The sequence below is a fragment of the Nonomuraea sp. B1E8 genome, assembly GCF_039871515.1.
GTDB lineage: Bacteria > Actinomycetota > Actinomycetes > Streptosporangiales > Streptosporangiaceae > Nonomuraea.
In genome coordinates, this window is the sequence record NZ_JBDPLS010000029.1 from 1 (window position 1) to 41,077 (window position 41,077).

A 41,077-nucleotide genomic window follows, 5' to 3' on the forward strand; every position below is an offset into this window, starting at 1 on the left:
GCTCTTGACACCCCGCTCAGCCCGCCATGTCTCCACGACGAACCGGGGCCTGCTACCGGGCGCTCCGATGCTTACCCGGACGGGACTTTCACCCGCAGGCCTGGACCAGCTTCCAGGACGCAACATGACCACGAGCCTAGACGGGTCGTACCGATGCGGAGACTCCCTCGAAGTCGGCGCTGCGGGCGGTCTCGGCCCACCGCTCGACCTCGTCCAGGCCGCGCCGGTAGGCACGCGAGATACGCTCGACCGCCTCGCGTCCGAGCGGCAGCCGCAGCGGCACCTCGTCGCCGTGGACGAGCGACACGATGATCTCGGCCGCCCGCGCCGGGTCCCCTTCCTGACGGCCGTCGGTCCCGGCCATGTCGGCACGGATGTCGGCGAGCACGTCACGGTAGGTCGCGGACGGCTCGGCGAACTCGAGCACGTCGCCCCCGTTGAAGCCGGTCCTGAACCGGCTGGGCTCGACGAGCATCACGCGGATACCGAACGGTGCCACCTCACCGGCCAGGGCCTCGGACCAGCCCTCGATGGCGAACTTCGACGCGGAGTACGCCGACACCCCGGGGAACGACGTCCGCCCGCCCTGGCTGCTCATCTGCACGATCGTCCCGGTGCCCCGCTCACGCATCGCGGGCAGCGCCGCCCGTACGAGCGCGGCGGGGCCGAAAAGGTGCAGATCCATCAGCTCACGCAACCGCGCGTCGCTGACCTCCTCAACCGCTCCGACCACGGCCCGGCCGGCGTTGTTGACCAGCACGTCGAGCTGACCGAAGCGGTCGAGGGTGTCGCGTACGAGGTCCGGGGCCGCGGCGACGTCCCGGGCGTCGAACTTCGCGACCAGGCAGCTGTCCGGGTGTTCGGCCTCCAGATCGGCCACACTCTCGGGCCGGCGCACCGCCGCGACCACGTGGTCACCAGCCTCGAGCGCCGACTTCGCCAGTGCCCGCCCGAAACCGCGGGACGCGCCGGTGATGATCCAGGTCTGTGTCGTCATGGCGGGGACGTTATGCCTTCGAGCGCGCTCAAACGCAAAAAGACGAGACCACCGAACAGAGGATCGCGCCGTCACCGGGACCGGCAACGCCCGCCATCCGCGACCACTGTCGCAGCCACCCCGCCGACGCCCTTCAGCTACTCGCTTTCACAGCATGAAAACGCTATGGCCCTGCCTTGGAACAGGTGGGCTCGTTAGTGAAACCATATTTGGTTGTCCAAGAGTCGGGTTGTCGCGTGTGGTCACCAATTCGACGGGGGATGGGTGTCCACGTGCGCCCTGCGATGGGCTGGTGCTTCGACGGCTTAGGAGATCCGATGACGCCCCAAGAAACCGATCTGGCTTCTCTGATCGACAGAAGCGGAAACGGCCGGCCCGTCATCCCCTTCGAGGGATATTCGATGGATGACATGAACAACCGGGACCATCAACTCCTGGTCCAGTCTCCCGAGTCCATCTTCTCCATCAACAGAGCAGATATCACCAGGGAAGAGCGGCTTGATGGCGACCGGGTCCGGCTGTGGGTCACGGCAGGGGCCCGTGCCCTACGGGTCAGCCCTTGCGTCGTGAATTCGTCGTCGCCATTCACCGCGGTCAAGGAGTATGCGCCGCCAGTGGCGCCCGAGGGCTCGCCCGGCGCACCGGTACGCGAGGACATGGAGAACATCCCGCCGCCCCCGTCCGTGTACGTTCCGGGCGCACCGACCCCCGCGCGGGTGGCCACGCCGCCGCTGTCCGAGGTCGGGGAGAAATATAACGGCCGCTGCTCCGGAGGCGACACTTACGAGAACAACTGCGCCCATTTTCTCTCGGACGCCTTCATTCGCGCCGGATACACCGAACTGCTGCCGCCCAACGACCACATTGCGGCCCGATGCCCGGCGAAACGCCCGATCCGTGCCCGTAACATGTGGAGCTGGTTCAAGACGAAGGCGGTCAGGACCAGCCGCGTGGTCGAAGAGAACACCGGCTGGTGGGCCGTTTTCCAGATCGACGGCTATTGGGGTGGCCATGTGGTCCTGCTGGACTCCGACAACATGAAATGGTACGGCACCGCATGGCATTCGGATCACAACCAGTACCTGTACCAGTGGTAGTCCGCGGCTGTGCTCGATAGCCGAGAATTCCAGGCCGCGCACAGCGGCTCTTTGCGGCAGCGGTCGTGGCGGCGATATCCGCAGCGTCGCGTTCGGGGCGGTTCTCTCTACGCCGGCCAGGTGATGAGCTGAGGGCTGCGGCCGATGACCGGCCGGGGGATCAACGGCGCAGCCGGTGGCCGGCTCGGCATCGAGGCCGGCTGCCGGCTACAGCGAGGTGGTGGGCGCCGAGTGCCGAAGCCTTACGGTCGTGGAACCGAAGCGCAAATCGCGCTGGCGCTGTAGCCAGGCGCGCCGCGCCCAGTCGTACCGCCCCAGCAGCCGCGCTCCTCTTTTGGCCACCCCGTAGCGCCAGCTCCCAGAGCGTGCGTCGCCCTGCCCTGTGGCCTCCCTACGTTGCAGCTTCTGCGCCCGGAGCACCTCGGGCTCGCGCTCGGTCTGGATGGCGCGGCAGGCAGCGTCGATCGCCGCCGGGTCCACCGGGCCGCCCGCCAGCGGAACGAGATGGTTCGCGGCCACGATCACATCGCGGAGCGCGAGATTGATGCCCTGCGCGCGTACCGGCGACATGGGGTGTGCCGCGTCTCCCAGCAGCAGCACCCCAGGTGCCGACCAGGAGGGCGCATGCCCGACCATCACGTTGAGCCGGATGGGCCCAACCACCTGGTCACGACTGCCCAGCACGTGCTCGGCCAGCCAGCCGGGCGCTGACTGCACGGCGGCGTCGAGCCAGCCGTCTCCGCGGAACTCGGCCATGGCGCCCTTGGGCATGATGAGTCCGCACTGGAGTAGATCATCCCATGAGGTGTAGGCGATGAGGGGATGCCGGCCCCGCCGCACCATGATGTGGAAGTCGCATCGTCCGCGCAGCGACGGCGGCGCCGGAAGTTTGAACCACAGCACGTCGTAGGCCTCGTGCGCCCGGGCCAGCGTCAATCCGCTGCGTGTGCGCACCGACGAGCCGCGCCCGTCGCAGCCGACGACCAGGTCCGCGGGCCATTCCACGGCCGCGTTCCCCTGCTGGGCCCGCACCCCTGCGATCCGGCCCGTCGTGTCCCGCACGACGTCGGTGAAGCGGGTGGCCGGGTGGTAGGTGAAGGCGGGCCTGGTCCGAGCCTGCTCGATGACGCGCTTCAGGAGCTCGGCGGGCGATGCGACGCGGAAGGCCTGCTCGCCGAGCTGGTCGACCGGTTCGGGGATGGTGAACACCTCGTCGCCGTCGATGAAGATGCGCCACGTCTCGACCAGCCGACCGGGAATCTCGGCGAGCAGCGGGCCGAGGCCCATCTGGCCCAGCGCGTCGAGCCCGAGCGGCATGAGGCCTTCGCCGCGGAACACCCCGCCGCTGGACGTCTCCCTCTCCAACAGGCGAGTACGCACTCCGTGCCTGGCCAGCAGCATGGCGAGCGTCGCGCCCGCCGGCCCGGCCCCGACCACCACGACCTCCACGTCGCCTCCCTCTTCCGCCTGGATGACGGGCGTGGCTCGACTTTAAAGCAACTCTGCGTTGCATGCAACGTCGAGTTGCTTTAAGGGCGTCGAGCTGCCTTAATGGGAACGGTATGGAAGGCTCACCCTCACCACGGCGCCGCACCGGCGGCCGCAGCGCCCGCGTCACCCAGGCCGTGCACCGCGCCACGCTCGCCGCCCTCACCGCCAAGGGGCTGGCCGGCTTGTCCATCGAGGACATCGCCGCCAGAGCGGGGGTCAACAAGACGACGATCTACCGCCGTTGGGGCACCCGCGAAGCACTCCTGGCCGACGCCCTCAACGCGGGCACGACACGTCAGATCGCGATCCCCGACACCGGGAGCGTCCGCTCCGACCTGGCGGCGCTCGCCCGGCAGGTGCGCGACACCATCCTGGCACCCACCAACCGGAACCTGATGGTGGCGCTCGCCACGGGCGCCGGCCACGAGACCCTGGCCGACCTGGGCCCGCGCTACTGGGCCGGCCGCTTCGCCGCATCCCGCCCGATCGTCGAACGAGCGATCGCCCGCGGCGAGTTGCCGCCGGACACCGACCCCGACACGCTGATCATCCAGGTCGTCGGACCGCTCTGGTTCAGCGTGTTCGGGCCCGGCCGCGTCCCCGACGACGCCTTCGTCGACAGGTGCGTCGACATCGTCCTCATCGGCACCTCACACCACGCCTGACGGCAGGGTTGGGGTGCGCTTCCCTCGCAGCCGCGGCACCTACGAGCCGGCCCTTGACGTCCCCCCAACCACCAGCCCGTACGCCCACCTGGCTCGCCAGGGCATGTTCGCCGGCCTCGTCGCGCGGACGGCTCCCGCCCTCGGTTGTGTGAACGCGGCTTCCGGGTTCTCCGGCTCGTGATTCCATGATCACCTATGGACGCAGCCGAAACGACCGTACGAAGAAGGTGGCTCAAGCTGCTCGTGCCCCTTCTCGCCATCTTCCTCCTCCTCGGAGCGATGGGCCTGTACCAGCTGATGAACGCCCGAACCTTCCAGCTGGCGGGAGAACTGACCGACCGCGTGACGACCGACGAGAAGGTCGTCGCCCTGACCTTCGACGACGGCCCCGACGAGCACACCCAGGAGATCATCGACGTCCTCGCCGAGCAGCGCGTGCGCGCGACGTTCTTCGTCGTCGGCACCCAGGTCGAGGCACGGCCCCAGGACGCTCGGGCGCTGGTCACCGCGGGCCATCAGCTCGCCAACCACACCTACACCCATCGGCGCATGGTCTTCGTCTCCCCCTCCACTGTGGCGAGTGAGATCGAACGCACCGATGCGGCCATCCGGACGGCGGGGCAGCGCGGCGAGATCCTGTTCCGTCCGCCGACGGGCAAGAAGTTGCTGGTGCTGCCGCTGTATCTGGCCGACAACCGGAGGCGCACGGTGATGTGGGACGTGGAGCCGGACTCCGGCAAGAGCCCGACCGCCACCGAGATCGTCGCGGCTGTACGCGAGCAGACAAGGCCAGGATCGATCATCCTGCTCCACCCCTGGTACGGCAGCGGGCAGAACACTCGCGAGGCCATCAAGGACCTGATCGCCGGCCTCCGTGACCAGGGATACCGATTCGTCACGGTCTCAGAGTTGCTCGCTCTGCAACGGCGCTGACCCGACCATCGCCGATCCCGTCGGGCACGCGGGCGGCAGCGTCCACGAAAGCGGGCCACCGGTCGAAGGCGTCCAAACGAGGAACACCCTCCCCGGCCACAACTGAGGAGGGTGTTCACGAGTGTTGCCGAGCCGTTCAGACAGGCAGCGGAGGTCGTTTCCCGGCAGGCTCGAGACCCGTAGCGTCGGGCCTCAAGCGAGGTCGAGAATCGGGATCAGCTGCTCCTCCTCATATGTCAGATGCGCTTCGAGCTCGTCGACGAGCCGCTCGATCTCGGCCCGTACCTTCAGCGGATCCTCACCGGAGAGGGCCTGCTTCAGCTCTTCCAGGAGCGCGGCGATGCGCTCGTGCTCCTTGGCCAGCCGCTCCAGGGCCGGAGCGAGCGAGGGATGCCGCTCGGCCAGGCCGGGGAACATCATGGTGTCCTCGCCCATGTGGTGATGGTGCAGTCCCTGGCAGACGGTCAGGCAGTTGATGCGCAGTTGCACGCCCAGCCCTGACTGTCCTGAATCGGACAGTTCCTTGCGGATCAGCGCGAGTTCGCGGCGGAAGCCGTCGTGCACCAGCTTGAGGTACGCACCGCCCGACGGTGCGCTGCCCCGGGGCCGACCGACCAGGCGAAGTGCGACGACCGGAATGGTACGCGTCGTCTTGGCCTGGTAGTCGGCCCAGCCGGGGTCGCCTTCCACCGCGCGGGCGAACGCCACGTCACGCTCGGCGCCCTCCAGGACCTCCGCCTCGACGTCGAAGATGAACACGCCGGTCTCCACGGTTGCGCGCGGGTTGGCCTTCAGGTTGTGATACCAGGCCGGGTTGTTCGGCGCTCCCCCGGCGGAGGCGATGACCAGCATGCGCTCACCACCGTCGGGCAGGTAGCCGAGCGGAGTCGTGTGCGGCTTGCCCGAGCGGGCGCCCGTGGTGGTGAGCAGGAGCAGTCTCGCTCCCTCGAAATAGCCGCCGACCTGGCCGTTGTTGGCGCGAAACTCGCCGATGACCTGCTTGTTGAAATCCATTCTTCTCCATGGGTGGTTTCTGCCGTGCCGTACTGAAGGGAGAAGAAGATGGCGGGCCGCGGGCCCGCCCGGCGATCAAGCGTCAGCCGGGCTGCTCTCTGGTGCGTGGCCCAAGGCCGACCCGGCAGTCACGCAGGTCACCGTACTACACGCGATGACAACGTGGACAGCGGGAGTGCAGGGCATCCGGTCGGGCAGTAGCGGGGCTCGGACGGTACGGCGCTGTGCTAGGTTTTTTCTCAGTCAGCCAACTAACTCAGAAGTGAGAATCCTCATGATCGTTGTCACAGGAGCCACCGGAAATGTCGGCCGCACGCTGGTCCGGATCCTCGCCGAGCAGGGCCACGAGGTGACCGCCGCCTCCCGCCGCATCACCGATGGCGACGTGCCGCCCGGCGTCCGCGCGGTCCCCGCCGACCTCTCCCAGCCGTCCGCCGACATGCCCTCCGCGGCGGATGCGGCCTTCCTGCTCGTCGGCGGGGACCTGATGATGGCCGGCGACCCCGCTCGGGTCGTCGCCCCGTTCGCGGGTTACGGAAAGATCGTCCTGCTCTCTTCCCAGGGTGTGGCCACCCGCCCGGACTCCTTGTCCCACAGGCAGGCCTTCGCCGCCTTCGAACAGGTCGTCATGGATTCCGGCACCGACTGGACCGTCCTGCGACCTGGCGGCTTTGCCTCCAACGCCTACGCCTGGGCCTCGTCCATCAAGGCAACCCGCACGATCGCCGCGCCCTTCGGCGAGGTCGGCCTCCCCGTCATCGACCCCGACGACATCGCCGCCGTGGCCGCCGCCACCCTGACTCGACCGGGCCACGCGAAGGCGATCTACGAACTGACCGGCCCCATGCCGACCACCCCACGCCAGCGCGCGGCCGCCATCGGGGACGCCATCGGCGAGCCCGTCACGTTCATCGACCAGACCCGGGAAGAGGCCCACGCCCAGATGCTCACGTTCATGCCCGCCCCGGTGGCCGACACCACCCTCGACATCCTCGGCACCCCTACCGTCCGCGAACGGACCGTCAGCCCCGATGTCCAGAAGATCCTCGGCCGTGCTCCCGCCCCCTTCGCCGACTGGGCCAGGCGCAACGCCGCAGCCTTCCGCTGATGCCTGGCCCTGTGGTCAGGAGCAGGAACCCCTGACGGGGATGAGCCCGCGCTCCGTACGCTGATCCGCATGGCATCTCTGCGAACAGCGCATGTGACGTCGGCGCTGGAGACGACTCTCACCGCCCTGAGCGCGGCGGGAGCCGACCCGATGTACCGCGTGGGCGGCACGAGCGCCGCTCTGCTGCAAGGAGTCCGGCTCCCTGTCGGAGACGTCGACCTGCTGGCGGCCCGGCGCGAGGACGTGGACACGTTCGCCGCCGCCCTCTCGTCCTTTCCCTGCCTGTACGCCCCATCGTGGCTGCCCGAGAGTTCGCAGTATTTCACCAGGCACGACGTGAACGGGGTCCACGTGGAGATCAGCACGGTCGAACGGGAGACCGGCTCCGACGGGATGGAGTGCATCGGCCGCGGCCCGTGGGAGCACTACGTCCTGATCGCTTGTGGCGCGTACCGAGTGCCCGTGGTGCGGCTGGAACTGCGGTTGGCGACGGAGCTCCTGCGCGACCGCCCTGATCGGTACGAACCCCTCCTCGATCACCTGGCGGCGCACTCGTTCGACGCCGAACTGCTGGGAAGGGCCATGGACGCTCACGACCTCCCACCGGAACGCCGGCATCTCGTCAACGCCCGCCTCCCCGGCCTGTCCCGAAGCTGACTCCAGAGTCGCGGAGCCGGTTCAGCGGACTCGGTCGTAGACCAGGGCCAGCACGCCGAGATCGCCGGCCTCCTGGTAGGTGAGCTGCCACTTCGACGGCGGGAGGCCGTCGTCGAACAGCCGCAGTCCGCCTCCGGCGATCTCCGGGATGAGGATGAGGTACATCCGGTCGAGCAGGTCGGCCGACAGCAGCGCCTTGGTGACGCTGGGGCTGGTGTTGACGAGGATGTCGCCCTCGCCGTCGGCCTTGAGCTCGGAGACGAGATCGGCGGCGGGGGCGTTCACCACGCGGGTCCGTTCCCACGGCGCCTCGGTCAGGGTGCTCGACAAGACCACCTTCTCGGTGTCGACCAGCCACTTGGCATAGCCGCGGTCGCGCGGATCGGCGTTGTCGTCGACGGCGACCGGCGGCCAGTACCCCATGAACCCTTCGGCGAGGACCCGGCCGAGTACGGCGGTAGTCGCGTTCTCCCGCATACGGGTCATCTGGTCGCGCGCCACGTCGGTGGTCGCGTACGAGGCGAACGCGGCGAAGTCGGTGGGCCCGCCGGCGCCGTGGTAGCGTCCGTCGAGGCTGATGATCAGGTTGGCGGTAACTTTGCGGCCGGCGGTCTGCTCGGTCATATCGTGCTCCTTGTGTCGCTGTCGTGCTCGTTGCCGTCGGTGTTGTGGGGATCTGCGGCGAGGGCCGCCGCGAGTCGGTCGAGGCTCTGGCCGAAGCCGATCTCGATGCCGGCGATGAAGTCCGCCGAGTCGGTGGTGCTATCGGTGATCCGGCAATGGACCTCCAGGTCGGCACCGGTTTCGGTGTGCCGGAGGTCGAAGTCGAGGTGGCCGGTGAAGGCGAGGCCGCCGTCGGGTAGCAAGGGGGAGAGCCGGTAGGCCAGGTGCTCGCCGGGGCGTACGTCGTCGACGACACCCTGTGCGCGTCCGACGACCAGCTCGGAGTCGTCGAGATCCTCGGCATCGCGATATTCCAGGACGATCCGCCCGCCCGGTCGCGCCTCGAACACGAACTCCGAGACGCGCAGGCCGTCGGGCGCCCACCAGCGAGCGAGTGGCGATGCGTCGGTCAGGTGGCGCCAGATCCGCTCGGGGCGTCCTGTCAGAGAGCGGCGGAAGCGGAACGAGCGGCCGTCGGCCCATCCCGGCGCCCGTGCGGCCTGCCGCTCGGCGTGGAGGCTTTCCCCGTAACGGTCATACGTCTCGCGTGGGCCTCCGCCCCGGTCCGCGGTGTCCGCGAGCCGATGCAGCACAGCCGCCAGATCCCGCAGGGCGCCGGGCTGGAGCGCGTACACACGACGCTGGCCGGTGCGCTGAGAGACGACGACACCTGCACGTTCAAGGGTCTGCAGGTGCTTGGTCGTCTGTGGCTGACGCGCCTCGGCGAGTTGGGCCAGGACGCCGACCGACCTGGGCCGCTCGGCCAGCAAAGTCACGAGCCGCCAGCGGGCCGGGTCGGCCAGTGCGGCGAGGAGTACCTCCATGGAGAGAAGTATTCTCCCCAAAGAATATTCGTGTCAAGGAATATCAAGCACCGACACAATGATCGTTTCCAGCTGTTCCTGTTAGCTAGATGAGTGGCGAAGTCACCCGCAGTGACCACTCACCTTCAAACAAGTTCGCGTCGATCCAGGCGATCACCGGCCGGCCGGTCTCGTCGAGGGACATGGCCGGCCGCGCAGGGGAATACCTGGCCTTGGCGATCCTCGTGGCTCGGCAGGCAGCGCCCCGGCAGGAATGGACGACCAGGTGCCTGTCGACGAACGTCGCCACCAACACCTGGTCGCCGGAGAGCACCAGGCCGGGAGGGGCTTGGTAACGATCGCCGGCGAGCGTGGCGCTCTCCGCCCCGGAACAGGCACGGTCCTGGCAGTCGAGCAGCTTGATCACGTCGGCTCTCGGGTCCCCGTAGGCGATCACCGACCGCCCGTCCCGCCGTACGGCGAGGGACAGGCCGCGCATACCGGCCTCGCCTACCTCGTCTGCCGGGACCGGTGGCCCCGGCGTGGTCACTGTCGCCGATGCGCAGTCCGAACGGCCTCACGAAAGGACCGTGGTCGTCGCCTGCCTCATCCACCGGGGACAACCCGGCCACGTGGTCGGAGACCTCCACCCACCCCAGCGGGTTCACCGCTGCGAAGGAGCCGGTCAGCAGGCCGGGCAGCACGAGCACGGCGAGCACCGCTGCCCTCCGGGTACGCGGTCCGTCCTGCTCCGGTAACCGGTCGACGATGGCGCGCAGTTCGGGACGGCTCACCCCGTGCCACTGGTTCGCGATGCGGTTCAGGAAGACCACAGCGAGGACGGCGGCCTGGAGCGCGGCCAGCAGGACCGCGGTGACCGAGCTCATCGAGATGTCCACCGGATAAGGCAGTCGGTCGGCGACCCAGCCGAAGCCGCTGGAGGCCAGGCCGGGCACGATGATCACGCTGATCGCCAGCAGGATCGGCGAGGTGACCCTCATCGTCTCGACGAGGCGATAGCCCCGCCTCAGCGCCCCGAATGGCCCGAGCCCCTCCATGACGAAGGCGGGCATTGCCAGCAGGGTGGGCATCAGAACCAGCCCGATGACCACCGTCGCCGCGATTCCCACCCACGGGTTGAGGAACACGATCAGCGCCATCCCGACAGCCAGTGTCAGTGCCAGGAACGCCAACTGGATGAAGGCGAGCGCGGTGAGCCCGCGCGCCCGCCGTACTGCCGCCCGGAGCGCGAACCGCCAGTGCACCGGCCGACCCAGCGCCCGGCCCGCGGCTATGAGCATGGTCGCGGCCCCGGCGACCGCGGCGGCGGGCACGCTGACCAGCAGCAGCCCACCGAGCCAGGCGAACAGCGGCATACTCGCATCCCCGACCAAGTCGATCCGCCCGTTGACCACCAGGAGGTGGTCGGCGGCCACGATCGGCAACGTCGCCGCCGCCAGCAGGCCGATCGGGGTCAACATCACCGTCGTGGGCACCATCAGTGTGAGCAGGTGGCGTAAGGCGAGCGTGCATACGATTCTCAACGCCGACGTTCGGGCCAGCGCGGTCGTCATCCGTTCCGCCCAGACGTCTTCGCCAGAATCGCCGTCCGCCACCGTGCCCCCGTCATCGGCGAGCTCGGAACCCCCCGCCGCACGGGCATTTCCTGTCATACGGGAAATCCAACCATGTCCGCTTTCCTATTACCGAAAAGGGAATGAGGTCGCATTCCCATGGCGGACGCCGTTCCAGAGCGCTGAGCGGGACCGGACGCTGGCGCAGTTGTAAAACCTTTGATGAGAAGCATTTGTTCTGATCGCTTAATCTGGTGTTCGAGCTGGTCAACTGAGCTCTCAGCGTGCATTGACGTGCACGACTGCGCCGTGTGAAGCATCTCGGATGTCACTCGCTCTGCCACTCGATCCCTTGATCGGTGGTGGGTCAGGACTCCCAGATCTCGCGGAACGATGGCCACCAGTGAGGCAACTCATCCCGGCGCACGCCGTGAGGCGGGAATCGCTCGATGGCAATGCATGCCGGGTTCACCTGGCGTTCCAGATAGGCGGCCAACTTGTGGTGGCCGTCGAGCAGGAACCAACCGGGGAACTCACTGTGGCGGATCGCCACTGTGAGCGGACGGCGGCCTTCGATGATGCGGCGGCGGTACTCCAGAGCGGTCGCCGGCGTAGGGGGAGGCCAGCGGTGCGTGGGAACGATCACGTCGCGATCCCATTCGTCCGGGTAGTCTGGCCACCAGCGCTCGTCGCCCGGTTCGACCTCGATGACGATGGGCCATGCCAGCTCGGTGGTCCGTAGCTGGTACTCTCCCGGCTCCAGCAGTGCGAGGAGCGGTGCCAGCGGCTCGGAGAGCCGCTCGACCGGGCTGGGGTCGGCGAGCCAGTCGCGCATACGGGTCCATTCGGCAACCGGAGCCCACTCGGAGACGAGGTGTGGATCCCCGTCGCGCGGCCAGGGCGTGTGGCGGGTGACGAGGCGCCCGATGCTGCCGCTGAAGTCGCCGGTGTCGGCTGCCACCGGCTCCCCCGAGATGAACAGTACGGCTCCGGCAGGATCGCCGCGAACGGAGATGACATTGAGGCCGCCAGTCACCGTGACGGTTTCGACGTGCCTGCTTTTCTTGTCGCGTCTGCGGGTCACTATTTACACCGGTCGCCCTTGTTCCTCGATTGTTTAGTGCTCACGTGGCGGTACCTGTCAAGGTCTCTAAGATGAGTACCGTCGTAACAATGGCACTCGAACCAGAATTCACATTTTGACCGGTTCCGGTTGTTTCAAGGTCGAGCCAACCCGGGCAACAGCCGGAGCGCGCCCTGATAGCCGCTCACAGCGTGCACGGGGCCGGAGCGGGAATCACGGAGAGCAGGCCAAGCGTTGATCCCGGCGGCGCGCACGACGCGGGCGCGGTCGTCGGCGATGAGACGGTCGGGGGACGAGGGTGCCAGTTGGATGCCGCGGTGGCCGGAGCCGAGCCGAGAACGGACAAGGCCAGGCCGGCGGCTGCGACGATGGCCGTCTTCTGCAGAAATCTCACTACCGTTTCGCTCCCAAGACGGGGCTCGTTGCTTCGAACGTCACGGTAGTGACCGTTGGTATGTTTGAGGTATGTGCGGATCTCTCAGCCGGGGATCGCCAGGTGCGCGCCCGGCTGAGTGGCAACGCTGGACATCTACCGCTCTCTCGGCGTCATCCACCAGCGCATCGAAGAGGCCCTCAAGCCAGCCGGCAGCGAGCCCGAACCGCCTCGCCTGACCTTCTGCGCCATGCTCGTGCGCGCTACTTCGCCACCGGCCTCTCCAACGCCTCCCTCTTGCGCGTCCACCTGTCCGACGCGCCCTGACCCACCTCCGGATGTGATCCGAGCCACACCTTGTCACAAGCTTTCTTCGCCCGGCGACTTGTGTGCGAACCGCGAACGAACGGAGCAAAGACCATGACCAAGCACACCGGCGGCCGAACGGAAGTCATCGTGATCGGCGGTGGATACGCCGGAGTCCTCGCGGCCAACCGCCTGACCCGCCGCGACGACGTGGCTGTCACCCTCGTCAACCCGCGCCCGGCCTTCGTCGAGCGGATCCGCCTGCACCAACTGGTGGTGGGGTCCGACGACGCGGTCGTCGACTACAAGGACGTCCTGAGCGAACGCGTCAAGCTCGTGGTCGACGCCGCGACCGGGATCGACCGGGAGGCGCGCACCGTCTCGCTGGCCAGCGGCGGCACGGCCCAGTACGACCACCTGATCTACGCGGTGGGCAGCCGCAGCGGCGCACCGGAGGTGCCCGGCGCGGACAGGTTCGCCTACCCGATCGCAACCCTGGAGGAGGCCGAGCGGCTGCGCCAGGCCGTGACCGCCGCGCCCGCCGCCGCGGCGCTGACGGTCGTCGGCGGCGGCGCCACCGGCATCGAGACCGCGGCCGAACTCGCCGAGGCGGGCCGTACCGTCACCCTCGTGTGTGGAGGACAGCTCGGCCCCTACCTCCACCCGAACGGCCGCCGCTTCGTCGCCAAGCGGCTGGCGGCCCTCGGCGTGACCGTCCTCGAAGGCCCCGGCACCAAAGCAGCGTCCGTGACGGCGGACGCCGTGCACCTCGCCGACGGCCGCGAGGTGCGCGGCCACCTGACCATCTGGACCGCCGGCTTCGGCGTTCCAGACCTGGCCGCCCGCAGCGGCCTCTGCACCGACGAGGCGGGCCGCCTCCTCACCGACGAGACCCTGACCAGCATCGACGACGACCGCATCGTCGCCGCCGGGGACGCGGCCTCGCCTTCGGGCCTCGCTTACCGGATGGGCTGCCAATCCGCCGTCCAGCTCGGCCCGCACGCCGCCGACGCCGTGCTTCGCCGGATCGAGGGGGGACGGCCCGAACCCATCAGCGTCGCCTTCGCCGGGCTGTGCGTCAGCCTCGGCCGCGGCGCCGGCATCTTCCAGTTCGCGCGCAAGGACGACACCGCCATCCGGTTCTACGTCGGCGGCCGCCCGGGCGCGCGCCTGAAGGAGTTCGTGGTCTCCCACACCGTCAAGCAGCTCTCCGCTGAGGCGCACAAGCCCGGCGCACGCGTCCTGAAGGCCAAGGACGACACCCGGCAGCAGCGCGTCCAAGCCACGCGCGCGAGCCGGTCCGCGCACGTGTCGTAGCTCCCTGGAGCGCAGGCGGCCCAAGCACCATGGAAGGATTCGAAGATGCAAGACCACGCCGCTGACCCGGCGACCGAGGCCTTCATCGCCCACCGCAACCTGCTGTTCACCGTTGCCTACGAGATCCTCGGCTCGGCGGCCGACGCCGAGGACGTCCTGCAGGAGACCTGGCTGCACTGGGTAGAGGTCGATATGGCACAGGTCCGCGACCAGCGCGCGCTCCTCGTGCGCGTCACGACCCGGCGGGCGCTCGACCGGCTGCGGGCCCTGCGGCGCCGCAAAGAGGCCTACATTGGCCCCTGGCTGCCCGAGCCGCTTCTCACCGCGCCGGACGTCGCCGAGCACGCCGAGCTCGCCGAGAGCATGTCCATGGCCATGATGCTCGTCCTGGAGACCCTTTCGCCCACCGAACGGGCCGTCTTCGTCCTGCGTGAGGTCTTCGACGTCGGCTACGACGAGATCGCTGAGGCGGTCGGCAAGACCCCCGCCGCAGTTCGCCAGATCGCCCACCGCTCCCGCAAACACGTCGACGCCCGCCGCCCTCGCGAAGTGATCTCCTCGCGTCAGGCCCAGGCCGCCCTCGCATCGTTCCAGCACGCCGTGGAGACCGGCGACCTGCAGGGCCTGCTCGACGTGCTCGCCCCCGACGTCGTCCTGATCAGCGACGGCGGCGGCGTCAGGAGCGCCGCGCTGCGACCCGTCACGGGCCTGGCAAAGGTGGGCCGTCTCCTCCTGGCCGCCCTCCGTGACAAGGAAGGCGCGCTCACCGGCGAGCCCACCACCATCAACAACGATCCGGCGCTCCTCCTACGCGTCGACGGCGAGATCGACAGCGTCATGGCGATCCGTGTTGAGGAGGGCCTCGTCACCGGCATCTACTTCGTCCGCAATCCCGCCAAGCTCACCCACATCGCCGCCGCCACACCGCTCACCCTGAGCTGACCCGGAACCGCCGCGGCCCTCGCCCAAGACAGGAACGGGGGCCACCATCCTGGTCGCGCTGCTCGTCACCGTCGCAGCGAAGCGAGGACGAACGATCTTGACGCGGGACGAACCGCGGCAATCGTCGCAGCGTCGAGGAAGAGCCCCAACGACCAGCCAGGAGCCCATCGCGAGCCTGCTCGAACGCACCCTCGCCAGGGCCCTCACAGAGATCGTTATCGGGCTTGATCTCAGCGAAGACGATGCCATCGCGCCGGAGGCCGCGATGAAGGTGCTCCAGCCGTTGACCACTCTCCTGCAGGACCTGTCCGAGCAGTGACCTATGCGACCCGCCAGCCATAGATGGCGGCAAGAAGGGGAGTCAACCAGGTCTGTCGCAGCGAGAAAGGAGGTTGCTATCAATAATCTGTTGACAACTTATCGTTGAAGGCATGTGCTATTGATATGGACATCGACACCTCTCGTGATCGCCACAGGCGTCACGTCGCCGCGCACGCGGCCCGCGCCCGACTGATCGACCGTTTCGGCACTGACGAACACCGGAGCCAGCAGGCGGAGTTTCCAATCGGCCCCCGAGTGCCCGCCACGGAGCTGCTGCGGTTGGTCCTCGACGCCTCCCGTGGCACCGACACCAGCGTCCCCGAGGTCAGGCAGGAAGACTTGACGGACGCGCTCCAGATGGTGGTCCCCATCCGGCGCAGCATCGACAGCATGGAGTACAACACCATCGCTGCCGCCCGCAAGGCAGGACTGACCTGGCGGCAGCTCGCCGACGCCCTCGCCCTCGAAAGCCCTCAAGCTGCTCAGCAGCGCTTCCAACGCCTTGGCGACCGGCTCAACGACACCACCATCGGCGAGAACACCCGTTCCTGGCCGACGGACGGCTTGTGACCAGTTCCGTCGCACCAGGCGTGGCGAGGACGATCGACACGAGGTGACTGCCTTGCCCGCGTCGCCCCAAGACGCGGGCAAGGCAGTCTGCGGCGTTAGGCGGGCGGGTCGTCCGAGCCGCGTCGGCTGGCAGACAGGTCAGGCTTGTCATCGGTCCAGCGGGCTTTCTTGATCGCCACGAAGACACGGGCTTCCTTGATGGTCGTCACGAACGCCAGCGGCTCCCCCGTGGCCGTGTTCATGATGAGCCGGCCCTCCCCATTGCTATGCGGGAGGCTGACGGCCTGGCCGGTACGGCCCAGCGGGTCAGTGACCTCGCCCTCTGCCTTCACACCGGGCAGCGAGGCGAGCATGCGAAACGCCGCCGCCCGCACATTGGGCGGAGCGGGAAGATCCATGATGATGTGCACGCCGGCCTGGTAGAGCTCGGCGTTCACGTCCACGTGCGCGTATTCCGCGCCCCACTGCTTAGCGATGACCGTCTTCAGGTATTCCCTCAGGCCGTCGGGGGTCGTCGGCAGTTCGCTCAGCGCGGCCCGCGTCATGGGCTTGCGCACCGACGAGTCGGCGCTCGGCACCACCCGCGGCGGCATCCGCGTCCAGCCCGTGGCCAGCAAGAAGGCCAACCGCGCCGACGTACGCGTCATCGAAACCGACCCGCACGCCGACGCCATCGCCTGGCCAGGACCCTCCATCACCTCCATCACCCAACCCGCCAAGCTAGGGCTGTTCGAGGACGGCAGCCCAGTCCGCGTCCCCCTGCTCCGCCGACATGCGCTGTTCGCCGGCATGTCCGGGGCAGGCAAGTCCGGAGGCGTCAACGTCCTGCTCGGCGACCTGACCGCCTGCCAGGACGTGATCCTGTGGGCCGTCGACCTCAAACGCGGCATGGAACTGCTCCCATGGGCGTCCTGCATCGACCGGATCGCCACCACCCCGCAGGAGGCAGAGGCTCTGCTCGCCGACGCCGTGGTCATCCTCGACGGCCGCGCCGACGACCTCACCACACGCGGCGAACGCGTCTGGGAGCCCTCACCCGAGCGGCCCGCGCTGGTCATCGTCATCGACGAGTACGCCGAACTGGCCAGCGAGGCACCACGCGCCATCGACCACGCCGACTCGATCGCCCGGCGCGGCCGCGCGCCGGCGGTCAACCTGATCGCCGCCACGCAACGCCCCTCCAAGGACGCGATGGGCAAGAGCGCGGTCCGCTCCCAGATGGACGTCCGGCTGTGCTTCCGCGTCCGGGAAGCCCGCGACGGAGACCTCATCCTGGGACAGGGCATGGTCAAGACCGGATGGCACCCGCACAAACTCGACGCCCCCGGCAAGTTCCTGATCAGCTCCCCAGAACACGACATCCCCCGCCGCGCCCGCACGTACCTCCTCGATGACGAGGGCGTACAGGCCACCGCCGAACAGCACGCCGACCACCGCCCACCCCTCGACGAGGTGTCCGCCCAAGCCCTCAAACGCGCGGCAGAGACGCCCTCCCCACCACCACAGCCCACCATCCGCCCCTCACCCCGGCACGCCCGCGACAACCCCGCACGAGCCGCTGAAGAGGCCCTCACCGCCACCCTGAGGCAAGCTCCGTCCGACGGGGTGAGCATCGGCGACCTCATGCGCGCAACCGGCATGCGCCGAACCTGGGTCTACCAACGCCTCCAAGAGCTGAGCCGCACGCGCCAGGCCGAACAAGTCTCACGGGGACGCTGGAGAGCCCTCCCAGAGGTACACGATCCGTAATCGTCCGCATCCGCCGTCCGCGTCCGTCCGCGCGTCTGCGCGTGTAGAGGCAGCGACAGGCGCGGACGGACGAACCGGCGGACGATCACCATCCGTAACCGGCGACCGTGCGCGGGACCCCGCGCCGGAAGGGAGCCGCACACCCCAACGACCGAGAGGGGGGATGCACATGCAGGCATACACCGTCGAACAAGTCGCGGAGATGCTGAGCGTCGGACGTGACAAGGTCTACTTCCTTCTCCGTACCGGACAGCTCAACAGCATCAAGATCGGCAAGCTTCGCCGGATCACCGACCGGCATCTTGCCGAGTTCGTTTCCTCGCTGGAATCGATGGACGAGGCGTAGAGCGGCGTGCTACAACGTTCTACAAGGCCGGTTGTCCGAAACCGCCGCACAACCGGCCGGCGCCTCTTGATAACTGCATGACACAGGAAGGAAGCCGTCAATGACGAGCGACCGAACGACCCTGCCTCCCGTACGTGTGGACACGGAACTGAAAGACCGTCTCCGCAGGTACGCCGAGTCACAGGAACGAGATGTGTCGTGGGTGATCAGGAAGGCGATCGAGGAGTACCTCAACCGTCACGAGAAGGGGTGATCCCTTGGCCAAGATCCTGATCGGCAAGTACGAAGCGACCATCTACCCCGAGGGAGACGGCTTCACCGGAGCCATCTCCCTCGGGTTCGGCCCCGACGGCAAGCGCCAGCGCCTCAAGCGCAAGGCCAAGACCAAGACCGCCGTCAGGGACAAGCTGATCAAGGCCGTCAAGGCTCTTGAGTCCGGCGTCACCGCGTCGGAGACCTACACCGTGCGCGATGCCGTCAACGACTGGCTCAGCAAAGGTCTCAAGGGCCGATCCGGGAGCACCGTCACCAAGCTGCGCATCCTCGCGGAGACGCACGTTATCCCCAGGCTGGGGAAGATGAAGCTCCAGCAGCTACGCGCGGATCACGTGGACGAGTGGCTTGACGCGCTCGCGAAAGAGCTGGCCACCACCACCCTTCGAGAGGTTCACAGCGTCTTGAAGAGGGCCATCCGGCAAGCTCAGGCACGCGACATGGTGCTCAGGAACGTTGCGGAGCTGGTCACCACGCCCAAGGGCACGGACGGACGACCGAGCAAGGCGCTCACCCGGCAACAAGCCGAAGTGGTGCTCGAAGCAGTCAAGTCGTCCGAACTTCACGCCTACGTGGTGCTCAGCCTCACTACAGGTGTCCGAACCGAAGAGGCTCGGGCACTGTGCTGGGATCACGTCGTGGCGTGGGTTCCCAAGCTCAAGTCCTGGCACCCGGTGACCGAGGCAGGGTTCAAGCACACGAAGTTCGCCATCTACGTATGGCGAGCCGACCGCGAAGGAGGAGACACCAAGACCCGGAAGTCCCGGCGCACGCTCGAACTGCCCAAGCTGGCAGCTCAGGCACTCCAGCGACACCATGTCAGCCAAGTCGCTCGCAAGCTCCAGACCGGCGAGGCATGGCAAGATCACAACCTGGTGTTCTGTACGAGCGTCGGCACCCCGCTGGACGCGTCCAACGTTCGACGGGCGTTCCGCAAGATCACCAAAGAGGCGGGGCTCGAAACCGCGTGGAGCCCCCGCGAACTACGTCACTCGTTCGTCTCCATCATGAGTGATCAAGGCGTACCCATCGAGACCATCGCCGATCTCGTCGGGCACGCGGGCACCAGCGTCACGGAAGCGGTCTACCGGCACCAGCTACGGCCGGTGATCACTAAAGGTGCTCAAACGATGAACACCATCTTCGGCGACAGCCGACACGGGTAGAGAATCCGAGTGAGATGGCTCCCCGATTGGCTCCCATTGACTTCCAGACATGAGAAAAGGGCCTCTGGATTGCTCCAAAGACCCTTCTCACCTGCATCTTCCTGGTGGAGATGAGGGGATTCGAACCCCTGACCCCTTCGATGCGAACGAAGTGCGCTACCGGACTGCGCTACATCCCCAAGGACTCGACCAGATTAGCAAACTCCGGAGGGTCCTCGCGCCACCGTTTCAGTCGCCCACCGCTCGCTTGGGCGGCTCGGCGTACTGATCGAACAGCACATCCGAGTGATGCGAGGCGAAATCGATGATTTCGGCCTCCGCCTCCTCGACGACCCGCCGCTGCTCACGTGCCCGCCGCTGCCGCTCAGCGCGCGCCTGACGGGCACGTTCGCGCCGTTCCCTGTCGACCTGTACGGCGATGCGGAGAAAGGCCATGTACGCCAGCATGATGACGACGGAGGGGGCGACCCCCCACCATGGGATCATCTTGACCGCTGCCGTGACGACCGAGGCCAGCACCAGCAGGGCGGTGAAGAAGAGGAGGCGGCGCCGGCGGGCCACGATGATGGCGCGGCGGCGGAGCCGGAACTGGCGGACGTCGACCTTCTCGACCTCCATCGGCACGCCGTCGTCCTCGTCGGCGTCGGAGGGGTCGAGGTTGTCGAGGTCGGGCAGCTGGTGTTCGCCGGTGTAGTGCTCTTCGAGTTCGGCGAGTTCGGCCAGGTTGGTCTTGTCCCTGCGCAGCCACATCGGGATCAGGACGCAGAGCCACATCACGACGATGGCGAGGTAGAGGAGGATGCTCATGGGCACCTCCGGGCAGCATGAAGACGCGAGTGTGCTGGTTGCGTCTTCAATGTGCTCACGTCACGCACCGTAAGACCGCGTGTCACTAATTGACGAGCATTCGGTGCGGTGTGTCGCGAGATCGTCAAACCTCTTCGACGGGAGAACCGCCGTGAGTGGCCGACTCGCGTGCACGACGCCACTGCACGAGAAGGCCGCCAGGAACGTCCTCGACGGTCAACGCGTAACAGATGTGGTCGCGCCAGGCTCCATCGATGTGGAGTTGGCGCCGCCGAATGCCTTCTTCCCGGAATCCGAGCTTCTCAACCACCCTGCGGCTGGCTTGGTTCTCGGGGCGGATGTTCGCCTCCAGCCGGTGCAGGCCGGTGGTGAAGAAACAGTGGTCGACGGCCATGGCCAGTGCGGTGGGGGTGATGCCCTTGCCGGCCAGCCCGCCGTCGATCCAGTAGCCGACCTGGGCGGAGCGGGCGGATCCCCAGACGATCGCGCCGACGGTGAGCTGCCCCGCGAAGCGCCCGTCGTACGTGACCACCCAGGGCAGCGCGAGCCCCTGCCTGGCCTCGCGGCGCAGGGTGCCGACCATGGAGATGTAGGGGCCGAGACCGGTCCTGAACAGCGGCGTCTCCGGGTTGCTCGGCTCCCACGGACGCAGCCAGTCGGCATTGCGCAGCCGGGTCTCGCGCCACATGCGCACGTCGCCCAGCCGCAGCGGCCGCAAGCCGACCGGACCTTCCCTGAGAGTTGCCGGCCAGCCACGAAGTCGATCCACGCTCTCATCATCCCCCTATCGGACATGATGTCGCCACGGGGTCAGCGCTCGAGGATGCGGATCGTGGTCAGCGCGGGTGATCGCCGCCATGGATCTGATCGACCGCGTGCCGCAGAATCGGCGCGAGTACGGCGATGCCGTCGCGTACGCCGCCGGAAGATCCCGGCAAATTCACGATCAAGGTTTTGCCCGCCTGTCCGGCCAATCCCCGAGATAGTACGGAAGTAGGCACCTTTTCGCGATTTGCCTGGCGAATGGCCTCGGCTATCCCCGGAACCTCCCGGGTGATCACCCTGGCCGTCATTTCGGGCGTCAGGTCGAGCGGCGTCAGACCGGTGCCGCCGGTCGTGACGATGACGTCGAAGCCTTCCGCCACGCCGTCGCGCAGCGCCCGCTCGACCGCCTCGCCGTCGGGCACCAGCACGGGACCCTCGACGGTCTCGCAGCCGGCCTCGCCGCGCAGCAGGTCGACCAGGATGGGGCCGGATTTATCGGCATAAACCCCGGACGACGCCCGGTTCGACACCGTGATCACGAGAGCCCGCATCACGCCGGATCCCGGGTCCAGCGGCCGGTCTTCCCGCCCAGCTTCTCCTCCACCCGCACGTCGGTGATCACCGCGCCCGGATCGACGGCCTTGACCATGTCGATCAGCGCCAGCGCGGCCACCGAGACCGCCGTCAACGCCTCCATCTCCACCCCGGTGCGGTCGGCCGTCTTGACCCGGCCCGTGATCGCCACGCCCCAGTCTTCGACCTCCAGCGTGACCTTCACGCCGTGCAGCGCGATCGGATGGCAGAGCGGGATCAGGTCGGGGGTGCGTTTCGCCCCCATGATGCCCGCGATCCTGGCCACGCCCAGCGCGTCGCCTTTGGGCATCTCGCCCGACCGCAGCAGCGCCACCGTCTCGGCCGTCAGCAGCACCCGGCCGCTCGCCGTGGCGGTGCGGGCCGAGACGTCCTTGGCGGAGACATCGACCATGCGGGCGGCGCCGGTCTCGTCGATGTGGGTCAGCTCGCTCACAGCTTGATCACCTCCACCGTGGCGCCCGCAGCCACCTCGGTGACCTCCTCGGGAACCACGATCAGCGCGTCAGCCGCCGCCAGGGCGGCAAGTTGGTGGGAGCCCTGCCCGTGCACCGGCCTCACCGTGCCGTCGGGCGCGAGCACGCCACGCAGGAACGACCTCCGCCCGGACGGCGAACGCAAGGGACCCGCGGCCCTGGCGGTCACGAGCTCCGGCATGCCGCTGGGCAGGCCGCGCATCTTGTCGAGCGCCGGGCGTACGAACAGCACGAAAGACACGAAGGACGACACCGGATTGCCGGGCAGAGCGAAGATCGGCACCTGGTCGTCCCCCAGGACGCCGAACCCCTGCGGCATCCCCGGCTGCATGGCCACCTTCTCGAACCGGACCGTCCCCAGCGGCGACAGGGCCTCCTTGACCGGTTCGTACGCCCCCATCGAGACCCCGCCGCTCGTGATGATCGCGTCGGCGCGCATGAGGTGGGTGTCGAGCCGGTCGAGCAGCTCGGCCGGATCGTCGGCGACCGAGCCCGCGCGGTAGCCTTCGGCGCCCGACTCGCGCACGGCCGCCGTCAGGGTGTAGCTGTTGGACTCCCAGATCTGCCCGGGGGCCAGCGGCGATCCCGGCTCGGCCAGCTCGGCGCCCGTGGAGAGGACCACGACCCTGGGCCGCGGCCGCGCCAGGACCCGGCGCCGCCCCGCCCCGGCGATGATGCCGAGCTGCGCGGGACGGATCACGGTGCCCGCCTTGAGCACCACGTCGCCCGCCTGGACGTCCTCCCCCGCCCGCCGGATCGCGTTACCGGCCTCGGCGCGGCGGTCGATGCGCACGGAGACGGTGCCGCCGTCCGTCCATTCGACCGGCACCACGGTGTCGGCCCCCGCGGGCAGCGGCGCCCCGGTCATGATGCGTACGGCATGGCCGGGCCCGACGGCCCGCAGCTCGGTCGATCCGGCCGCCACGTCGTCGATCACCGGCAACGTAACCGGAATTTCCGACAAGTCGTCAGCGCGTACGGCGTACCCGTCCATGGCCGAGTTGTCGAACGGCGGCAGCGGCACCGGCGACGACACGTCCTCGGCCAGCGTCGCCCCCAGCACCTGCTCCAGGTCGAGCTCCAGGGGCGCCAGCGGACGCACAGTGGCCAGGATCTCGGCCAGATGCGCGTCAACCGATTTCATCGAGGAACTCCCGCAACCACGGCACGAAATCCGGCGCCAGATCCTCCCGGTCCGCCGCGAACTTCACCACCGTCCGCAGATAGTCGAGCTTGTCGCCCGTGTCATAGCGCCGCCCTCTGAACAGCACCCCGTGCACGGGCCCGCCCTCCGAGGAGCCGCGGGCGGCGAGCGTGCGCAGCGCGTCGGTGAGCTGGATCTCGCCACCGCGCCCCGGCGGGGTGTCCTCCAGCACCGCGAACACCGCGGGATCGATCACGTAGCGGCCGATGATCGCCCAGTTGGACGGCGCCTCGTCGGCCGGCGGCTTCTCCACCAGGTCGGTGACCCGCACGACGTCGTCCTCGGCGGTCGCCTCGATGGTCGCCACGCCGTACTGCGAGACCTGCTCCTTGGGCACCTCCATCAGCGCGATCACACTTCCGCCGAACGTGTCACGCACCTGGATCATGCGCTTGAGCAGCGGGTCCCGGTGGTCGATCAGGTCGTCGCCGAGCAGGCAGGCGAACGGGTGGTCGCCCACGTGCTGCTTGGCGCAGAGCACCGCGTGGCCGAGACCCTTCGGCTCGCCCTGGCGTACGTAGTGGAGCGTCGCGAGCGAGGCGGGCTCGCGGACCTGGGACAGCCGGTGCTCGTCGCCCTTGGCCTCGAGGGCCCCCTCCAGCTCGAACGCTCGGTCGAAATGATCCTCGATTGACCGTTTATTCTTGCCGGTGACCATGAGCACGTCGAGGAGCCCCGCCGAGGCGGCCTCTTCAACGACATACTGGATCGCGGGCTTGTCGACGATGGGCAACATCTCTTTCGGTGTCGCCTTGGTCGCCGGGAGAAACCGGGTGCCCAGACCCGCGGCGGGCACGACGGCTTTCGTCACAGGGTCGAAGTCAGCCATGAGTAGACCCTAGTGGAGGCACCTGTGGACAAGCTCAACCTGCGCCGCGAGCTTAACGCGGCGCGTAGTGCACTCTCCCCCGAGCAACTACGGGCAAACGCCGTCAAGGTCCGTGAAACGCTGCTCGAACAACCATGGGTCCAGATGGCCGGTCTGGTGGCCTGCTACTGGTCGACGGGGTCGGAGCCGGATACGCACGGGCTGGTGTTCGCTCTGTGGAAACACGGCGCCACCGTGATCCTTCCGGTGCTTCGTGAGGACGACGACCTCGATTGGGCGGTCTATGACGGGCCCGGCACACTCGCCCCCGGCCGCTTCGGCATCATGGAGCCCGTCGACACCCGCCGCGGCGTCGACGCCGTCCGCACCGCCGCCCTCGTGATCGTGCCCGCCCTGGCGGTGGACAGGAAGACGGGCGTACGCCTCGGCCGCGGCGGCGGCTCGTACGATCGAGCCCTGGCCAGAGTCGGTCCCAACGTCCCCACGGTCGCCCTGCTCCACGACGGGGAGCTGATCGACGATGTCCCGTCCGAACCACACGACCGCCGCATCCGCTATGCCATGACACCGTCTGGCCTTACTAGTCTTATGTGACCGCAGGGATGAGAGGGGGCTGAATGACGCTTGATGTCTGGCTCCTTCTCGGGGCTGTGATCGTCATCGCCGCCATCGCGTCCGTACGCCTCGCCCATCGCACCGGCCTGCCCAGCCTGCTGGTGTTCCTGGGCTTCGGCATCCTCCTGGGCGACTCCGGATTCGGCATCCCTTTCGACAGCCCTCAGGCGGCCCAGCAGATCGGCCTGACCGCGCTGGCGGTGATCCTGGCCGAGGGCGGGCTCACCACCAACTGGTCCCATGTGCGGCGGTCCGTCCCCATAGCGGTGGTGCTGGCGACCGTGGGCGTGGCGGTCAGCATCGTGGTGCTGGCGCTGGTCGTCCAGGGCCTGCTCGGCATCGACCAGAACACGGCGCTGATCCTCGGCGCGGTGCTGGCCTCCACCGACGCGGCGGCCGTCTTCTCGGTGCTGCGCAGGCTGCCGCTGCCACCCCGCCTGGCGGGCGTGCTGGAGGCGGAGTCCGGCTTCAACGACGCGCCCACCGTGATCGCCGTGGTGCTGCTCAGCGGGGCCGCGCACTCATCTCCCAGCTTGGGAACGTTCCTGCTCGAAACCACGATCGAGCTGATCATCGGCGCGGCGGTCGGCCTCGCCGTCGGGCCCGCGGGCGCGTACGCGCTGCGCCGCGTCGCACTGCCCGCCTCGGGCCTCTACCCGATCGCCGCGCTCGCGCTCACCTTCGTCTCGTACGGCGGCGCGGTGCTGCTGCACGGCTCGGGATTCCTGGCCGTCTACCTCACCGGGCTGATTCTGGGCAACTCGCGGCTGCCCCACAGGGCGGCGACCAGGGGGTTCGCCGAAGGGGCGGCGTGGCTGGCGCAGATCGGGTTGTTCGTGATGCTGGGGCTTTTGGCCAGCCCGAAGGAGATGCCGTCGGCGATCATTCCCGGCCTGATCACCGGCACCGTCATGGTGCTCCTGGTGCGTCCGCTGTGCGTCATGGCGAGTTCGGCGGTCGCATGGGTGCTGCGGATGGGCTGGGTGAGCTGGCGCGAGCAGGCGTTCCTGTCGTGGGCGGGGCTGCGCGGCGCGATCCCGATCGTGCTCGCGACCATCCCCTGGGCTTCAGGTATCGAGGGCTCCAAAGAGATCTTCAACCAGGTCTTCGTGATCGTCATCGTGTTCACCCTGCTCCAGGGGCCGACACTGCCGTTCGTCGCCCGGCGGCTCAAGGTGACCGCGCCGGCGGAGGCGCACGACCTGTCGGTGGAGTCGGCGCCGCTGGAGGAGCTTCAGGCCGACCTGCTGCAGATCACCGTGCCGCCGGGCTCGCGACTGCACGGTGTGGAGATCTTCGAGCTGCGCCTGCCCGCCGGAGCCGCCGTGACGCTGATCGTGCGTGACGGCAAGTCGTTCGTGCCCGCCACCACCACCAGGGTCAGGGTGAACGATCAGCTCCTGATCGTCGCCACCGCCTCCTGCCGTGACCAGGTTGAACGCCGCATCCGCGCCGTGAGCCGCAGCGGGAAGCTGGCAGGTTGGTACGGCGAGCGGGGGCTGGAATAGGTGATTGACGGCATCGGTTAGCATTAGCAGTCGCATCCCTCGAGTGCCAAACCTGAAGGAGAAGCGCGTGCCGACCTACCAGTACGCCTGCAACGACTGCGGTGAGCAGCTCGAGGTCGTCCAGAAGTTCACCGACGACGCCTTGACGGTCTGCCCGAGCTGCGAAGGAAACCTGCGGAAGGTCTTCTCCGCCGTCGGCATCGTGTTCAAGGGCTCGGGGTTCTACAAGACCGACAGCCGCTCGTCGACCTCTGGCGCCTCGACCTCCTCCTCAGCGTCCTCGTCGTCGTCCACGAAGTCGGCTGACTCGTCGTCGGCTGACTCGTCGTCGAAGTCCTCGGAGAGCAAGTCGGGCGACTCCGGCTCCTCAGCCCCGGCTCCCGCGCCGGCCGCCGCCTCCAACTGACCGCGGCGTTCGCCTGGGCGGGTCCGCCCGGGTCTTCGGCCCGCTCCCGCCCACGGTTCCAACCCGTTCAGCAGCCGTACGAGGTGCGGGCCGGGCCCTCGGCCGGCGACCAGCCGACTGAGGCCCTGCCGCGCGCTGTCGCCGGCCCATGCTCTCCCGCGCGCGCAGCGGCCCTTCGGCGTGCCTGTGCGGGGAGTCCCCCCGGTTATCCACAGAACCGCACTCTGCTCCTCACCGCCCCTCCCCACTCCGGCTACTCTCTGCGCCATGGTCACTCGCGCAGACATCGGCGTCATCGGCGGTTCGGGCTTCTACTCCCTGCTCGACGACGCGGAGGAGATCGAGCTCTCCACCCCCTACGGATCGCCCAGCGATGTCGTCACGGTCGGGCGCATCGGCGCGCGTTCCGTGGCGTTCATCCCCCGGCACGGCCGCGATCACCGATTCCCGCCACACCGCATCCCCTACCGGGCCAACCTCTGGGCGCTGCGTTCGCTCGGCGTCCGGCAGGTGGTCGCGCCCAGCGCCGTGGGCTCGCTGAGAGCCGAATACGGCCCTGGCACCCTGGTCGTCCCCGACCAGTTCGTCGACCGCACCTCAGGCCGCGTCCAGACCTATTACGACACCGACGGCGCCGCCCACGTCTCCTTCGCCGACCCCTACTGCCCGTTCGGCCGGGCCGTGGCCGTGCGGTCCGCCAGAGCCGGCGCCTGGGAGACCGTCGACGGCGGCACGCTGGTGGTGATCGAGGGCCCGCGGTTCTCCACGCGGGCGGAGTCGCAGTGGTTCGCGTCCAACGGTTGGTCCATCGTCGGCATGACCGGCCACCCCGAGGCGATCCTGGCCCGCGAGCTGGCCCTCTGCTACACCTCGCTGTCCCTGGTCACCGACCACGACGCCGGGGTGGAGACCGGCCAGGGCGTCACCCACGACGAGGTGCTCAAGTTCTTCGCGCAAAACGTCGCTCGCATGCGCACCCTCGTGACCGAAACCGTCAAGGCGCTTCCCGAGGAGCGCACCTGCCCCTGCCCCACCGCCCTCGACGGCATCGACCACCCCTTCGAGCTGCCATGATCCAGACCTGGCTGAGCCGCTACGGCCGTCGCCGCCGTCTCATCGCGGCGGTGCTGGCCGCCGTCGCGGTCCTGTCCGCCTACCTCGCCACTCGCCCTGCCGCCGGCCCCGCGGTCCTGGTAGCGGCCCGCGACCTGTCCCCGGGCCCGCTCGACCCCGACGACTTCAGCCCCGTCCCGCTCGCCCACCCCCCGTCAGGAGCGGTGCGCACCGCGCAGGCCGGCCAGATCCTCGCGACCCCCATGCGCAAGGGCGAGCCTCTGACCGACGTCCGCCTTCTCCACTCGTTCCGCCTGCCGCCCGGCATGGTGGCCGCACCCGTGCGCATCGCCGACGCCGCGGCGGTCGAGCTCATCTCCCCCGGCTCCACCATCGGCGTGCTGGCGTCCTGGCAGGAAGGCCGGCCGGCCAGCCAGATCGCGTCGGAGCTGACGGTCCTGACCATCCCGGCGGCCCCGAGAGACTCCGGCAACGACCACGGCGCCCTGATCGTGCTCGCGACCACCCTCACCCAGGCGGCAGAGCTGGCCGCCGCCCAGGCCGGCGGACGTCTTTCGATCATCATCAATCCGGGCGGCGGCCCGTGAGCGCGCGGCTACCATCCCTCTGCATGAGTGGATTCAAGAAGTTCCTCATGCAGGGGAACGTCATCGACCTGGCCGTGGCCGTCGTCATCGGGGCGGCCTTCAACTCGATCGTGCAGTCGTTCGTGAAAGACCTGCTCACACCGCTGATCTCGGCGTTCGGCGGCCTGCCCGACTTCTCGTCGCTGAGGGTCACGGTCGGCCAGTCCGACTTCATGTACGGCAACTTCATCAACGCGGTGGTGTCGTTCCTGATCGTCGCCGGCGTGGTCTACTTCCTCGTCGTCAAGCCCTACGCCCACGTCAAAGACCGTCTGACCGCCAAGGTCGAGGCGACGACCCGCGACTGCCCCGAATGCCTGTCGGAGATCCCCAAGGCCGCGTCCCGCTGCGCCTTCTGCAGCGCGCAGGTAGCCACCGTCTAGCTAGAGCACCGAGTCGATGTCGGGATCATATTCCCAGTGCCACGGCTCGAACGGGCTGCTGTAGGCCCAGGAGGGATGGAACCACCCATACCTCTTGGAGTTCTTCTCCATCCAGACAAACTCCGCCGACCCCGACCGCTCCACCCCGCCACACAGGTCGACGGCCAGCCCGAGCCCGTGGTTGCTCCGCCCCGGCACGGCGGCGAACCCCGGCCGCCGGTAATAGACAGACTGCTGCTCGCCGAGGCTGCGATAGGCATCGGTCACGCAAATCGACTTACCGAACTGCTTGCGATAGGCCTCGTTCAGGCTCACGAACGCGATGGTGGCGTCGGCCCTCAGACTGTGCCCCTTCTGCTGCAACGGGCACAACATGCCCTTGGGGATCAGGCCGTTGGGATAGTCATCGGCCGTCGCCGCCCGCAGCGGATTGCACCCCAGCGCGTCCCGCCCCACCTTGTCAATCTTGATACCCAGCTTGACCAGCGCCGCCGTCAGCGACTTCACGATCTTGTCCGATCGCTTCCGCAACGTGTCCACCTCGGCCGCGATCTGCGCCTCGGCCAGCAGGTTGCCGGCCCGCAACTCCTGCGCCTCGGCGGCCAACCGCTCGGCCTCCTTGTAGAGCACGCTGGTCTGCTCGACAGCCTGCTGCCGCACGCTCACCATGTGGGTCGCGTCCGTCAGCGCCCGCAACTTCCGCTGGTCCGACCCTCCGGACAGGAACGGAAGCACCCCATCCGCCGCGACCGGCTGCTCGTACATCAACTCGACCATCTCGGCCACCGGCCTCCGCATCACCGCGAGCCGCCCTTCCATCTCCTGCAGAGCGGTGAGCTTGGTCTTGAGCTCCTTCTCGGAGGCGGCGATCTCCGAGCGGCGTTTCTCGAGCGCCTTGGTGGCGTCCTCGAGTTCCTTGGCCGACTTCTCGGCCTCTTTCCGCAGCGCGGTCAGGCCGGCGGGATCACGCGGCTCCCGCTCCAGAGCTTGAGCCTGCGCGGACGGCGTAACAAGAGAAGCCATGGCCATGACGACCGCGATCAGACCCGCTGACCGAGGGGCTGGCACGTTCGACTCCTCCGTTTGCAAACTCGTTACCGGGGTCAGGCACGCACGTTACTACAGCCCCCAGAGAGTCCGGAGCGAACTCCGAAGAGCTGTTATGAGACAAAAAACCCACTTTGTACGGTCAACCCCCTTAACACGCCACATCACGAACGCCCCCAACCCGCAGGAGCCTCAACACGCCCTACCAACGGGTACGCCGCCCACCGCGCCACGGTTCAGATCCCCGGCAGCAGACCCCCGCCATCAGCGTCCGAATCCGCAGCCTGCTGCCGCGCCCGGCACAACTCCCACAACCAGGTGTCCGCCCACTCCCCCGGACACGACGTCTCCGTCCGCACCGGCGCAGGCGTCACCGGCTCCTCAACCACCACCCGCTCGGACCCGGGCTCCGGCCCACCCTCAGACCCAGACGTGGAAACAGCCGGAACCGGCCGAACCGGCTCAGGCGCCTCCCGAACCGGAGCCGGCACCACGCCCTCGTACACACGATCCGGATGCGCCGGGGCAGGCAACCGCACCGGCGCCAACACCACCATCCCACCCCCGGGCTCGACACCGGCCACCCGTACGTCCCGCTCGAGGCCCTTCATCTCCCCTGCCAGCAGCCCGCCGGCAAGGATCCCCGGCGCCAGCAACGCCCCGAACAACACAACGGGCCGCCGACGGGCCCGCGCGCATCTCCTCCTGGTCACAGGCAGACGCTATCCACGCTTGCCGAGGCACAATCCGATCACTTGCCATGCCTTTACCGCAGCTCAGGACGCCCATAACCAACCCGACCAAACTCACCCCGGCTCCATGTCACACGCAGCGCCAGACTTTCGCTAGGCTTACAGGGTCCGCCTCCGTAGCTCAGGGGATAGAGCACCGCTCTCCTAAAGCGGGTGCCGCAGGTTCGAATCCTGCCGGGGGCACTCATCTCGACCAGCCAATTTGGCCTCTGACCTGCGGTTTCACAGCCGCAGGTCATTTGTTTCACCATCCTCGATAGGCAGCGGACAGTGCCCGTACGCAGCCGTACGACCATGATCAGGGGACATACGGGGGATGATCTTGGAGGCATTCCCCCAGGCCAACCCCTGATTCCGGGTCATCCACGCAGCGACACCCCGCCACGAGCGCCTCCGCCGCGGGCGACGCAGCCGTCGATCGTGCCAAATACGTGCGCACAACCCGGAACGGCAACCGGCCATCGCTATCGGGGGCGTCGCCGCTCTCCTGGGCTGCGCCGTGGCCGCGGACCATCGCCATCGGGCAGCCACCATGCCAGATCCTTCCCGCTGTAGGGCCGGAGCTCAGCCAACCGGGCAATGCCGCCGACAGGGCGGGCTCGTACACCACTTTCGTGGACGCAACCTGGAACGGCCACCCTCTGCAGCGCAAACGCACCAGTCATCTGGCCCGGCTCGAACCCGCACTGGCAAAGTGAAACGAGTTAATCAGCAAGGTCCTCCATGCTCATGATGCCGGTCGTCGGCAATCCCTTGCCGTGGATCAGGGCGGGTTCGGCCTGGGCGTGCACCGCTACGACCTCGGCTGCGGCCCCGTTTAGGGCCGCGTCGGGAGCGTTCGCGGCTACACCGGCATCATCGTCAGCACTCCCGACGGCCGCCGCCGAGCTGCCATGGCGATCACCCTCAACCCCAATCCCTCCCTCGTCATGCCGGCCGCCATCAAAGCCATGGCCACCGCAGTCTGCTCGTAGCCGAACTGTCTATTGGTACTCTCCATCGTTCACCGCAAGTGATGCGCTCCAGTCGGCCTCGATTATCGAGCCGTCCATAAAAGCGACCTCGCTGTACTCGTCCCTGTTTTGCAGGATCTGAGTTATCTCTCTGAAGAGGCCTGCAGTTTCACCGTTCTGAGCACGACGAATGCGGTCGTAGATCGGCCTGATGATGCCGAAGCGCATCCCGAACTGCGGGAAGTTAGCGAAGTACGCATCCGGAAATTCGAGAGCGGCTTCCCTCTCGCCTGCGTCGATCGCTGCCATGAACGGTTCATAGTAGGCCAGGATGAACGAATCAGTATCGGCTGGGATGTCAACTGCTCCGGCCTCGTCCGCCACGGGATCGAACAAGTCTAGACGCAGAGACCCGGCGACGCCATTGTTCTTGGGAAAGGAGGCTACGCACCCGAATGCTAGCGACGGCGGAATTCCCTTTATCGAGCGCACGGAGCGCTTCTGGTCGATCAACTTCTGCCTGAGCTCGCTCTCCATGCTCCCCGAGCGCCCTTTGGCTTCTGCGACGATCCAGTCCCCTGAAGAGCGCAGGCCGAAGAGGTCCGGGCGCTTCTTGCCCGCGAAGACGATCCCGTAGCGGGTCGCGTAGCGATCCACATGCATAAGGAAGGGAACCTGCAGTTCGCGTTCGCTGAAGACCTGCGTCATGGCCTGTCCGATGGCATACGAGACAGCCACTTTCTCCGAGCGGTCCAGCGTGTTGGCGAGGCTTGAGCGAACCACTCGGTTATTGACCGGTCGGCTACGCAGGTATGCGGGGATGAGGGAGATTCGATGCAGCCATTCCCAGACCGAGGCATGTCCATGTCGCGCTGTGTCGCCGGGAGCTCGACCGGTCGTGAACAGCGCGTGCGCCAGATACCCTGAAGAGAAATGGAGGTCCCCGGCTGACGGAATGCCGGGAGGAAAAGCGGAAGTTCTGAAGGCTGCGACGAGGCTGCTCAACTGTGCTGCTCCTCGAAACTGTCCGGCAACGTCCTTTGTCGTAGCGCGGCTCACGACCTCCGAGTGATCCTTCCCCACATGCGTGCCGTGAGAGGGTGGTCCGCAGATTCCGAGGCTGGATCGTTACCGCGCCGGGGCCTTCCCCGCGTTTCGCAATTCGTGGGCACACGGAATCGCTCGGTGAGATGATTCCGCTGGTAGAGGCCTTGCCGGGGACGTGATCAAGCGCTTCGAGCGCGAAGGTAAGCATTCACCTCGTGCGCGTTGGGTGACGACGGAACCGCTTGTGTGACCGTCCGTGGGCCTGATCAACACGGTCGAGGGTGATTCGATCTTCGGGTGTCCGGCCTGGAGGAGATGTCTCGCGAGGAGCTGATCGCTCTGACGCGTGCCCTCATGGCCGAGAATGCCGCGCTCCGGACGGAGGTGGCCGAGCTTCGAGACGAGAACGCCGCGCTGCGGGAGCGGGTGGCCAAGCTGGAGCGGTTGATCTCGCGCAACAGTGGCAATTCCGGGATGCCGCCCTCAGTTGTCTGCGTACGACCTCGCATGACGGTGGTCGTAAGGCCGGCAGTGGCCGGCGTCGGCCGGGCAAGCAACCCGGCTCCGAGGGCAAGGCGCTGGCCTGGTCGGCCGAAGTCGCCGACGGCGACATCATCGAGCACTTCCCGCAGGGCCCGTGCGGGTGCGGGGCCGATCTCGGCCAGGCCGCCGATCTGGGAGTGACGGCCCGCCATCAGCAGATCGAGATCCCGCTGGTGGTGGCCCGGCGTTTGGAGCACCACCAGCACACGGTGGCCTGCCGGTGCGGACGGGTGCACACCGCGCTGCGACCGGCGGGCGTGCCTGCGGCGCCGGTCAGTCTTGGCGTCAGTCTGCAGGCCTGGTGCGTGTATCTGCTGGTCGTGCATGCGATTTCGGTGCATCGGGTGGCCGAGTTGGTGGCCTCGCTGACTGGCGCGGAGCCCTCGCCGGGGTTCGTGCACTCCTTGATCGGCCGGGCGGCTGCCGCGGTCGCGGTCGCCAATGCGCGCATCCGGATGCTGCTCACGCTGACGTACGTGGTGTGCTGCGATGAGACGCCGATCCGGGTGGGGCCGAAGAAGGCCAAGAAGTACCTGCTGGTTGCCTGTGACCGGCTGCTGACCTGGCCCATACTCGACGGACGCAACCTGGAGACCTTCAAGCGGTTCGTGCTGGCCGATCTGACCGGCGTGGTGGTGCATGACCGCTACCAGAACTACGACGCCGCCGAACTCGGGGCACGTGATCATCAACTGTGTGCAGCCCACCTGCTTCGCGATCTTGAGGACTGCGCCGATACCTACCCCGACGCCCGCTGGCCCCGGCAGCTCCAGACGGCGCTGCGCGGCCTGATCCCCGCCGCCAACCTGGCCCGCGAACAGGGCAAGGACGCCATTGCGGCGGGCACGCCGGCGATGTTCCGTGGTGGGGTCGCCGTTGGCCTGTCGCAGGTCAAGCGCCTCCCGGGCCCGGCCAAGACCGTCACCCAGCCGATCGGCCGCGTGCTGCTGGAGGTACTGCGCGACCGCGCTGGCGATGTCTTGCGTTTCGCCCATGACCTGCGGATCCCGCCCACGAACAACAAGGCCGAGCGCGACCTGCGACCAGCCAGCAGAAGATCTCCGGCAGGCTCCGCTCGGACACGGCCACCGAGCAGCGCTACGCCGTACGCGGCTACCTGTACACCGCACTCAAACACAGCCTCGACGTCATGACCGTCCTGCGTAACGCACTCCTGGGCAACCTCTGGATGCCACCCGGCCCGGCAACGGCCTGACGCTCTGGAGCGGTAGTACTCACGCACACGCTGAGATGATCACGCTGCGCGATCATTGGAACCCGAAATGCGCTGGAGGTGAATGCTTACCCGCACGCCTGGCACCGACCGTATGGGTTCGCTAATAGCATGGCGCTCTCCGATGCGCGCGCGGATCTCTCCTCTATCGAAGCTCGCTATGGACGGGGCGAATGGGATGTACGAGCGTAGTTTGCTCGGATAAGGTCCGATCATGCGCCATAGTGCGTCTTGGAAAGTAGTGGCCGCGATATCGGCTTGTCTCGCGGTCTCAACAGGCTGCTCAGCAGAGCCGGAGTCGCCGCCGTTGGCGGAGGCGGCTAAAACGCTGGTGAGCGATGGGGACGCCGTGGTGTCCTCGCTCAGGGACCGCGTTACGGGACTGACGCAGGAACGGGCCGATCGTCCAGACAGGACCTCGGCCTGTGGAACCGACATGCAGCGACGTTCCTACGTTGCTAAGGCCAGCTTCGCGGATGCGACCAAGGAGAACCCGGCTAGCTTTGTAGGGATACTAAAAGGCGAACTCTTCAGCAGGGGCTATCACGACGAGATCGTGGACAATCTCGACCTGCGAGAAGACAAGACGAGTGTGGCCGTATTGGTCAATCCGGGCAGTGTGGCGGTCAACATGCCCTTCTGCTGTGTCGGTACCAGTCGTTTGAGAGTGTCGATACGCCACTTGAGGTCCTGCTGCGACTCGTGGAAGAACGCCCACGTGCGGTGCATCGCGGTTACGCCCCCGCGGCCGGCCCAGTCGGCACCGGCGTCGGCGATCGCCGCTTCAAGCCCTGGCCGCGTCCTGCCGAGGACGTCCTTCCCCTTCTCCATCTGGCGGATCAGCTTGTCCGCACCGAGGGGATCGATCCCGACGAACTCCCCCATAAACCCTCCCAGAGGGTGTAGCCACCAAGCCGAAGTCAAGCACGCCTGATATGCCGGGTAAACGCGTTATGCAATCTCATTAACGACATGAACCCCGAGTTCGCAGATGCACGTACAAGTCGCTGGCAGAATGCCAACGCCGACACAACGGTGGATCGCTTATGGCCGCCCTCATGCATCCGCGTTCAGCTTCTGATCCGCCGATTCACGGCTGCATCGCCAGCAGAGACTGCTCGAGTATGAGCCGATACCCTGCTGCGACTGCTCACCATCCGCTCTGGGCTTGATTGCCCACCGAACCATCCCAGGAAGGTCGTAACACCTCGCGTGCATCAATAGTGATCTTTTATGGCTTACTCAAGGAGCACAGACTCGAAGTCGATATGACGATCCACCGGGTATAGGAGGTGACAGTCGTACAGATATCCTGCGTTGATGTGTCTGCCGTACCTGGACGGCCGCCAATAACGTAGCTCCGCCCGCTGGCGAACAGGCGAGGAGCGCGACTGCGGCCTCAGCTTGGCTGGGGCCGCAGTCATTTTCAGTGAGTTAGTCGGTCAGCACGTTGGCGATCTTGGAGTTGATGTGCTCTTGCTGGCCGTCCATGCACTTGGCGTACACCCGCAGCAGGACCTCCACGCTGTGCCCGGCGCGCTTTGCGACCTCGACAGCGGGTACGCCTGCGTTCAGCCACAGAGAGACGGCCGCGTGGCGGAGGTCGTAGGGCCTACCTGCCAGGGACGAGCTGATCTGCTCAGGGGTGAGGACAAGTTTTCGGGCTTCCTGCCAGACGTAGGAGTGCGCCGAGCTGGAGTAAGTGCCGCCCTTGCCCGTGTGGAAGATCCTGCCGTCCTTCGCCGTGCCGTACTCCGCGATGTGCTCGCGGAGGATGGAGACCAGGACAGGTGGGATCGGGATTTCTCGTGTCTCCTTGTCTGCTCGGTGCTTGAGGTTGCGGGATTCGTGGGTTTCGCCAGAGTTGGTCCAGCGTTTCGTGCCCTGGGGCCGTGCCTTCTCCAGGACGATCAGACCCCAGCCGGATTCGGGCAAGGTGCAGTTCCGCTGCCGTAGGTCCGCCGCCTCCTCGGGTCGGAGTGCGGCGTAGTAGATGCAGGCGAAGAGTGCCTTGAGGCGGGCGCCTCGGTTGCGTCCGACCTCTGGGATGGCATCGAGGAGCTGCCGGGCCTGGGCGGGGTTGACCACCGTTCGCGGGTCGATGACGGTGACGGCTTTGGGTGCGGTCCATTTGATGCCGTCCAGCGGATTGCTGTCGAAGACTTTTTGCTCCACCGCATGCTCGAGCAGGTGGTGGAGGACGGCTCGCTTGCGGCGCACCGTGTTCGCCCCAGCCGCGGATCCGGTGAAGGTGACTGAGATGGCCTCCAGGGCTGTGCGCAGGATGTGCGGCTCTCCTAGAGCGGCCAGAGGCAGGGAGGCGCGTTCTAGCCAGGTCAGGGTTGCGGCTTGGGACGTGGTCAGTTCCTGGCGCCGGTTCTGCGGAAGAAGGGCGTGATTGCGGAGCACTTCCCGCAGCGCTTCTGGCGTGGGACGGCGAGGGCTGTCTGTCACCAGGGCGGGGATCAGCGATAGCAGCGCGTACGCGTCCGTTTCCCGTGTCCGGGCCGCCGATGTGTTCCAGCGCCGAAGCACATAGGACTGGGCGAACTCCAGAGAGGAGGGGCCGGTGGTCTCGGGCTTCAGCATCGATACCGGCAGGCCGGTCGCGACGTCGAACTCCTCCCCCACCTTGACCGCTTGCCGCATGTCGGACATGAAGGCAGTGGCCAGCCCCTTGCTGCGGAAGCTCTTGGACTTCTCCTTGCCGGCGATGCGCCACCTGGCGACGTAGGCGGGCGTGTCCCGGTCGGTACGGTGCTGAATCCCGCCGAGCTTCACGTCATAAGTCGTTCTCATGCCGCTTCCCGCCGTGACTCGATCCAGGCGTCGAGGTCGCTTCGCCAGACGCGGAGCTCGAGGTTGGGAAGCTGGATGCACACCGGCGCCTTACCAAGCTGGCGCCAGCGGTAGAAGGTGCGGCGGGAAACGCCTCCCAGCGCCTCGAGGACCTGCGGGACGGTCAGCAATTCGTCTTTCCTGGTCATCGGCCACCGCCCCTGATCATGGGGGATGTATGAACGCGATGGGCCTGGCTCGGGCCACAGGGACACACGGCCGTGCTGTCGTCGAAGACGGTCTCCCTGGCAGAAGGCAGTGCCGTCGCCGACACAGGCGCCGAGGGGTTATGCATGGTGATGGAAGCCGCGCGAATGCCCTGTGCAACGCTGATTACCGAGTTGCCGAGGCGATCGGCTGCCGTGAGTACGGCACGCGACCGGGCAAGGTGGTGCAAAATGAATTCATCCTCTCCAGTGAGCTGGGGTGGGATGGCCTCGGCCTGGCAAACGTCTTGGCGGATGTGTGGCCAGGCTGGGGCCTTCAGTACGTCAATGCCGCATTGCTTGCTGGCGTCGACTATGGGAACGGGTACTGGCGGATTTATTGGGCGCAACCCAGCGCAACCTCCTGCAATCGCTGCTCGACTCGCCCAACACATGACGGTTTTTGTGGGGCCGCTACGAATAGCGGGTGTCTCAGGCCATTGGGCATGCACCCTCGCCTCTAGCCCTCACGTCAAGTCGCTCGGATCAGGAATTCCCTGGTCACCGCACCTCTCCAAGGCACGTTCATCCGAACCTGCGGAATTGCTGCCAGGGACGCTCGTCAATCGAGCACGAGCTCACGACGCGCGTAGAATCAGAAGGTCCTCGTGAGCCGCAGCGCATACCGGCTGCCCTTTTTCCTGGCTCTTCCACGCTTCTAGCATTTGGAAGAACGACGCCCGGTTGATCAGCCGGCCCTCACGTACCCCGCACAGCAAGGCGGCCAGACGGTGCGTCAGCACCAAGCCGACTGCCTCTGCTGTCTCGATGACCTGACCGGGGAGGTCCACGAGTTGCCCGTTGACCCGGATGGGCCGGATCGTGACCGCGATGACTCCGCCGGGTCTCAGTAGTTCCATGCACCCGGTGAGGATCTGTCCGAAGCCCTCCATTAGCTGGGGCAGCCGTTGATGAGCCAGATTGCCCTTGTCGGTGGAGTACCGGTGGTTCGACTTCTGCACCGGCCCGCCGCCTTCCCGGCTTCCGCAGCGGACGTGGCCGTGCGTCCTCATGCCGTACGGCGGAGACGTCAGCACCAGCGCCGCCATGCCCCGCAGGTCCCGGTACACCGTCGCGATGTTCCGCGCGTCCCCGCAGGCCACCCGAGCGAACCCCTCAGCGCCTTGGGAGCGGGCATGCTGGACGTTGGCCGCGGTGAGACCGGCGAAGTCCGCCTCGTACTCCATCCCCGCGGCGTGCCGTCCCAGGTGTACCGCCTCCACCAGCGTGGTCCCGATCCCGCACATCGGATCGAGGACCAACTCCCCCGGCTCGGTGAACGCGGAGATGACCTGTGAGGCGATCGCCGGCAGCATCTTGCCCGGATGCCTCATCGATTCCGGGATGTACCGGCCGCGCCGCTGCATCTTCGCCTGCAACTGCCCCGTGGCGAGCACCGATGGCAGAACACGCTCGTTCATCGCACGCCTCCGCCGGCACGGGCGAACAGACACACGTCCGCGTGAACTGACACAAGCGGCGGCAGCTCCGTGGACTGTGCATGGCGAAGTTGCGCCAGCTCGGCCGGGTTGCTCTGTACGACCAGCGTGTCGCCCTGGATCGGGACACGGATCGCGATGATGTGCTGGATGTAGGCAAGGCCGGCAACCGTCGCCCGCCGGATGATCGCCGGTGCCAGATCCACCAATCTGCCCCGCTCATGCCGCGCCGTCGTGACCACTGCCAGGTGACCGCCCGGCGCGAGAACATGGTGCGCGTCCTCAAGAAACCGACCCAGCTGTGGCATGGCCAGCGTCGGTTGCTCCGTTCTGCACGTTGGACATGACACCGACGCTGGGTCGGCTGGTCGTCCGAACTCCGGATAAGGCGGGAGCGCCGCGATCAACAGCTCAACCCAGCCCTCCAGTCCGCGAAGTGCTTCCCGAAGTTCGTGTGGCCCGTAGGGCCGTAGCCTCACTCCTGCCCGCTGATCCGCCGCAAGCTCTTGCCGCAGACGGCCGGCCAGATGCTGCGCGACCGGAAGACGCGGCACACACCCAACGCCAAGGCGCTCCATGCTTGCCGCAGTGAGCAGCACCGTCTCGCTCGTCGGCAAGGCGTCGGTCACGACCCCGCCGGGTCGGGAGCAGGCCTCGATCAGATGCCGAGCCAACTCCCGCCCCACAGCCTGGCGGTGTCGGGCACACACCACATCGGCAGCCGCCGGGCTATTCCTGGTGTTGGATCCAGGCGTGATGTCCGAACACAGCCACACCGAGAGCGGCACCAACCGCCTCTCGGTCGTCCGAGACCGCTTCGACGGCGATCCTTCGTTCTTGCTCATCTGGGATGACCCGCGACGGCCACCCGTTCCCATGCATTGAAACACCGAGCCAGCAGCACCGTTTGGAAACGCTGTCTCTGACGGAGAAGCCCAGGTCAAGTGCGTGATATTGGCAATTCGTCTTGGCGACGCAGGATCAAGACAAGTAGCCAGATGTGTAGCAAACTGGGGCTCATACATTGGCCGGCGGCTTCAGAGTGCGTTTCGCGAGCTGATGCCCCTTTCGTCGGCGGAGTTGGCTTAGGTCGGCCGGTCAGAGGTTGATCGTTCGGGCTATGGGCGCGGTTGGGTGAACAATCCCGGCTCGGTCTCGACGAGGATGCCTCGGCTGGCCAGGCGTTTGAGCTTGGCGCGGAGGTTCTGGATGTCGTTGCGTGTCAGGGGCAGGTCCAGGGCCATGGCCACGTCACGGGCGCGCAACGAGCTACCGGGTTCGCCGAAGACGGTGAGAATCTGCTGGTAGGCAGGATGATCGGGGACTGCTGGCGGCGCGAGTGGTTTGGTCCGGGCGGGATCCTCCTCGGCCAGGGAGATGAGGGTCTTGCGGCTGATACGCAGGTGCTCGACCTGCTCGCTGAGTTCACTCAGACGCGCGGTGAGAGTGTCGATTTCCGCCTGGGTCTGCTCGATCTGGCCGGTCAGGGCGTGCTCGCGGGCGTCGATCCGGTCCAGGAGCCAACTGCCGGGGTCGGGCGGGCGCCCGTCGGGTCGGGTCATGTCCACCGCTCAGGCGGGGCGGGGCCGCGGGTCAGGCGGCGGGACATGACATCGGTCATCGCCCAATACACCCGTGATTCGGAGCTGGCAGGTAGGTGCTCGTAGTCGCGGACCAGACGGCGGTGGAACATCAAGATGCCGTAGGTCTGCTCGACGACCCATCTCCTGGGCTGGGGGACGAACCCCTTGCCGGCGGGGTTGCGCTCGGCGATCTCCACGTTGATGCCCAGGCCGGCGCCATGCGTGACGACGGCGTTCTTGAACCCTTGGTCGGCCAGCGCTTTGGTGACCGTGCCCTCGGTGGTGGCGGCGACCCGGTCCAGCAGGGCGATCCCGGCGGTGTTCTCGTGGGCTGAGGCTGCCAGCATGACCACGGCGATGACCAGGCCCAGCACGTCCACGGCCAGGCCGCGTTTGCGGCCCGGCACGCGCTTGGCGGCGTCTTTTCCGGTGGTGGAGGCGGGGACCCCGGCCGCGACGTGGATGCTCTGGGTGTCCAGCACGACCAGGCCGGGGTCGGCTAATCGTTTCTTCTTCTCGCGCAGATGCCAGCGCAGCAGGTCGTGAATGGTCTTGTCGGTGCCGTCGTCGCGCCGCTTGTGAAGTCGGCCCAAGGCGCGGTGCCGGTCTTTCGATCGGTCCGTTTCCTTGGGCCGCTTCCCGAACCCGCCGTGCCCATTACTGAGCAACGGGCTCTCCCCAAGTCCCGTCGTGGTGGTGCGA

General features: G+C 67.4%; 43 protein-coding genes and 2 tRNA genes. 21 read left to right on the forward strand and 24 right to left on the reverse strand.

The features are described 5' to 3' along the window. Window positions 1-136 precede the first annotated feature (136 nt). Window positions 137-997 (reverse strand): SDR family NAD(P)-dependent oxidoreductase, encoded by an 861-nt coding sequence (locus tag ABGA98_RS44860; RefSeq protein WP_347624600.1) that lies wholly within the window; start codon window positions 995-997, stop codon window positions 137-139. A gap of 317 nt (window positions 998-1,314) precedes the next feature. Between ABGA98_RS44860 and ABGA98_RS44865 the strand changes: the two genes are divergently transcribed. Further along, entirely contained in the window at window positions 1,315-2,094 is a 780-nt protein-coding gene (locus ABGA98_RS44865) for a hypothetical protein (protein WP_347624601.1), read from the forward strand. A gap of 207 nt (window positions 2,095-2,301) precedes the next feature. On the opposite strand, the gene ABGA98_RS44870 is transcribed toward ABGA98_RS44865, so the two are convergent. Beyond that, entirely contained in the window at window positions 2,302-3,543 is a 1,242-nt protein-coding gene (locus ABGA98_RS44870) for an FAD-dependent monooxygenase (protein WP_347624602.1), read from the reverse strand. Between the two features lie 113 nt (window positions 3,544-3,656). On the opposite strand from ABGA98_RS44870, the gene ABGA98_RS44875 reads away from it, so the two are divergent. Both ABGA98_RS44875 and ABGA98_RS44880 read left to right on the forward strand, forming a co-directional pair. After that, window positions 3,657-4,250 carry a TetR/AcrR family transcriptional regulator gene (locus ABGA98_RS44875; protein WP_347624603.1) on the forward strand — a complete coding sequence of 198 codons (594 nt, stop codon included), beginning with the start codon at window positions 3,657-3,659 and terminating at the stop codon, window positions 4,248-4,250. A 195-nt stretch (window positions 4,251-4,445) separates the two neighbouring features. Next, on the forward strand, window positions 4,446-5,183 hold the full coding sequence (locus tag ABGA98_RS44880; protein ID WP_347624604.1) for a polysaccharide deacetylase family protein: 738 nt from the start codon (window positions 4,446-4,448) through the stop codon (window positions 5,181-5,183). A 192-nt stretch (window positions 5,184-5,375) separates the two neighbouring features. Here ABGA98_RS44880 and ABGA98_RS44885 read toward each other — a convergent pair whose 3' ends face one another. After that, window positions 5,376-6,197 carry a nitroreductase/quinone reductase family protein gene (locus ABGA98_RS44885; RefSeq protein ID WP_347624605.1) on the reverse strand — a complete coding sequence of 274 codons (822 nt, stop codon included), beginning with the start codon at window positions 6,195-6,197 and terminating at the stop codon, window positions 5,376-5,378. A gap of 274 nt (window positions 6,198-6,471) precedes the next feature. Between ABGA98_RS44885 and ABGA98_RS44890 the strand changes: the two genes are divergently transcribed. Next, window positions 6,472-7,305 carry an NAD(P)H-binding protein gene (locus ABGA98_RS44890; protein ID WP_347624606.1) on the forward strand — a complete coding sequence of 278 codons (834 nt, stop codon included), beginning with the start codon at window positions 6,472-6,474 and terminating at the stop codon, window positions 7,303-7,305. Between the two features lie 69 nt (window positions 7,306-7,374). After that, a complete protein-coding gene (locus ABGA98_RS44895) occupies window positions 7,375-7,962 on the forward strand; it encodes a hypothetical protein (protein ID WP_347624607.1) in 588 nt (195 codons plus the stop codon). A 21-nt stretch (window positions 7,963-7,983) separates the two neighbouring features. Here the strand turns inward: ABGA98_RS44895 and ABGA98_RS44900 are convergent, their stop codons facing one another. From ABGA98_RS44900 to ABGA98_RS44915, 4 genes are all read right to left on the reverse strand, one after another. After that, window positions 7,984-8,586, reverse strand: coding sequence for a dihydrofolate reductase family protein (locus ABGA98_RS44900; protein WP_347624608.1), 603 nt, complete (start codon window positions 8,584-8,586; stop codon window positions 7,984-7,986). Beyond that, window positions 8,583-9,449 (reverse strand): metalloregulator ArsR/SmtB family transcription factor, encoded by an 867-nt coding sequence (locus ABGA98_RS44905; protein ID WP_347624609.1) that lies wholly within the window; start codon window positions 9,447-9,449, stop codon window positions 8,583-8,585. Before ABGA98_RS44905 ends, ABGA98_RS44900 begins: the two co-directional genes overlap by 4 nt. 125 nt (window positions 9,450-9,574) lie before the next feature. Beyond that, a complete protein-coding gene (locus ABGA98_RS44910) occupies window positions 9,575-11,044 on the reverse strand; it encodes a hypothetical protein (protein WP_347624610.1) in 1,470 nt (489 codons plus the stop codon). Between the two features lie 325 nt (window positions 11,045-11,369). Beyond that, window positions 11,370-12,086, reverse strand: a complete 717-nt coding sequence (locus ABGA98_RS44915) for a hypothetical protein (RefSeq protein ID WP_347624611.1) — start codon at window positions 12,084-12,086, stop codon at window positions 11,370-11,372. A gap of 793 nt (window positions 12,087-12,879) precedes the next feature. On the opposite strand from ABGA98_RS44915, the gene ABGA98_RS44920 reads away from it, so the two are divergent. From ABGA98_RS44920 to ABGA98_RS44935, 4 genes are all read left to right on the forward strand, one after another. Further along, window positions 12,880-14,082 (forward strand): FAD-dependent oxidoreductase, encoded by a 1,203-nt coding sequence (locus ABGA98_RS44920; RefSeq protein ID WP_347624612.1) that lies wholly within the window; start codon window positions 12,880-12,882, stop codon window positions 14,080-14,082. 45 nt (window positions 14,083-14,127) lie between these two features. Continuing rightward, window positions 14,128-15,024 carry an RNA polymerase sigma-70 factor gene (locus tag ABGA98_RS44925; protein WP_347624613.1) on the forward strand — a complete coding sequence of 299 codons (897 nt, stop codon included), beginning with the start codon at window positions 14,128-14,130 and terminating at the stop codon, window positions 15,022-15,024. Window positions 15,025-15,121: 97 nt separating this feature from the next. After that, window positions 15,122-15,343 (forward strand): hypothetical protein, encoded by a 222-nt coding sequence (locus tag ABGA98_RS44930; protein ID WP_347624614.1) that lies wholly within the window; start codon window positions 15,122-15,124, stop codon window positions 15,341-15,343. 125 nt (window positions 15,344-15,468) lie between these two features. Next, complete coding sequence (locus ABGA98_RS44935) at window positions 15,469-15,915, forward strand: hypothetical protein (protein ID WP_347624615.1); 447 nt, start codon at window positions 15,469-15,471, stop codon at window positions 15,913-15,915. Window positions 15,916-16,010: 95 nt separating this feature from the next. Here the strand turns inward: ABGA98_RS44935 and ABGA98_RS44940 are convergent, their stop codons facing one another. After that, window positions 16,011-16,460 (reverse strand): hypothetical protein, encoded by a 450-nt coding sequence (locus ABGA98_RS44940; RefSeq protein ID WP_347624616.1) that lies wholly within the window; start codon window positions 16,458-16,460, stop codon window positions 16,011-16,013. A gap of 4 nt (window positions 16,461-16,464) precedes the next feature. Here ABGA98_RS44940 and ABGA98_RS44945 point away from each other — a divergent pair, with 4 nt between their 5' ends. The 4 genes from ABGA98_RS44945 (at window position 16,465) to ABGA98_RS44960 (ending at window position 19,449) form a co-directional block, all read left to right on the forward strand. After that, a complete protein-coding gene (locus ABGA98_RS44945) occupies window positions 16,465-17,664 on the forward strand; it encodes a hypothetical protein (RefSeq protein WP_347624617.1) in 1,200 nt (399 codons plus the stop codon). 169 nt (window positions 17,665-17,833) lie between these two features. Next, a complete protein-coding gene (locus tag ABGA98_RS44950) occupies window positions 17,834-18,010 on the forward strand; it encodes a helix-turn-helix domain-containing protein (protein ID WP_220448043.1) in 177 nt (58 codons plus the stop codon). Between the two features lie 100 nt (window positions 18,011-18,110). Further along, window positions 18,111-18,263, forward strand: coding sequence for a ribbon-helix-helix domain-containing protein (locus ABGA98_RS44955; protein ID WP_347624618.1), 153 nt, complete (start codon window positions 18,111-18,113; stop codon window positions 18,261-18,263). Between the two features lie 4 nt (window positions 18,264-18,267). Next, entirely contained in the window at window positions 18,268-19,449 is a 1,182-nt protein-coding gene (locus ABGA98_RS44960; protein ID WP_347624619.1) for a site-specific integrase, read from the forward strand. Window positions 19,450-19,551: 102 nt separating this feature from the next. Here ABGA98_RS44960 and ABGA98_RS44965 read toward each other — a convergent pair. The 7 genes from ABGA98_RS44965 to galU all read right to left on the reverse strand — a co-directional run bounded on the left by ABGA98_RS44965 (window position 19,552) and on the right by galU (window position 24,121). Then, window positions 19,552-19,628 (reverse strand) — tRNA-Ala (locus ABGA98_RS44965). A 49-nt stretch (window positions 19,629-19,677) separates the two neighbouring features. Continuing rightward, window positions 19,678-20,256: a hypothetical protein gene (locus tag ABGA98_RS44970; protein WP_347624620.1), complete on the reverse strand. Its 579-nt coding sequence runs from the start codon at window positions 20,254-20,256 to the stop codon at window positions 19,678-19,680. Between the two features lie 124 nt (window positions 20,257-20,380). Then, the gene (locus ABGA98_RS44975; RefSeq protein ID WP_347624621.1) at window positions 20,381-21,025 is read right to left on the reverse strand and encodes a GNAT family protein; all 645 of its coding nucleotides are present in this window, start codon (window positions 21,023-21,025) and stop codon (window positions 20,381-20,383) included. Between the two features lie 67 nt (window positions 21,026-21,092). Continuing rightward, window positions 21,093-21,572, reverse strand: coding sequence for a MogA/MoaB family molybdenum cofactor biosynthesis protein (locus ABGA98_RS44980; RefSeq protein WP_347624622.1), 480 nt, complete (start codon window positions 21,570-21,572; stop codon window positions 21,093-21,095). Next, the gene (gene moaC / locus ABGA98_RS44985; RefSeq protein ID WP_347624623.1) at window positions 21,572-22,048 is read right to left on the reverse strand and encodes a cyclic pyranopterin monophosphate synthase MoaC; all 477 of its coding nucleotides are present in this window, start codon (window positions 22,046-22,048) and stop codon (window positions 21,572-21,574) included. The genes ABGA98_RS44980 and moaC overlap by 1 nt, the downstream gene beginning before the upstream one ends. Continuing rightward, window positions 22,045-23,232: a gephyrin-like molybdotransferase Glp gene (gene glp, locus ABGA98_RS44990; protein ID WP_347624624.1), complete on the reverse strand. Its 1,188-nt coding sequence runs from the start codon at window positions 23,230-23,232 to the stop codon at window positions 22,045-22,047. Before glp ends, moaC begins: the two co-directional genes overlap by 4 nt. Next, window positions 23,219-24,121 carry a UTP--glucose-1-phosphate uridylyltransferase GalU gene (gene galU / locus ABGA98_RS44995; protein WP_347624625.1) on the reverse strand — a complete coding sequence of 301 codons (903 nt, stop codon included), beginning with the start codon at window positions 24,119-24,121 and terminating at the stop codon, window positions 23,219-23,221. The genes glp and galU overlap by 14 nt, the downstream gene beginning before the upstream one ends. A 24-nt stretch (window positions 24,122-24,145) precedes the next feature. Here galU and ABGA98_RS45000 point away from each other — a divergent pair, with 24 nt between their 5' ends. The 6 genes from ABGA98_RS45000 to mscL all read left to right on the forward strand — a co-directional run bounded on the left by ABGA98_RS45000 (window position 24,146) and on the right by mscL (window position 28,733). Then, complete coding sequence (locus ABGA98_RS45000; protein ID WP_347624626.1) at window positions 24,146-24,715, forward strand: 5-formyltetrahydrofolate cyclo-ligase; 570 nt, start codon at window positions 24,146-24,148, stop codon at window positions 24,713-24,715. Between the two features lie 23 nt (window positions 24,716-24,738). Beyond that, a complete protein-coding gene (locus ABGA98_RS45005) occupies window positions 24,739-26,244 on the forward strand; it encodes a potassium/proton antiporter (RefSeq protein WP_347624627.1) in 1,506 nt (501 codons plus the stop codon). 67 nt (window positions 26,245-26,311) lie between these two features. Then, on the forward strand, window positions 26,312-26,650 hold the full coding sequence (locus tag ABGA98_RS45010; protein WP_347624628.1) for an FmdB family zinc ribbon protein: 339 nt from the start codon (window positions 26,312-26,314) through the stop codon (window positions 26,648-26,650). A 267-nt stretch (window positions 26,651-26,917) separates the two neighbouring features. Further along, window positions 26,918-27,724: an S-methyl-5'-thioadenosine phosphorylase gene (locus tag ABGA98_RS45015; RefSeq protein WP_347624629.1), complete on the forward strand. Its 807-nt coding sequence runs from the start codon at window positions 26,918-26,920 to the stop codon at window positions 27,722-27,724. Further along, complete coding sequence (locus ABGA98_RS45020; RefSeq protein WP_347624630.1) at window positions 27,721-28,311, forward strand: flagellar biosynthesis protein FlgA; 591 nt, start codon at window positions 27,721-27,723, stop codon at window positions 28,309-28,311. The genes ABGA98_RS45015 and ABGA98_RS45020 overlap by 4 nt, the downstream gene beginning before the upstream one ends. A 23-nt stretch (window positions 28,312-28,334) precedes the next feature. Then, window positions 28,335-28,733, forward strand: a complete 399-nt coding sequence (gene mscL, locus ABGA98_RS45025; RefSeq protein WP_347624631.1) for a large conductance mechanosensitive channel protein MscL — start codon at window positions 28,335-28,337, stop codon at window positions 28,731-28,733. Here mscL and ABGA98_RS45030 read toward each other — a convergent pair whose 3' ends face one another. Then, entirely contained in the window at window positions 28,734-29,801 is a 1,068-nt protein-coding gene (locus tag ABGA98_RS45030) for a D-alanyl-D-alanine carboxypeptidase family protein (protein WP_347624632.1), read from the reverse strand. Between the two features lie 841 nt (window positions 29,802-30,642). Between ABGA98_RS45030 and ABGA98_RS45035 the strand changes: the two genes are divergently transcribed. After that, window positions 30,643-30,715: transfer RNA gene (locus ABGA98_RS45035), tRNA-Arg, on the forward strand. A gap of 800 nt (window positions 30,716-31,515) precedes the next feature. Here ABGA98_RS45035 and ABGA98_RS45040 read toward each other — a convergent pair. Further along, window positions 31,516-32,490 (reverse strand): hypothetical protein, encoded by a 975-nt coding sequence (locus ABGA98_RS45040; RefSeq protein WP_347624633.1) that lies wholly within the window; start codon window positions 32,488-32,490, stop codon window positions 31,516-31,518. A 722-nt stretch (window positions 32,491-33,212) separates the two neighbouring features. Here ABGA98_RS45040 and ABGA98_RS45045 point away from each other — a divergent pair. Then, entirely contained in the window at window positions 33,213-34,229 is a 1,017-nt protein-coding gene (locus tag ABGA98_RS45045) for a transposase (protein ID WP_347624634.1), read from the forward strand. A 623-nt stretch (window positions 34,230-34,852) separates the two neighbouring features. On the opposite strand, the gene ABGA98_RS45050 is transcribed toward ABGA98_RS45045, so the two are convergent. The 7 genes from ABGA98_RS45050 to ABGA98_RS45080 form a co-directional block, all read right to left on the reverse strand. Then, the gene (locus ABGA98_RS45050; protein ID WP_347624635.1) at window positions 34,853-35,194 is read right to left on the reverse strand and encodes a hypothetical protein; all 342 of its coding nucleotides are present in this window, start codon (window positions 35,192-35,194) and stop codon (window positions 34,853-34,855) included. Window positions 35,195-35,743: 549 nt separating this feature from the next. Continuing rightward, on the reverse strand, window positions 35,744-37,090 hold the full coding sequence (locus ABGA98_RS45055) for a tyrosine-type recombinase/integrase (protein WP_347624636.1): 1,347 nt from the start codon (window positions 37,088-37,090) through the stop codon (window positions 35,744-35,746). A gap of 14 nt (window positions 37,091-37,104) precedes the next feature. After that, entirely contained in the window at window positions 37,105-37,296 is a 192-nt protein-coding gene (locus tag ABGA98_RS45060; protein WP_347624637.1) for a helix-turn-helix domain-containing protein, read from the reverse strand. Between the two features lie 635 nt (window positions 37,297-37,931). Continuing rightward, on the reverse strand, window positions 37,932-38,774 hold the full coding sequence (locus ABGA98_RS45065) for a DNA methyltransferase (RefSeq protein WP_347624638.1): 843 nt from the start codon (window positions 38,772-38,774) through the stop codon (window positions 37,932-37,934). Beyond that, window positions 38,771-39,637, reverse strand: a complete 867-nt coding sequence (locus ABGA98_RS45070; protein ID WP_347624639.1) for a hypothetical protein — start codon at window positions 39,635-39,637, stop codon at window positions 38,771-38,773. Before ABGA98_RS45070 ends, ABGA98_RS45065 begins: the two co-directional genes overlap by 4 nt. A 273-nt stretch (window positions 39,638-39,910) precedes the next feature. Further along, window positions 39,911-40,354: a hypothetical protein gene (locus ABGA98_RS45075; RefSeq protein WP_347624640.1), complete on the reverse strand. Its 444-nt coding sequence runs from the start codon at window positions 40,352-40,354 to the stop codon at window positions 39,911-39,913. After that, window positions 40,351-41,077, reverse strand: a 727-nt coding sequence (locus tag ABGA98_RS45080) for a transposase (RefSeq protein WP_347624641.1), incomplete at its 5' end; no start/stop codon positions are given. The genes ABGA98_RS45080 and ABGA98_RS45075, both read right to left, overlap by 4 nt.

Bases quoted from the DNA above. Each gene is read 5' to 3' on its own strand.
- ABGA98_RS44955 (WP_347624618.1), top strand. From the start codon at position 18,111: ATGACGAGCGACCGAACGACCCTGCCTCCCGTACGTGTGGACACGGAA.
- mscL (WP_347624631.1), top strand. From the start codon at position 28,335: ATGAGTGGATTCAAGAAGTTCCTCATGCAGGGGAACGTCATCGACCTG.
- ABGA98_RS45070 (WP_347624639.1), bottom strand. From the start codon at position 39,637: ATGAGCAAGAACGAAGGATCGCCGTCGAAGCGGTCTCGGACGACCGAG.
- ABGA98_RS44880 (WP_347624604.1), top strand. From the start codon at position 4,446: ATGGACGCAGCCGAAACGACCGTACGAAGAAGGTGGCTCAAGCTGCTC.
- galU (WP_347624625.1), bottom strand. From the start codon at position 24,121: ATGGCTGACTTCGACCCTGTGACGAAAGCCGTCGTGCCCGCCGCGGGT.
- ABGA98_RS44860 (WP_347624600.1), bottom strand. From the start codon at position 997: ATGACGACACAGACCTGGATCATCACCGGCGCGTCCCGCGGTTTCGGG.
- ABGA98_RS44890 (WP_347624606.1), top strand. From the start codon at position 6,472: ATGATCGTTGTCACAGGAGCCACCGGAAATGTCGGCCGCACGCTGGTC.
- ABGA98_RS44980 (WP_347624622.1), bottom strand. From the start codon at position 21,572: ATGCGGGCTCTCGTGATCACGGTGTCGAACCGGGCGTCGTCCGGGGTT.
- ABGA98_RS44865 (WP_347624601.1), top strand. From the start codon at position 1,315: ATGACGCCCCAAGAAACCGATCTGGCTTCTCTGATCGACAGAAGCGGA.
- ABGA98_RS44875 (WP_347624603.1), top strand. From the start codon at position 3,657: ATGGAAGGCTCACCCTCACCACGGCGCCGCACCGGCGGCCGCAGCGCC.
- ABGA98_RS44970 (WP_347624620.1), bottom strand. From the start codon at position 20,256: ATGAGCATCCTCCTCTACCTCGCCATCGTCGTGATGTGGCTCTGCGTC.
- ABGA98_RS45005 (WP_347624627.1), top strand. From the start codon at position 24,739: ATGACGCTTGATGTCTGGCTCCTTCTCGGGGCTGTGATCGTCATCGCC.
- ABGA98_RS45060 (WP_347624637.1), bottom strand. From the start codon at position 37,296: ATGACCAGGAAAGACGAATTGCTGACCGTCCCGCAGGTCCTCGAGGCG.
- ABGA98_RS44885 (WP_347624605.1), bottom strand. From the start codon at position 6,197: ATGGATTTCAACAAGCAGGTCATCGGCGAGTTTCGCGCCAACAACGGC.
- ABGA98_RS44905 (WP_347624609.1), bottom strand. From the start codon at position 9,449: ATGGAGGTACTCCTCGCCGCACTGGCCGACCCGGCCCGCTGGCGGCTC.
- glp (WP_347624624.1), bottom strand. From the start codon at position 23,232: ATGAAATCGGTTGACGCGCATCTGGCCGAGATCCTGGCCACTGTGCGT.
- ABGA98_RS44935 (WP_347624615.1), top strand. From the start codon at position 15,469: ATGGACATCGACACCTCTCGTGATCGCCACAGGCGTCACGTCGCCGCG.
- ABGA98_RS45015 (WP_347624629.1), top strand. From the start codon at position 26,918: ATGGTCACTCGCGCAGACATCGGCGTCATCGGCGGTTCGGGCTTCTAC.
- ABGA98_RS44940 (WP_347624616.1), bottom strand. From the start codon at position 16,460: ATGACGCGGGCCGCGCTGAGCGAACTGCCGACGACCCCCGACGGCCTG.
- ABGA98_RS45075 (WP_347624640.1), bottom strand. From the start codon at position 40,354: ATGACCCGACCCGACGGGCGCCCGCCCGACCCCGGCAGTTGGCTCCTG.
- ABGA98_RS45020 (WP_347624630.1), top strand. From the start codon at position 27,721: ATGATCCAGACCTGGCTGAGCCGCTACGGCCGTCGCCGCCGTCTCATC.
- ABGA98_RS44900 (WP_347624608.1), bottom strand. From the start codon at position 8,586: ATGACCGAGCAGACCGCCGGCCGCAAAGTTACCGCCAACCTGATCATC.
- ABGA98_RS45050 (WP_347624635.1), bottom strand. From the start codon at position 35,194: ATGGGGGAGTTCGTCGGGATCGATCCCCTCGGTGCGGACAAGCTGATC.
- ABGA98_RS44950 (WP_220448043.1), top strand. From the start codon at position 17,834: ATGCAGGCATACACCGTCGAACAAGTCGCGGAGATGCTGAGCGTCGGA.
- ABGA98_RS44895 (WP_347624607.1), top strand. From the start codon at position 7,375: ATGGCATCTCTGCGAACAGCGCATGTGACGTCGGCGCTGGAGACGACT.
- ABGA98_RS45065 (WP_347624638.1), bottom strand. From the start codon at position 38,774: ATGAACGAGCGTGTTCTGCCATCGGTGCTCGCCACGGGGCAGTTGCAG.
- ABGA98_RS44920 (WP_347624612.1), top strand. From the start codon at position 12,880: ATGACCAAGCACACCGGCGGCCGAACGGAAGTCATCGTGATCGGCGGT.
- ABGA98_RS44925 (WP_347624613.1), top strand. From the start codon at position 14,128: ATGCAAGACCACGCCGCTGACCCGGCGACCGAGGCCTTCATCGCCCAC.